We start from the raw sequence: 52292 nt of genomic DNA on the forward strand, positions 1-52292 counted from the left end.
GCACCCGGTACGGCGTTGGGATTGGATTGGGGGGAGGAATCTGTCATGGGTTAAGCAGGAATCAGAACTGAAGGCCCGCTTCCCGGGCGGCGTCGGCAAGGGCTTTAATCCGGCCGTGGTACAGATTGCCGCCACGGTCGAACACCACCTGCTGGATGCCTTTGGCAATGGCTCGCTTGGCCACCAGTTCGCCAACGGCGACGGAGGCGTCGCAGCTACCAGCAGGAGCCTTGAGACCGGTACGCAGCTCTTTGTCGACGGTGGACGCAGAGCAGAGAGTGCTCTGGGCCGCGTCGTCGATGACTTGGGCGTAGATGTGATTGTTGGAACGGAACACTGCCAGCCGCGGACGGTCTGGGGTGCCAGTGATGTGGCGGCGCAGACGCCGGTGGCGTTTCTGCGTCTGTTGTTTGCGGGAAAGTTTGGACATGGTGGGTGAAAGGAAGGAACGTCAGGACAAGGCTTATTTCTTGCCGGACTTGCCCGCCTTGCGCAGGATGTGCTCGCCCTCGTACTTGATGCCCTTGCCCTTGTATGGCTCGGGGGGACGGACGGCGCGGACCTTGGCGGCTTCGTTGCCCACCAGCTCCTTGTCGATGCCGGAGACGATCACCCTGGTGTTGTTTTCCACCTTGAAGGTGATGCCTTCAGGGGCCTCCAGCTCCACGGGGTGGCTGTAGCCAGCACTTACCACGAGGGTTTTGCCTTTGACCTGGGCACGGGAGCCCACGCCGACGATCTCCAAAGCTTTGCTGTAGCCGTTGCTGACCCCTTCGATCATGTTGGCGACCAGGGTTCGGCTCAGGCCGTGGCGCTCTCGGGAGATGCGCTTGGTGCTCGTGGGGGAGACCACGATGGAGTTGTTGTCCTGACTGACGCTGACGCCTTCAGGAAGGGTGCGTTCCAGTTCACCCTTGGGTCCTTTCACCTTGACGGTGAGTCCGTCGAGGGAAACCGTGACCTTCTCAGGGACGGGAACGGGGTTTTTGCCAATTCGTGACATGGTTCAGCTCCGGATCAGTAGACGTAACAGAGCACTTCGCCACCGACGCCCTCACGGCGGGCGTCGCGGTCGCTCATCACACCCTTGGAGGTGGAGATGATCGCCACGCCCAGTCCTCCGAGGACTTTGGGCAGGCCGCGAGTGTTTTTGTAGATGCGGAGACCGGGCTTGCTGACCCGCTGCATCGAGCGAATGGTGGGCAGCCTGTGCTTGCCGCTGTACTTGAGGGCTAGCACCAGTTCGGTGCGAACGCCTTCACCCTGCTCGCTGATCTCGGAGATGAAGCCCTCCTGTTGCAGCACCTTGGCGATGCTGCGAGTCATCCGCGAAGCGGGGATCTTGGTGGTTTCGTGACGTTTCTCACTCGCATTGCGAATGCGGGTGAGCATGTCGGAAATGGGGTCGTGGTTGGCCATAGGTGTCGACGGGGAGGGCTCAGTTGCTCTGGAACGGCATTCCCATCTCGCGGAGGAGGGCCCGGCCCTCTTCGTCCGAACGGGCGGTGGTCACGATGGTGATGTCCATGCCCCGGATTGCATCGATCTTGTCGAAGGAGATCTCAGGGAAAATGATCTGTTCGCGCACCCCAAGGGTGTAGTTGCCGCGCCCATCGAAACTCTTGGGGCTGACCCCGCGGAAGTCGCGGATGCGAGGCAGCGCCAGGTTGATCAGGCGCTCGAGGAAGGCGTACATCCGATCACCACGAAGGGTGACCGCACAGCCGATCGGCATGCCCTGCCGAATCTTGAAGCCGGCGATGGCCTTCTTTGCACGGGTCACCAGAACCTTCTGGCCGGTGATCTGCGCCAGCTCATTGACCGAAGCCTCGAGGGACTTGGCGTTGGCGGCGGCTTCGCCGAGACCCCGGTTCACGGTGACTTTAACCACCTTGGGGACTTCATGGATGTTGTTGAGGGAGAGATCCTTCTTCAGCTTGGGCTGAATGGTCTCCCTGTAGCGCTTCTTGAGTGACATAACGGGTTGGGGTGCTTCTGGACGTGGTCAGAAGTCGGGATCAGTCGAGGACTTCACCGGTTTTCTTCAGCCGGCGTTTTTTGGTGCCGTCCTTCTCGACGACGATTTCAACGCGGCTTGCCACCTTTTTGGCGGTGGAATAAAGCATCACGTTGGAGGCATGCAGGGATGCTTCCTCGGTCACGATGCGGCCGGTCTCGCCCTCCTGGGTGGGCTTTTCGTGGCGGGTGCGCATGTTCACCCCTTCCACGACGACACGGTTCTCGTTGGGCAGGGTGCGCAGAACGGCACCGGTCTTGCCCTTGTCCTTGCCGGCGATCACCTGGACGGTGTCACCCTTGCGGATGCGCATTTTGATGCGCTCGGTGGCCTTGGCCTTGGTGGTTGCAGTCGCCATGGTCAGATCACCTCCGGAGCGAGGGACACGATTTTGGTGAAGCTGCGCTCGCGCAGCTCACGGGCCACCGGTCCGAAGACGCGGGTGCCTTTTGGGTTCTTGTCGTCGTTGATGAGCACTGCGGCGTTGTCGTCAAACCGGATCGAGTTGCCGGTTTCACGGCGCATGGTGGCTTTGGTGCGCACCACGACAGCCTTGACGACGTCGGATTTCTTGACGCCCATGTTGGGGGCGGCATCCTTTACCGCGGCAACGATCACGTCGCCCACGTGGGCATAGCGACGGTTGGTGCCGAGGACGCGAATGCACTGGATGCGCTTGGCGCCACTGTTGTCGGCAACGGTGAGATAGGACTCCTGCTGGATCACTGCTTCACCTCCTGAGCTTCAGCCTTGCTGGCTTCCTCAGCTGCAGCCTTGGGGCTGTGGCTGAGAACCTCGGCAATGGCCCACCGCTTTTGGCGGCTCATGGGACGGGTTTCAGTGATACGAACGCGGTCTCCGACGCGACAGGTGTTGTCTTCGTCGTGAGCCTTGTAGCGGGTGGTACGGCTGACCGTCTTTTGATAGATGGGGTGAGGGAAGCGGCTTTCCACCGCGACCACCACCGTTTTCTCCATCTTGTCGCTGACGACGGTGCCGACCCTTTCCTTGACTGCCATGGTTACGGAGGGGGGATCAGGAGGCGGTGGAGCGCTGGCGCTCCGACTGCACCGTCAGCAGCTGGGCCAGCTTGGTGCGGACCTCTTTGAAACGGTGCGTGTTGGCGAGCTGGCGCGTGGCCTGCTGGAAACGGAGTTGGAACAGTTCGCGGCGCAGGCCGTCGATCTGTTCGGTGATGTCCGAATCGGAGAGGCTGCGCACATCTGCGGCGTTGGGACGGGCCATGGTCAGGACTCCACGGTGACGGCTTCAGAAGCTGCCGGGGCCTTGGCACCAGCTGGCTTCTCCTGCTCATCCAGCTGGATGAACTTGGTCTTCACGGGAAGCTTGTATTGCGCGAGGCGCATGGCTTCCTTGGCGATTTCGGGGGTGATTTCATCACCGCCCATCTCGAACAAGATCCGGCCGGGCTTGATCACCGCCACCCAGAATTCTGGGTTGCCCTTACCGGAACCCATCCGGGTTTCGGCAGCGCGCATGGTGACTGGCTTGTCGGGGAAGATCCGGATCCAGATTTTTCCGCCACGCTTGACGTAGCGGGTCATGGCACGACGGCTGGCCTCGATCTGGCGCGAGGTGATCCAGCCACATTCCTGTGCCTGCAGCGCGAACTGTCCGAAGGCAATGGTGTTGCCCCGGGTGGCGACGCCGCGCATGCGGCCTCGTTGCTGCTTACGGAATTTGACGCGTTTTGGACTCAGCATGGTTCAGGCCTCCTGTTCAACCCTCGTTGGAGCGGTCTTCGAACTGTTGGGGCCGACGGCTGGCCCGGCGCCGGGGGGCGGCACCCACCGGCATGGGCTGAGCCTGTTCGCTCAGCACCTCGCCCTTGAACACCCACACCTTGATGCCAAGCACGCCGTAGGTCGTGCTAGCCACTTTGGTGGCGTAGTCGATGTCGGCACGCAGGGTGTGCAGGGGAACTCGACCCTCACGGGTCCACTCCGTCCGAGCAATCTCAGCACCGTTCAGGCGACCGGAGACCTGGATCTTGAGACCCAGTACACCGGCACGTTGGGCGCGCTGCACAGCCATGCGGATGGTGCGGCGGAAGGCCACACGCTTTTCCAGCTGCTGGGCGATGTACTCGGCCAGGAGGAAGGCATCACCGTCGACGCGTTCGACCTCGACAACATTGATCCGCACCTGACGACTGGAGTCGCCGACGGTCTTCTGAATGCCGGAGCGAAGTTCTTCGATACCGCTGCCTTGACGGCCGACCAGCACGCCGGGGCGTGCGGTCTTGAGTTCAACTTCCAATTGATCGGCCTTGCGGGCGATCAGCACATCGCTGATGCCTGCCGAGCCGTACTTCTTGTGGATGAACTTGCGAATCCGATCGTCCTCTTGAAGGAGGGCCGGATAACTCTTGCTGGAGGCGTACCAGCGTGACCGGTGTTCCTGGGTGATCCCCAGGCGCAGACCGGTTGGGTGGATTTTGTGTCCCATTGGGTCAGAGTCCTCGGGGGTCAGGAATCGGTCTGAGCCGCCACAGCAATGCTGATGTGGCAGGGCTGTTTCTTGATCTGGAAGGCCCGGCCCTGGGCGCGGGGGCGATAGCGCTTCATGGAGGGGCCCATGTCAGCGCTCGCGCTCGCGATCACCAGAGATGAGGGATCGAGACCGAGATTGTGCTCAGCGTTGGCCACTGCAGACCGGAGCACCTTGGTGATGGGTCCGGTGGAGCGGTAAGGCATGAACTCGAGCATGATCAGTGCGTCGCGGTAAGTGCGGCCACGGATCTGGTCAAGCACACGGCGCACCTTCGAAACGGAACCTCGGATGAAGCGTCCGTGAGCTTGGGCAGTGGGTGCCGTTGGGGTAGACGATGTCATGGATTAGCGGCCTCCTTTCTTGTCTCTGATGTGGCCCTTGAAGGTGCGGGTGGGAGCAAACTCCCCCAGCTTGTGACCGACCATTTGCTCGGTGATGAACACCGGCACATGGGTGCGGCCGTTGTGTACCGCGATCGTGTGGCCAATCATCATCGGCAGGATCGTGGAGGCCCGAGACCAGGTCTTGATCACGGACTTGTCGTCGTTGTCGTTCTGCTTTTCAACCTTGCGAAGCAGGCTGTCGGCAATAAACGGTCCTTTTTTGAGTGAACGTCCCATAACGGTTTAAGCAAGCGGCAAGGTGATGGTTTGCATCAGGAATCGCGTCCGCCACGGCTCCGCTTGGAGGTCTTGCGACGCTTCCGGAGCACGTATTGGTTGCTGGGTTTGTTCCGCTTGCGGGTCTTGAGACCGAGGGCGGGTTTGCCCCAGGGAGTCACCGGACCGGAACGGCCGATTGGTGCACGACCCTCACCACCACCGTGGGGGTGATCGCAGGGGTTCATCACACTGCCTCGAACCTGAGGACGACGACCCAACCAGCGGCGACGTCCAGCCTTGCCCAGGCTGGTGTTGCGCATCTCGGAGTTGCCGACCTCGCCGAGGGTGGCGTAGCACTCGCGGCGCACCAGCCGAACTTCGGTGGAGGGAAGTTTGAGAGCGACGTAGTCGCCTTCCTTCGCCATCACCTGGGCGCTGGCACCAGCGGTACGGACCATCTGGCCGCCGCGGCCGGCGTAGAGCTCGACGCAGTGGACGCTGGAACCAAGAGGCACCGCTGAAAGCGGCATGGCGTTGCCGTTCTCAATCGGGGCATCAGGGCCGGAGACCACGGTCTGGCCGACCTGCACTCCTGCGGGAGCCAGGATGTAGCGCTTCTCGCCATCGGCATAGAAGAGCAGTGCCAGGCGTGCGTTGCGGTGCGGGTCGTAGTGGATTGCCGCAACCTTGGCGGAGACACCGTGCTTGTTGCGACGGAAATCCACCACGCGGTAGAGGCGTTTGTGACCGCCACCGCGGTGGCGGCAAGTGATCACACCGCGGTTGTTGCGGCCCTTGCGGCGGTGTTTAGCCACCACCAGGGTCCGCTCCGGTTTGCGGCTGGTGATCTCACTGAAATCAGTGACCACCCGGGTGCGGGTACCGGGGGTGTAGGGGCGGAAATTACGGATTGCCATGACGATTCAGACCCCTCAGGACTCAGGGAAGAGTTGGATCGAGTTGCCCTCCGCAAGGCGCACCACGGCTTTCTTCACTTGGGCACGTTTGCCAGCGAAGCGCCCCATCCGACGCGAGCGTCGAGGGGGATTCATGGTGCTGATGCCGGTGACCTTCACATCGAAGAGCTGCTCAACGGCGGCCTTGATGTCGGGTTTTGCGGCGCGGTGGTCCACCTCGAAGGTGTACTGGTTGATTTCGAGGGCTCGTGTGGCCTTCTCGGTAATCAACGGACGGCGGATCACATCCGCCAGGCGGCCTTGGAAACGTTCAGTCATCGCCGTAGACCTCCTGGATGGTTGCGAGAGCTTCCTCGCCCAGCACCAAAGCATTGGCATGGAGCAGGTCGAAGACGTTCAGCTGATCCGCGGAGATCAACTTGACTTTCTCCAGGTTGCGCACGGAGCGGCGAACAACATCGGAGGGGTTCGTCAGAACGATGAGCACCTTGGAACCGGCAGCGACACCGAGGCGTCCCAAAGCATCCGTGATCTCACGGGTTTTGGGGGCCTCCAGCGAAGAAGCGAAGTCCTTCACGACAGTCACATCGTCAATGCGGGCCATCAGCGCTGTGCGCAGGGCCAGACGACGCTCCTTGCGGTTCATCGCAAGGTTGTACGTGCGGGGCTTGGGTCCGAAGATGATGCCGCCGCCCGGTTTCAGGGGAGTCCGGATGGATCCCTGGCGGGCCCGTCCAGTTCCTTTCTGCTTGTAAGGCTTGCGACCTCCACCACGTACTTCTGAACGGGTGAGGGTGCTGGCGGTTCCTTGGCGTGCATGGGCCTGCTGACGCAGAACAGCCCGATGCATGAGATCAACCGCGGTGGTCTCCTTGGCCACCTTCAGGTCCAGGGTTGCCTTGCCGGCTTCCTTGCCCTGCCAATCACGAACGACACAACTGGCCATCACTTACCTCCTTTGGCGGGCTTGGCGCCCACGCGCACGGCCGGGCGGATGTTGAGCAGCGCACCGGGTTTGCCGGGCACGGATCCCTTCACCACCAGCAAATTGTGCTCGCTGTCCACCTTGAGGATGGTCAGACCGCGGGTGGTGATTTTCTTGCCGCCGTAGCGACCGGCCATCCGCTTGCCGGGGTAGATGCGGCCCGGGGTTGTACCGGCACCGGTTGAACCCGGTTCGCGGTGGTTCTTGGAGCCGTGGGTCATCGGACCCCGGCTGAAACCGTGGCGCTTTTGGTAGCCAGCGAAGCCTCGGCCCACGGTGTCACCGCTGACGTCCACCTTTTGACCGGCTTCGAAATCGCCGACGGTGATGGATCCACCGAGTTCAAGCCCTTCAACGCTGTCGATGCGGTATTCGCGCAGATGACGAAGAAGACCCTCACCGGATTTGGTCAGGTGACCCTGGGCGGGTTTGTTGATCAGCTTTTCGCGGGATTCGCCAAAGCCGATCTGCACTGCGGAATAACCGTCAGTGTCGTTGTTTTTGAGTTGGGTGATGCGGCAGGGGCCGGCTTCGATCAAGGTGACCGGAACAGCTCTGCCCTGCTCGTCGAAGAACTGGGACATACCCAGCTTCTTCCCGAGAATGCCGATGGACATGGGTGGGGAGGAAGCGCCAGCGTGGACAACCACCAAGCGGAGATCCGCATGGGGTCAGGTGCTGATCGATTGGACGCAGACGTGGTTCGAAGCTGAACTCCCGTGGGAGTGGATTCGAATGGGCTAGCGAACGATTCAGCGAGGCTGGGACTTGCATCTGCACGATGTGCTGTTGCAGTTTCCCGACGGGGATTTCCGAAGAAAGCTTCCGTTCTGGCCTAAAGATCCGACGCAATCGTCGAATCTGTTCTGTCGACTGGAGGCCCGGCTAGCGGACGGGCACAGAAACACAGAACAAACAACGAACCTACACCACCGCCCTTGCAGCTCCCCTGATCCCTCTGCCTGCTGCCAGAATCACCCCAATCCCTGTCGATGCCATGCCTCTGCTTCTCACCGGTCAGGCATTTCGCCGCGATCTCGAAGCCAATGGCTGTCTGGCTGTTCAGGCCCCGCTCGAGGGTGGTGCAGAAACGCGCTTGCTGCGCCGTTTGCGAGGCGCTGGTTACCGCACCCGCATGACATCAGCCCGGGGACTCGGTGATCCGGAGGTATTCCTCACCCAGAAGCACGGCATCCGGCCTCCCCATCTCGGTCATCAAAGCGTGGGTCGTGGTGCTGCTGTGGGAGAAGTGCAGGAGGTGGCTCCCCAGCTGGGAGACCTGTTTGAGGGTGATGCCCCTGTAGCTCTCTGGCTTCTTGAGGGTCAGGTGCTGTCGCGTTCGGAACTTCTCTCGCTTTGCGACCTCTGCAAGCGCGAACCCCGTTTACGCATCATCGTGGAGATGGGTGGTGCCCGAAGCCTGAAGTGGGAACCGATGACCACACATTTGAACGCCTGACACCTGACGAAGCCCTCGATCAGGGCCGCTGGGTCAAGCTCATCTGTGGCGCCAGCAATCAGGATTTGCCTGCCATTGCCGATCTGACCGCTGTTTTTGCGGCTGTGGGTGTTCATTGCATTGATGTGGCTGCCGATCCAGCGGTCGCGCTTGCAGCCCGTCGTGGCCTCGACTGGGCTGAAGCCAACACGGGCCATCGTCCCTGGCTCATGGTCAGCCTCAGCGATGGCATGGATGCTCACTTCCGCAAGGCTTGGTTCGACGCCGACCGCTGTCCCACGGACTGTCCGCGTCCTTGCGAAAGGATTTGCCCCGCTGCAGCAATTCCGCCCGGTGCTGGGATCGACCAGCAGCGTTGCTATGGCTGCGGTCGCTGCTTGCCGGCCTGCCCCCATGGGCTAATCGAGGAACGCGACCATCGACTGGCTCCAGAGCAGGTGATCACGTTGCTGAAATCCATTCAGCCCGATGCTGTGGAGATTCACACAGGGTCTGAGCATGAGGAGGGCTCCACGACGCTGATCCAAAGCCTTCAGCAGCACAACGTTCCCTTGCAGCGCTTGGCCGTGAGTTGCGGGTTGGAGGGCCATGGCGTAACTGCTGATCAGTTGGCTCGGTTGCTGTGGCATCGCCATTCCTGTTTGCGGCAAGCCGGTTACAGGCCCCTCTGGCAATTGGATGGGCGGCCAATGAGTGGTGATGTGGGGGCTGGAACAGCGCGGGCTGCTGTTCAGCTCTGGCGTGCCATGCGTCTTCTCGCACCACCTGGTCCGCTGCAGCTTGCCGGTGGAACCAATGCCGCAACGGTGGATCTCTTGCATTCGACGGAGCGGCCGGCCGGCATTGCCTTTGGTGGTGTTGCACGTCGCTTGCTGATGCCCGTGCTCAATGAGGCGCAAACCCGTGGATCTGCCCTGTGGCAATGGCCCGAAGGTTGGGAGCGTGCCCTCTCCCTTGCGCGTCCATTGGTTACTCCATGGCTGCGCCGCTCTTGCTAGAAGGCTGAAACGCGCAGATCCCATGGGCACGCAACGGGTCACCGACGATCTGGATCGCCTTCTCGGACTTCTGCCGGATGCCGTGCAGGAGCAGTTGCAGGAGGAGGAGGCTCGACAGCAGTTGCTTGAGGTGGTGCTCGATCTCGGTCGACTCCCGGAAGCGCGTTATCCAGGTCGTGCCTTGGCACTGGGCTCCACGCCCTTGTCTCGGGAGGATCTTGCGGCGGTGGTCGCCAGGATTGGTCAGTTCGGAGGCGATAACCGGGCAGGAATTGAAAGGACCCTTCACCGGATCAGCGCGATCCGCAACCGCCAGGGTGAGGTGATTGGTCTGACCTGCAGGGTGGGACGTGCCGTGTTTGGCACCGTTGCCATGGTGCGGGATCTTTTGGATGGAGGGCAGTCCTTGCTGTTGATGGGGCGCCCGGGTGTCGGCAAGACAACGGCATTGCGGGAGATCGCCCGGGTGCTCGCTGATGAGCTGGAGCGGCGCGTTGTGGTGATTGACACGAGCAATGAGATCGCGGGTGATGGCGACATCCCGCATCCCGCGATTGGCAGGGCCCGCCGCATGCAGGTGGCCAGGCCTGAACTGCAGCACCAAACCATGATCGAGGCGGTGGAAAACCACATGCCTGAAGTCATCGTGATCGATGAGATCGGCACCGAGCTGGAGGCGCAGGCGGCGCGCACCATTGCTGAGCGTGGCGTGGTGCTGGTCGCCACCGCTCATGGCAATGCCCTGGCGAACCTGATCAAGAACCCCACCCTCAGTGATCTGGTGGGTGGAATTCAGGCGGTCACCCTTGGGGATGAGGAGGCCCGGCGGCGGCGCAGTCAGAAGACGGTGCTCGAGCGCGCGGCTGACCCAACTTTTCCGGTTGCGGTTGAAATGCACAGTCGACACCGCTGGGCCGTGCATACCGACGTTGCTGCCACGGTGGACCAGTTGCTTAGGGGCCTGCAGCCCAGAGTTCAGGAGCGCGAGCTGACTGCTGAGGGTGGTGTTCAGCTTGTCGATCCCCCGCAGCCGTCGGGCTTGCTAAGCCCTCCTTCTCCTCGACCGGCAGCTGGACGGCCTGTCTCTGTTCCTGTGTCTGTGCCTCAGACCAGTGCAGCAGAAGCTTCTCCTCCTGCCCCTCCTGAGAACACCGACGTTTTGCAGGTTCTCTGTTGTGGGATCACCCCCCGGCTTGTGGACGAAACCATTCGTTCTCACGGCTGGACTGCGCGGGTGGTGGACGATTTAAGTGAGGCGGATGTTGTGTTGAGCATTCGGCTGGGACTCAGTCGTCAACCGTCTCTGAGGCGTCAGGCTAGGGATCTTGGGATTCCAATCCTGGTGATCAAGTCGGACACCCTGCCCCAAGTGACCCGTGCTATGGCTCGCCTCTTGAGTCGTCGGGCAAGTGAAACGGCTGCGGATGCCATCGCTCCTGATCGGGCGTTAAAGGACGATGAATTTGCTGCTCTTGAGGAATGCCGGCTTGCGGTGGAACAAGTGGTGATGCCGCAAGGCAGGCCTGTGGAGTTGTTGCCGCGAACGGAACGCGTGCTTCGCATGCAGGCGGATCTTGTCAGTCGTTACCAATTGCGTAGTGATGTTTTCGGTCAAGCCGAACAGTCGCGTTTGCGGGTCTTCCCTCCCTGATCGCCCTTCGCTTGATTCGCTCGGTGGATTGACGAAGGGTTGGCTGCTATGAGTAACTATTAGTGCTCCGGTGAGCCACAGGTTGTGGTCTTTTCCGGTTCAGTGGGCCGTCGCCAAGCGGTAAGGCAGCGGGTTTTGGTCTCGCCATTCCTAGGTTCGAATCCTAGCGGCCCAGTTTTTGTCCATGAACCATCGACCCTTGTTGGTGTTCGATTTCGACGGGGTCATCGTCGATGGAATGGCCGAGTACTGGTGGAGTGCTTGGCATGCGTGTCTCCGTCTTGATGCGTCTCCAACAGGCTTGACTCCCGACCGGGTCCCTGATGCGTTCCGTCGGCTGCGCCCATGGGTGCATCACGGTTGGGAGATGGTGTTGCTGGCTGCTGAGCTGCCTGTTCTCGACCCCCAGGTTTGGATGCAGTCCTACGACGAAGCCCAGGCGCTCGCTTTACAGCGTCACGGATGGGAGCCGGAGCAGCTGCAAGCCGCCCTGGATGCGTCCCGTGATGAATCTGTTCGGCAGAGCCGCTCCGCTTGGTTGGCGTTGCATCGGCCCTTCCCAGGGTTGGTGGCAAGGCTCCGCCAGCTTGAGGCTGAGGGCGTGGACTGGGCTGTCCTGACCACCAAGACCCAGGCCTTTACCGCTGAGCTGCTGAACAGTCTTGGCCTGCATCCCTGGCGTCTGGACGGTCGCGAAGCTGGAGCGAAGCCCCAGGTTCTGCTTCAGCTTCAGCAGCAGCGAACGTTGTGTGGCTTCGTTGAAGACCGTCGGGCGACGCTGGAGGCTGTGCGGTCCACGCCAGGGTTGGAACGACTGCCCTGCTTCCTGGTGAGTTGGGGCTATCTTCGCCCCCAGGATCAGAGCAATCTTCCTTCCGGGATTGCTCTGATCCATCCGGATCGTTTCCGGGCCCCCCTGGCGCAATGGCCCTGATTCGCTACGGTACGCTTGTACTACCTGAGACGATTCGGCGCTTCTGTGGCATTGGATCTCTCGTTCCTTAGTTTCAGGTCTCTTCCATGCCTGCAGATATGAAATCCAGTGCTTCCGACCCCCGCTCCTCCGGCGAGAAAGACAAGGCGCTGAATCTGGTCCTCGGTCAGATCGAGCGCAACTTCGGTAAAGGGTCGATCATGCGGCTCGGCGACGCCTCTCGCATGAGGGTGGAGACGATCTCCACCGGTGCCCTGACCCTTGATCTTGCCCTGGGTGGTGGTTACCCGAAGGGCCGGGTAGTGGAGATTTACGGCCCAGAAAGTTCCGGTAAAACCACTCTCACCCTGCATGCGATTGCTGAAGTGCAGAAGCGTGGTGGTGTGGCGGCCTTCGTGGATGCGGAGCATGCCCTGGATCCCGTCTATGCAGCTTCGTTGGGTGTGGATGTTGAGAACCTTCTGGTCTCTCAGCCCGATACCGGTGAGATGGCTCTGGAGATCGTCGATCAACTGGTGCGATCGGCGGCGGTTGATCTTGTCGTTATCGACTCGGTGGCCGCTCTCACTCCCCGCGCCGAGATCGAGGGAGAAATGGGAGACCTGGCGGTTGGCAGTCAGGCGCGTCTGATGAGTCAGGCCATGCGCAAGATCACCGGCAACATCGGTAAGTCGGGTTGCACCGTCATCTTCCTCAATCAGCTGCGTCTCAAGATTGGTGTGACCTACGGCAATCCAGAGACGACCACTGGAGGCAATGCGCTCAAGTTCTATGCCTCGGTTCGCCTCGACATCCGTCGGATTCAGACGCTCAAGAAGGGGACGGAGGAATTCGGGATCAGGGCCAAAGTGAAAGTGGCGAAAAACAAGGTGGCGCCACCCTTCCGCATTGCTGAGTTCGACATTCTGTTTGGCCGCGGCATCAGCACCCTGGGCTGTTTGCTTGATCTCGCCGAAGAGACAGGCGTGGTTGTGCGCAAGGGCGCTTGGTACAGCTACGAGGGAGACAACATCGGGCAGGGTCGCGACAACACCATCACCTGGATGGAGGAGAACCCGGAATCGACGGCCACGATTGAGACGCTCGTCCGTCAAAAGCTGACGGAAGGTTCGGAAGTGAAGTCGAATTCCATGCGGCCCCTGGCGGCTGCCGCGAAGGCGACTGTCGATAAGTCGACTCCGGATAAGGCGCCGGAAGCGGCTGCTTGATCTCAGCCGGCTTGGGTCAGTGACTGCTTGCCGCAGACCTGGCCCTGCTGAGCCAGTTCAGCCATTCGCTGTAGTTCCTGGATGGCTTCTGCTCCCTCCAATTTCACGAGTTCTCGGCCATTGCGGGATTCCACCCAGCTGATGCCGAAATCGGAGACAAGAAAGCGCACGATATGGCTGTCGCCGATGTCAGCCACAAAAGAGGCGCCATGGCCATCGCGGCCATCGCCGCAGGAGTAACAGGTGGCTGTGACACCGGCACTTTGCAGGCTGCCGGCGAGGGCCTGCAGGCTCATCACCAAGTCTTCGACGACAGACCTGTAGTGCTCGGCTAAACGCGGAAACATGATTGAGTCTCCAGTGAGACCAATCCTAAAAGTTTTCTTTCGTTTCCGCGTGTTTGGCCCGGCTGGCCGATCAGGGGGTATCCGAGAGTGTCCACCAACCTGCGGCGGGTCCGATGAATCGCACCGTGATCCATAGGACCACCATGGCTCCGATGCCGATCCAGGCGCCGCGTGTGGTCACCGCCATGAACTGCTGTGTCTGATTGCGTGTCAGAGGAAGCCAGGACACCACTCGCGGCGATGTATCCGGTGCTTTGGTGTTGGCCTTGGACTGACGAGGGGGTAGGCCCTGTGCAGCTCGGCGGCGTGCTTCTCCCATGCACTTTTGCGCGTTGGACGGAGGTTAGGTGTTGTTCAGTCCGGCAGCAGTCGCTGCAGTGGAATCCAGGGCTCAAGCCGATGCAGCACCTGATCACCCCAACTGCGCCCTCGGAGACGACCATCAAGGATGGCTAGGCGTCCACCGCTGCGTCGCAGTGGTGCAATGGCTGCTGGGATCAAGCTCAATGCTTCCGGCAAAAGCAGGGTGCGGAACCAGTCTTCGCCCTGTTGTTTCATGCGTTCCACCCTTGCTGAGGTGAGTGGATTGTCCAGGCTGGCGAGGGGAAGCATGCCGATAATCAGCTGCGCTGGAGAGGGGAGATGCTCCTGATGCTCAAGCCACCAGTCCCAACTGCAGGTCACCACACCATTGCTTTCGGGTGCAGTCGATTCATGGTCCACACGGCGTCCGAATTCGGCAGCCAGGGAGCTGGTGAGCTGGCGCCGTAGTTGGTCGTCATTGATCAGCAGGATGGTCATTCCCGCCTGACCAAGGATGAGCCGTCTGCTCTCCTCAAGGAGATGTTGCGAATAGATCCGTGTGTTCGGCAGCGGCTGGCGGCGGGGGGCATAGAGAGGGAGGGGTTCATTGAGCTCCCGTTCGCGCAGTGTTGCGCGGACGTCGGGGACCACCCCCGCCTGCTCAAACTCCAGATCCAGCCTTGCGTTATCTCCATTGCTGCTAAACATCAGGCAGGGGTGATCATGCAGAACCCCCCGCAGAAGTTGAAGGGGTTCCAAGGGGGCCAGCTGCCAGCGCCATTGGAGCAACCGGTGATCGAGTTCAGCCCACTCCGTCCAGTCCGCCGGGTTGATCTTGCGGAGCTTGTCCCAGGGCTCAGGGCTCGATGGCATCAGCTGGAGGAGGTCACGCAGCGCTTGCCCTGCTGAGCCCTCGAGTCGCACCGCGCCCCCTGGTCGCGTGGCTCCAGCGAACAGCTGTCGGCTCATCCGGTCATGCAGCTCCATCAACCCGGCTTCAGCCTGTGGGCAGGCCTGGCGAAGCTCGTCCCAGTGTTGGGGGGTGATCTCAAACGTGAGGGCGTTGCGCATTCGACGGCTCAACTGATCCATCTCCGGGATCAGTAGTTGTCGCGTGCCCAAGTGCCCGTCCCGATGGGCCTGAATCAGCTCTGCAACATCCATCAACCAGAGCTGTGCCCCCTCAGGTGGGGTTGTCCCTTGCCAGCAGGGAAGGCGTAGGCCCTGATTGCGTAAACGGGGCAATTCCAGCTGGAGCAGGCGCCGACGCTGGTGGGGCGTCAACACAAGAGCCCCAGCTTCGGGAGCCAGACAAAGCGGCACAAGAAGACCGAGCCACCAACGTTCGCTGCTGCTGGGGGGGAGTTGGACGAGCGTTGTATCGCGACGCCTCAGGCTTCTGGCCACCAACCGGCTCAGGGTCAGGTGGTGGGGCCAATCCGATTCCTCCTGGCGGAGCAGGGTTTTGATCTGATGGTGGGCCTGGGCTTCCAACATCGTCAAACCCTAAGCAGGGCTCCCCCTGTGATTGGTTCATGGCAATCCATCCATCAACATGGCTTTACGACCCTGCAGGAGTGATGGCGGTGCAACCGGGAAGGGTGGGGATCGTTGGCCTTGGATTGATTGGGGGATCCCTCGGTCTCGATCTCCAGGCGCAAGGTTGGACGGTGCAGGGTCTCGTGCATCGTCAGATCACGGCGGATCGTGCCATGGCCCGGAGGCTGGTGGGAACGGTGTCGACGGATCCGCGCTGCCTCGCGGATTGCGATGTGGTGATCCTGGCCTTGCCGATTCCCTTATTGCTGAACCCACCTGATGAGTTGGTGGCCGCCCTGCCTGAATCAGCGGTGGTGACCGATGTCGGTTCGGTTAAACAGCCCGTTTTGGAGGCTTGGCGCCAACGGCATCCCCGCTTTGTGGCGAGTCACCCGATGGCGGGTACGGCCCAGGCGGGCGTCGATGCCGGTGTGCTGAATCTGTTCCGAGGTCGCCCCTGGATCGCAACTCCGGATGCTCAAACGGACCCCATCGCCCTGGACCAGGTGCGTGATCTTGCCCTCAGCTTGGGTGGACATTGGCTGACGTCCACCGCCTCTCAACACGACCAGGCCGTTGCTTTGATTTCGCATATGCCAGTGCTGGTCAGTGCCGCACTGCTGCGTGCGGTGGGCGATGAGCGGGATCCGGAAATCCGGCAGCTGGCGATGGTGCTGGCCTCCAGCGGCTTTGCCGATACCAGTCGCGTGGGTGGAGGGAATCCGCAGTTGGGGGTGGCGATGGCCTCCACTAATCGAGATGCGGTGTTGCGCGGATTGGCGGCCTACCGCTGGAGCCTCGAGCAGCTCGAAGATGCCGTGCTCCAGCAAAACTGGTCTCAATTGGAGTTGGAATTGCTGCGAACGCAAACCCTGCGCCCAGATTTTTTGAGGGCACCTGGAGAGGTCAGCTCCGAAAGCTGAGGGGCTTTCCCCGTTCCGCCATGAGCTGACGGCAGGCATTAAGGGCAGACAGGCTGACCCCTGCTGTGCCCTCGCCTGGGTGAAGGCTGTCGCCGCAGAGCCAAAAACCTGGCATGGGCGTTCGTCCTGCCAGGCCAAAGGGGCCAAACCGGCTGGGATGCTGCCCGAGTCCCCCAACCATTCCATTGGGACGCCCCGTCCAGCCGGCGAAGCCCCGTGGCGTTGCCAGCTCAGCGTGCAACCAGGCATCCTCCCGAAGGTTGAGCCAGCTGTTCAGTTCTGCTTGGATCAGGGTCATCATTTCTTGCTTTCGCTGCTGATAGTCCGTCTCCGGCAAGCGGCACCAGTCACCCGTTGGAGTGAACACGCTGGCGATCAAGGTGGCCTGTCCCCGGGGCGCGCGCCCGTCGCCCTCGCGGCTGACAGAGACAAATAGGGATCCCGGGGATGCGCAGCCGCGCTGGAGATGGCCTGGGCAGGGATCGGGCAGGGCATCACGAGATACCGCTCCGTAGAGAACCAGCGCACCACTCGGTTCATGCAGGTTTTCTAGTCGCCTTCGATATCCCTTGGGCAGCTGATTCAGATCGATCAGTTTCAACAGGCACTGGGGGGGAAGGCTGCAGACCACATCGCGACTGTTGAGTTGTTTGTGCTCGTCTCCGGCCGTGGTGACATGAACTTGCCAACCGGATGAGCAGGGCTGCAGTTTGGTAACCCGATGCTTCAGAAGCACGTTTCCGCCGTCACGCTGAATGGCGGCCACCAGCTGGTCGCTCAGCACCTGCATCGATCCCTCCAAATGCCAGAGACCCAGTGGCGCTTGAGCCATCTGTAGGACTGTGGCGCCGTAGAGAGCGGCGGTGCGATTGGCCGGCTCCTGGGAGTACAGCTTCAGCTGGAGGTCGAGAAAGCGCCGGAGCCGTTGATCTTGACCGCACCCACAAAGCTGCAACAGATCGGCGATGGTGAGACCTGTGAACAGCCCCGATGCAAGCGTCGCGGGACGCAGTGCCCGCAGCATGGTGCCGAGATCCCAGAGGGAACGCGGTGTCACCACGGGATCCTGGTTGGCGAACTGCCAGTTGCTCGAATGCAACTGATGGCAAAGGCTCCAGAAAGGTTTGCTGCCAGGAAACTGATGCTCCCGTTCAGCGGCCCACGCTTCCGGGTCATGCCAGAGGGGAATGGGAGGGGAGCCATCGCCCAGGTCCACCACACACCCCGGGTTCAAAATCTCCGCTTCGGGAAGAGGCACGTTCAGATGCTTCAGCAGTCGTGCATGACTGCCCCCCGGCTCCAGACCGGCGACCTGGGTCGCCCCAACATCGAACACCCATCCACGGCGACGGAATGTTCCGGCACATCCCCCCGTTTGGTGGTGCGCTTCCAACAGGGTGACCTTGACGCCATCGCGTGCCAGCAGTGCCGCTGCGGTTAAGCCTGCGATGCCACCGCCCACCACGATCACGCTGGAATCGCTCACGACGCTCTGAAGAATCGAGCCATGCTGGCAAGAGAGGGGGCCTGATGAGGATGAACAGCGAACTGCGCCTCGAACTCACAGCGGAGGGTGGCCCGTTGGCGGGGGCTGACATCGCTGATGTCTCGCCCGTGGGTGGCGGTTGCATTCATCAGGCCTGGAAACTACTTCTCAGTAATGGCCAGGTGTTGTTTGCCAAAAGCGGCGGCTTAAGCGCGCTGCCCCTCTTTGAGGTGGAGGTGGAGGCCCTTGAGGCCTTGCATGCCCATGCAGACAACACGTTTTTGGTTGTCCCGCAGCCCTTGGCTCTGGCAGCACTGCCCCATGGTGCGGCGCTGCTGTTGCCTTGGTTGGATTGTCGTGGCAGTGACCAAGCAGCCCTCGGCCGGGGGTTGGCACTGCTGCACCAGTCGTCCATGGCATCCAGCCCAGCACGTTTCGGCTGGCACCGTGATGGTTTCATCGGTGCTGGTTCCCAGCCGGGTGGTTGGCGGGGCGATTGGGGATCTGCATTTGTGGAGTTGAGGCTGCGCCCCCAACTCGAGGCCCTTGATGGGTTGAATCAAGCTTCAATCGACTTGGACCCATTGTTGTATCGCCTTGCAGAGCACCTGAATGAGCATCAACCGCGTCCTGCGTTGGTGCATGGCGATCTATGGGGTGGGAATGCCGCCAGCCTCGCCGATGGACGGGGAAGCATTTTTGATCCCGCCAGTTGGTGGGCTGATCGGGAAGTCGATCTGGCCATGACCCAACTGTTCGGGGGCTTCGGGGAAGAGTTCCGATCTGCCTATCGGAAGGTGCTTCCTGAGGTTCCAGGCGCTGACGGTCGGGTGGAGATCTACAACCTGTACCACCTGCTCAACCACGCCAATTTGTTTGGGGGCGGTTATATCCACCAATGTCGAGCCAGTCTTAGCGAACTGGCTCGACTGCTTTGAGGATCAGCCCAGGTACTCCTGTCGGAGTGTTTGAACACGCTGAACGAGGGCGTTGCGCTTGTCGCTGGTGGTCAGGTTCTGCCAGCTCCATTGGCCGACCACGACCAAGCCGAGCAGTTCAAGTAGCCCCGGAACGATCGGTAGGAGATTGATCGTGTCCAGGATGCCCTTGATCAGAATCTGGGCAATGATGACGGCGGCAAAGATGCCAACGATCTTGCCGATGCGTCCCATCTGACTCCAGTCGACCTGGTCAAGGGTGTCGTTCACCTTGCCCAGAACGTCGCTGTAGCGCTCAGCAAAGGAGGTGGTGTCTTCCTGAGCAGGAGTGTCGATGGGTGTCGTCACAGTTGTGTCGGCATCCTTGACTTCAGTGGGGGCGTCACTCATGGAAACGACCATGTCATTCGCTATTTCAGCTGAGGGTATCGGTGAGACGCGATATACGCCATCCGTGCTGCAAATTGATTACCGATGCCACACGGATCTGTGCTGCACGCTCCTGGCACCTCACCCCGAGGAGGGTTGTGCATTGCTGCTTGGCGAACGGGTCTCGCCAGGGATCTTGAGACTTCAAACGGCCTGGCCCTGTTGCAATGTCTGGGGGCGAGGAGGATCAGAGCAGCAGCCCGTCATCGGCCGCCGCCGCAGATTTCTGGTGGACCCCAGAGAACAGCTTGCAGCGCAGCGTTGGGCTCGTGCACGTCATCAACGTTGTCTTGGCGTGGCCCACTCCCATCCGGCTTCCCCCGCAGTGCCATCTCATCACGATCGGCTTTGGGGAGAGACTGAAGGTCTGATGCTGATTCTTTCGGCTTCTGTTGGGTTGCGAGCCTGGTGGCTGCATGGCGACCGCACCGTGGATGAAATTCCCATCCAGCTTTGGGACACTCACAACCATGCAGGACCAATCGATACTGAGTGCTGATGAGCGGGGTCGCTATGCCCGCCATCTGATCCTTCCCGAGGTTGGCTCGGCAGGACAGCTCCGGCTGAAATCTTCGTCTGTGCTGTGTGTTGGCAGCGGGGGGTTGGGATCTCCTCTGCTGCTTTATCTGGCTGCGGCAGGCGTTGGCCGCATCGGAATCGTGGATGGTGATGTGGTGGAGCTCTCCAATCTTCAGCGTCAGGTGATCCACAGCACAAGTGGGGTTGGTCGTTCCAAGGCTCGTTCGGCAGCAACTCGAATCCATGAGCTCAACCCCCACTGCCAGGTCGATGTGCACGAACACATGCTTGATGTGGACAACGCCTTGGATCTCATCGGTGCCTATGACCTGGTGTGTGACGGCACGGATAACTTCCCCAGTCGCTATCTGATTAACGACGCCTGCGTGTTGCTCGGCAAGCCTCTCGTTTATGGCTCCGTGCAGCGCTTTGACGGCCAGGTCAGCGTGTTCAACCGCACGCCGATGAGCCCTAACTACCGCGATTTGCTCCCAGAACCTCCCCCGGCTGAGTCTGTTCCGTCTTGTGCAGAGGCTGGGGTGATGGGCGTGATGCCGGGGCTGATCGGTCTGCTTCAGGCCACGGAAGCGATCAAGCTGATTACGGGGATTGGTTCCTGTCTGGATGGTCGGCTGCTGGTAGTGGATGCCCTGGCGATGCGATTTCGGGAACTCACCCTCCGCGTTGATCCCGATCGACCGAAGATTGAAAGCCTGGTTGACTACCGCGACTTCTGCCGTCCGGCGTCATCGGAGATGGAATCCATCAATGTCATGGAGCTGAAGGCCCTGCTCGACTCCGCTCCAGGCGAGATTGTGCTTGTCGATGTACGCAATCCCGCTGAGGCAGAGGTGGCGTCGATTGATGGCAGCCATTTAGTCCCGTTGGCCTCATTGGAAAGTGGAGAGGCGATCGATCGAATCCGCTCCCTTTCGGAGGGTCGGCGCCTTTTGGTGCACTGCAAACTCGGGGGGCGCTCTGCGCGTGCCGTTGAGCTGTTGGGGCAGCAGGGCATCGCGGCCACGAATGTGACAGGCGGGATTGATGCCTGGTCGCAGCAGGTGGATCCTGGGGTTCCTCGATACTGAACCCCAGGGTTAGTAATCCACCCCTCGCTTGAGATCGACACCCTGTTCGGCGTAGTGCTTGTGGCACACCATCTCTGAATGGATGCTCGCTAGATCGAAATAGGCGGGAGGGTTTTTGCAGCGACCGGTAATGATCACTTCGGTTTCCGCCGGTTTTCGGAGCAGTGTCTGCAGTATCGGTTCGACCGGCAGCAGCTCTAAGTCCACTGTGGGGTTCAATTCATCGAGGATCACGGTCTTGTAGAGGCCACTTGAGATGGCAGCCCTTGCGATCTCCCAGGCCCGCTCGGCTTCCACGTAGTCAATCGGTTCCTGCTGGCCCCGCCAGACGATCGCATCACGGCCGGAGCGGAGGTGGTCCACCAGATGGGGATAACTCTCGCGAAGGGCGGCGATCGCCGCGTCTTCGGTGTAGCCGCTCCCGCCTTTCAGCCATTGCAGGATCAGAACCCGATGGCTCTTGTCTTGGCTGATGCCCCGACCGATGGCCTGCAGGCCCTTCCCGAGCGCACTGGTCGATTTCCCTTTGCCTTCCCCGGTGTAGATCTCGATGCCGCTGCTCACATTGAGAGGCACGACCCGGTTGTCGTTCATGCCCGGACGGCGATGGGCCCGCATCTCGGAGTGGAGGTCGGCTTCACGCACCAATGGGGCAGGTGCGGCCCGACCGGTGACGATGATTTCCATCCCCTCCGGCCGGTTGCTGAGGGTGCGGACCACATCCTCAAGATCCAGCAGGCCGAGGTCCAGCACAGGATTGAGTTCGTCCAGCACCACCACTGAGTAGAGGGCACTAGCGATGGCGCCTTTGGCGATCACCCACCCCCGCTGAGCTTCCTCTCTGTCGAAGCGGGTGGCTTCCTCCGCCGTGAAGTGGTCGGCCCTTCCGGTGCGTAGGTGGTCGATCAGGTGTGGGAAGCCCTGCTGCAAGGCTTCGATGGCCGCATCCTCGTCGTAGGCACGGCCGGGACCCTTGAGGAAGCGCAGCAGCAGTACACGGGTCTGCCGCTGCTCGCAGATGCCGAGTCCGATCGTGCGAAGAACAACCCCAAGGGCGGCTTGGCTTTTGCCCTTGCCCTCGCCGTCATAAATGTGCAGCTGTCCATGGCTGCGCTCGCGACTGTCCGCTGCGGTGACGATGCCGATGCTTTGAGGCATGGGGGCGGCTCTTACCGTTGGAGCCTACAGAGATCAAACGATTTTCCCCGCTGATGTTTCGGTTGCAGGAGCCTTTGGCGGATCGTGAGCAGCAACAGCTGGCTGAATTGCGGCAATGGATGGATGCGCAGTCAGCCCTGTGTGTGGCGTACTCCGGTGGTGTCGACAGCACCCTTGTGGCGGCGATGGCCTACGAAGCCAAGGGCGATGCCGCCCTGGCGGTAACGGGGGTCTCTCCGGCCCTGGCGCCGCATCTGTTGCGGGAGGCGCGTAATCAGGCCTCGTGGATTGGCATTCCGCATCGGGAGTGTGCAACGACCGAGTTAAACGACCCCGACTACAGCAGCAACCCGGTGGATCGCTGCTTTGCCTGCAAGCGTGAACTGCACCACCACCTTCAGCCCATTGCTGCGGAGGCTGGTGATGCGTTGGTGATTGATGGGGTCAATCTCGATGACCTCGGTGATCACCGACCCGGCATTGCCGCGGCACGAGAGGCAGGGGTTCGCTCCCCCCTGGCTGAATTGTCGATCAACAAAGCAGCGATCCGTTCCCTGTCTCGGGCCCTCGGTTTTCCCTGGTGGGACAAACCAGCGCAGCCTTGCTTGGCGTCTCGCTTCCCCTACGGCGAAAGCATCAGCGCTGAACGGCTGAAGCGGGTTGGACAGGCGGAAGCCTGGTTGATCGCCAGGGGGTTCAGCACCGTCCGCGTTCGATCCCATGGGCTCGCGGCACGGATTGAGGTGCCCAGTGACCGGATTCGCGCTGTGCTCGCGCTCGCGGAGAGAGAACCTCTGGTCGAGGCCTTTCGCTCCCTTGGTTTCACCTCCGTCAACCTTGACCTCGAAGGTCTGGTCAGCGGCAAGTTGAACCGCCGCTGAACTCTTGCCGGTCTGTTCAGCTGGGGAGCTGGGTCGGTGTCTCGACGGGTTCTCTCACTCCACTGGCAATAGCTGCAGGCGTTTCGCGCAGAAAGCTTTTCAGCGCATGGCGTTTCGCTTGAAGCTCCGTGCAGAGAATCGCGCAGGCCTGCTCCGGCATGGTGTGGTCACCACAGGTGAACACATCAACGGCTGCGTAGCCGGATTCCGGCCAGGTGTGGATGGAAATGTGGGATTCCGCCAGCAGGGCCAGACCCGTGACCCCCTGGGGCTGGAATTGATGGGTGATCAGGTTCAGCAGCGTTGCGCCAGCGCCTTTGGCTGCTGAGGTGATCGTTGTGCGGATAAAGGCTTCGTCGTCGAGCCGGTTTGGATCGCAGTCGTAGAGCTCGAGAATGCAGTGTTTACCGACCATGTCGGTGGCATGAATCTCAGTTGTCCCCCATCCCGGGTTGGGATGCAGTTCAGAGAGGGTCTGCTCCATCAGGCGATGAGAGAAAAACAGGTCCGCCACCCTATCTGATGTTCAGGTCTGGTCTCAGGTCTCTTGCTCCGAGAATTTGGGCCTGCTGCTGCCAACCGCCGCCAAAGCCTTCGAGGTGGGTGGCGCTCACCAGGCATTGATGCGATTCGCCCACGGCTTCGAGCAGGAGCTGCTGCCGGGTTGGATCCAGTTCGGCGAGCACATCATCCAGCAGCAGCAGCGGTGGCTCTCCGCACAACTGGGTCACCAACTCCAGTTCAGCCAGCTTTAGTCCCAGCACCAGCGACCGCTGCTGGCCGGCGGAACCAAACCGACGAGCCGGACTGCCGCCTAAGAGCAGCGCGATTTCATCCCGGTGTGGGCCCACGCGGCAGTTGCCGAGGCGTTCCTCGTCGTCTCGCTGCTTGCGAAGTTGCTCTTCGATGGCGAGTCGCCATGGTTCTTCAGCGTCTTCTCCGTCGAGTCGGCTGCCGGGCTTGTATTGCAATTCCAGAGCTTCTGTCCCACCACTGAGGTGGGTTTGCCAGCGCTGGGCGATTGGTTCCAGCCGTTGCAGGGCCCGTTGACGCCGACGGTGAATTCTGGTGCTGACCAGCGCCATCTGGACGTCAAAAGCGTCGAGCAGCGCATGGCGTTCGGCGCTGGGGGTCTGTCTCTGGCGCCAGAGCTGGCTGCGTTGTCGCAACAACCGGTTGAGCCGTGCCATCAGATCGGCATAGACCGGTTCGAGCTGCAGCACGACCCGGTCAAGCCACTGCCGGCGTAGGCCGGGTTCGCCTCGCACCAAATCAAGATCCAGGGCGCTGAAGCCGATGCAGCGCAGCGGACCAATCAGGTCTAGCTGCCGATCAAGCAGCTTTCCGTTCCGCTTGGCCTGCCGCCCTCCCTGGCGACGAAGTTCCAGTTCCAGACGATCACCATCCCCCACGTCTGCACGGATCAGGGCCTGGGGTTTGTCCCACTGGATGAGATCCCGATCATTGCTGCAGCGATGGGAGCGGAGGCTGCCCAGCAACTCAACCGCCTCGAGCAGGTTGGACTTACCAATTCCGTTGGGTCCGATCACCAGCAAGCGCTGCTGCGTCAGTTCAAGCTGCAGAACGGTGTGGTTCCGGAAGCCCTGCAGCTGGAGCCTGTGTAGCCGGATGGGTGCAGGGGCGAACAGTGAGTAAGGTACTTGTATCGGGTCGGTTGCCGCTCGATATCACTGCGGCTTACCGCCGATCAGTGGGCATGTAGCTCAGTTGGATAGAGCATCAGATTCCGGTTCTGAGGGTCGGGGGTTCGAGTCCCTCCATGCTCGTGTTTGACCTCAATGTCTCAGCTCAGGCTGAGTCCCATGGCTCGGATGCCATTGGGATCAATCAGAAAACCTTGCTCTTTGAGAGCCTGCAGTGCATCTGCTGGTGCCGAGATCGAAAGGCTGCAGCCTGGTAGATCCCGACGCAGGATTTGCAGGGCACGATGCACCAGCACAGCGAAGAGGATCGCTTGGTTTGGCCCCGGTTTCGCTGCCAAATTCCAAAGATTGGCGTTGAGGGCTAGATCACTCGTGGCCCGCACAAATCCAATCAGTTCCCCATTCGACTCATCCAGGATGCTGATGTGCCACAGACTGCGCTGAAGGGCGAGCTCCCAGCGTTCTGCCGGATGGGTTGATTCCCCACAAGACATCAGCAAGGTGTTGAGCTGTTCAGACGTTGGAGGGGTCGATGTCTCAAGTCGCGTGCCCTGGGGCAACGGTGGAATCGAGGGTTGTTGAAGGAACGACAGCACAGTGGCTCAACCGGTGTTGCGCATGCCGGCTGCAATGCCATTGAGGGTGAGCAATGCACCCCGAAGCAGCTCACTGCGGCTGTAGGTGCGTGTGTCTTCGGGCGCTCCCGGGGTTTCGCTCATGGGCGGTTGCCGGTTCTGATCACGCAGTCGCTTCAGCAGCGCAACCTGGAGAAAGCCCAGGGGAACGATGGTGCGATTGCGCAGATCAACGGACAACTGCAGCCCTTGATCAGCTCCCAGCAGTCGGTTTTGTCCCGTGATTTCCAGCACCAGCTTGCGGGTGAGTTCGTATTCCTTGGCGATCACCTGGAAGATCGCTTCAAAGGCCTCTCGCTGTTCGGGGTGCCCCAGGCTGTTCATGTAGTGATGAGCCAGGTCGAGATCCACCTTGGAGAGGGTCATTTCTACCTTTGAAATGAGCATCCGGAAGAACGGCCAGCGTTGATGCAGGCGGCGCAGCAGATCGAGTTGTTCGGAGTCGCTGCCCACTTCTTCCGACAGAGCTGTGCCGAAGCCAAACCAGCTCGGCAGAAGAAATCGGCTCTGGGTCCAACCGAAGACCCAGGGGATCGCCCGCAGACTGGACAGGTCTTTTGCGCCTGTTTTGCGTCGGGCCGGTCTGCTGGAGATCTGCAGTTTGCTGATTTCCTCGATCGGAGTGACTTGCTGGAAGAACGCCACCAGATCGGGATTGTCGTGAACCAAAGCCCGGTAATGCTCCCTTGACCGGGTGGCGAGGCGACTCATCAGCTGATTCCAGCTTGGCGTCGCATCCAGCTGGTTGGTGACCAGGCTGTTCTGAACCACGGCCGTGGTCACGGTCTCCAGGTTGTACAGCGCCAACTCGGGCAGGCTGTACTTGGAGTTCAGTACCTCACCCTGTTCGGTGATTTTGATCCGGCCCTGCAGCGTGCCGCTGGGTTGGGCCAGGATCGCCTGGTAAGCCGGCCCTCCTCCACGACTGACAGACCCACCGCGGCCGTGGAAGAGGCGAAGCGCCACATCCTGGCGGCTGGCGAGTTCCTGAAGTGCGATCTGAGCCTGGTGAATCTCCCAGTTGCTGGAGAGAAAGCCGGAATCCTTGTTGCTGTCTGAGTAGCCCAGCATGAGCTCCTGCAGCGGCTGTTTCTGTTGGCCTGCAACCGGTAGGAGTTCGCGGTAGAGCGGCGTTTTAAACAACCCCTCCATCACCGCGGGGGCCCGTTGGAGATCCTCCACGGTTTCGAACAGCGGCACCACCAGTAGGGAGGCCCGTTTGTTCGGAGGGTCCACCAGACCCGCCTCTTTCGCCAGCAGCAGAACCTCCAAAAGATCCGATGCCGTGTGGCTCATCGAAATCACATAGGAGTTGCAGATCCGCTGGCCGAATTCTTCCTGGAGGCGCTGCAGCATTCGGAATACCGCCAACGTCTCTGATGTCGGCGCTGACCAGCTGGTGGCTGGCGGAATCAGGGGCCTGCGGGTCTGCAGTTCCTGGAGGAGCCATGCCATCCGCTGCGTTTCATCCATGTCCCCGTAGGCCTGGGGCAGTTCCAGGTTGCGGGTGAGTTCATCGATCGCATCGCTGTGGCGGGTGCTCTCCTGACGGATATCAAGGCTGGCCAGCGAAAACCCAAAGATGTGCACCTGGTGCAGCAGCGTGTCGAGCTGTTCGCAGCTCAATTCGGTGCTGACGAGGCTGTTGCGGACCAACTCCAGGTCACTGCGGAACTGATCCACCGAGGTGTAGTGGAGAACATCGGCTCCGCCGAGTCCGTCCTTGGGATCGGTCAGGGCTTCACAGGGCATCTGCCAGCCCGCCTCCGACAGCTGATTGTTGCGGGCGAGCGTGCGCTCAAGCTTTTCGAGCACGTAGCAGAGCTTCAGCCGGTAGGGCTCCAGTCGGTATCGAGCTGCTCTGCGCTCGTAGATCTCCGGGAACCGGAGCCGATCCATCTCCAGCGACTCCAACAGTGATGGCGCCACCTGACTCCACTGCATGGAGATGCTCAGTTGCTGGCGTAGAGATTGGACGGAGTGGATGTACAGCTCCAGCATCAGCTGACGCTGGTAACAGGCTGTTCGCCAGGTGATGTCGGGTGTCACTGAGGGGTTGCCGTCCCGATCGGAACCCACCCAGGAGCCAAATGTGCAGAAGGATGCCTGGGGGACCTGGACATCGGGGTAATGCCGATGCAAAGCAGTGATCAGCCTCTTACGCAGTTTCGGCATCGCGTCAAACAACACCTGCTGGAAGTAGTGCAGGGTCGAATCCACCTCATCGATCACGGTGGGTTTGAACTGGTGGAGTTCATCGGTCCGCCACCACAGTCGGATTTCCTCTTCCAGTTGGTCGCGACACTCCTCGCGCAGCTGATTCGCGAGAGGGTTGTCTGATTGAAGTTGCTGGAGCAAGTTGGCCACACGTCGCTGCTTGTGACGCACTGTGTGCCGAACGATCTCCGTGGGATGGGCGGTGAACACCAGACGGATATCCAGCTCCCGCAGCAGGTGCTCCACCTGCGCGGGGGGGACGTTCATCCGACGCAGCCGCTCGAAGACTTCTCCAAAGGTGGCTGGATCAGTCTGATTGGCGAGAGGGGGCGCAAAGGGATCAAAGGCGTCCCGTTGAGCCGATTCAGCACTGAGATTCGGTCGCAGGCTATCGAGATAGCTGTCTTCCTCGATCCGTTGCTCAAGGATGTTGATGAGCTGGAAATAGAGCGAAAAGGCGCGGGCCGCGGAGATGGCTTCTGAAAGATCCATGGCTCGGATCAGCTCGACGATCGCCTCGCTCGTGCTGTCGCCGTCCCGGCCCTCTAAGGAGACAGGATCACTGAGTTGTTTGAGTCGCAGCAGCCGTTCGCTCTGCTCCGGTGGACACTCACTGCGCAGCACCGTCTTCCAGAGGTCTTCAATCAGATCCAGACGGTGCTGAAGAAGCTGCCCGGCACCGGATGCACCACCGTTGAAGCGTGCTGTCTCGTTGTCGGAGACATGGGTGGTGGACTCGGGCATGAAGTCTCCACGCTGCGACGGACTCAACATGATCATCCCAAACAGGGTTCCTCGGTGGTGATCTGTTGTTCTTCCTGCTGCATCAGCTGGATCCCCTCCCGAAGCAAGTCATCGATGGATTGGCCCCGGGCATGAGCCGCTTCCCAGCGCATCGCCTGGTTGCCGTGGGTCAGCAGTGCATCCAACGGCTTCAAATAAGCACCGAGCTGGAGGGATTCGGCGAGGGGAGCGAGCTCATCAAGCAGCTCCTCAAGCCAGTCCTTGCAGGTGATCGCACGGCCATCCCGCCAATGCTTGAGTTCAGCGTTCAGGCTTGATTGAGAAACGGCTGCATCATTGCTGTCAGCCAGCTGGGCCAGCTCATCCGCGGATAGGACGCTGTTGCAAAGGGGATCGAGGCGATTCATGTCCTCTCTGAGGGCCAGAAGCCGCAGCTCAAGCAGGCAGGTGATCGCCAGCAGCTCATGGGGATTGGTGATGAGATCACAGATGCGTAATTCCAGTCGGTTGAGGTCGTACGGGCGTCGCGGACCATTGGGACGAACGGACGTCCATAGGTGACGTTCGTTGCGCATGGCCCCCGTGGCCAGTTGCTCCTCCACCCACTGGATGTAGTGGTCGTGATCCCGAAATAAGGGAACCGATTGCGGCGTTAGGGGGAATTGATGCCATCTCTGGGAGTGGTGGCTTGTGCTGCGCCCATCCAGAAAGGGGGAACTGGCGCTCATGGCGAGCAGGAGAGCCGCCTCGCAGCGCACGAGCCGGACCGCTGCAAACAACCAGTTCAGATCTGTGATGCCGAGGTTGATGTGAATGCTGGCCGTCACGACCCTGGTGCCGTAAAGCCGCTCGATGAGAGCGTGATAAGCATTGCCGGGGTCCGAGCGTTCGAACCGGCTGCTGTCTCCCAAACTCATGGTGCTGCCTGGAAGAAGCGTGAGCTCCCGCTCGTGCAACCACCGCCTTAATTCCCGTCGGGGAGCAAGCAGTGCCTCGGGGAGTTCGGCGTAATCCCTGATCGGGTCGGTGACGTATTCGAGATTGCGACAGTCCGGTTCTGTTACGAAGCCAGTTAGTTCCCTGGCAACGTCGGTGGCGACGCCGACGTTGGCTCCGTTGGGCTGACCGGTGAACAGTTCGACCTCGAAGCCTTTCAGTAGAAGGTGTTGTGCTGTCATCCCGGCGGGTTCAGGCAAGCCAGTGCTGTCAGCATTCCCCGTGCTTTGTTCAGGGTTTCCTCGAATTCAGCCGTCGGTTGTGAATCGGCAACGATGCCGGCCCCGGCCTGTACTTTGACCCGGCATCCCCCACCGTCTCGTGGTTGCACCACCATGGTTCGGATCGTAATGGCCGTGTTGAGGGCTCCGGCCAGATCGACGGATCCATAGACCCCGGAATAGGGGCCGCGCGCATCGGGCTCAAGCGTATGGATGAGTTGCATGGCACGGATCTTCGGTGCGCCGCTGACGGTGCCGGCTGGAAAGGCCGCCATCAGCAAATCCCACACATCGTGCGTCGGGGCCAGGCGTCCTTCGACTTGGCTGACGATGTGCATGACGTGTGAGTAGCGCTCGATCACCATGAGGTCTTGCACCGCCACGCTTCCGGGTTGGCAGACCCTGCCGAGGTCATTGCGTCCCAGGTCAACCAGCATCACGTGCTCAGCGCGCTCTTTGGGGTCGGCCAGCAGATCAGCTTCCAGCTCTCGATCTTCTAGTGGCGTGGCTCCCCGTGGCCGGGTGCCCGCGATGGGCCGCAGGCTGGCATGGATGCCATCTGCGGCAGGCTCGGCTTGAACCATCACCTCCGGGCTTGAGCCGATCAGTTGCCAGTCTCCAAAGTCGAAGAAGGCCATGTAGGGAGATGGATTCACCATCCGCAAACTGCGATACAGCTCCAGGGGCGACTGAGGAACGTCGGTCTCAAGGCGCTGACTGATCACCAGCTGAAAGACATCGCCGGCCGCGATGTGTTCTTTGGCAGTGTCGACGGCGGCTTCGAATTCATCGCGGCTGCGGTTGGAGCGCACTGCGGGCAGTTCTTTGCTTCTGCCATCCCAGGTCAGCGGTTGGACGGCCGGAAGAGGTGCATCCATCTGTTGGCGCAGGTCGTCAATCCGTTCGATAGCGGTCCGCCAGGCCTGTTCCTCATCCGCGCCATTGGATAAGTCGCCGAAGGCGACGGCGGTGATCTGCCGTTTCACCTGATCAAAGATCAGGAGCGCGTCCATCAGCATCCAGATCCCGTCCGGGGGATCGGATGCGGCTCGGGGATGCACCGCAACGGTTGGTTCAATCCATTGGATCAGTTCGTAGCCCCAAACGCCATAGAGCTGTCCCAGAGGGGGCAAGCCCGGAAGGTTGACGCAGGCGTAAGGCGCTAAGCAGTCGCGGAGTGATTCAAACGGGTTGCCGGAGAAATCATCTGTATGACCGTCGCGCCAGGTGCGTGTCAGACAGTCATTCCTGGCTGATGCTGTCCAGAGGGGATCGCAGGCGATCACACTCCAGCGACCAAGGGTTTCGCCTCCTTCGACGGACTCCAGCAACACACCTGGAGGCCTACCCTCTCCCACCTTGATCCAGGTGGTGAGCGGTGTTTCAAGATCTGCGGGCCAACTCTGAGCCAGAGGGATCAGGTTGGCACCATTGCAAGCCGCCTGATGAAAGGCGTCGCGATCGGGACTGAACATCTCCAGATCATCGCAGCCAAGCCCGGAGATCACGACCTCCGGGCTTGGGGATTGATCGATCAGGCGTCGAAGGTGTTGCGGCCGCTGAACTTGATGTTGGCAGGATTGACGTTTTCGCCGATGCGACGAGCGTTGTGCCCCACCATGGAACGTCCTTCGTTCACCTTCTCGGGGAAAACACCATCCTTGGGATGCAGGAACTCGGTGTCACCACCTGGGTAGATCCGGTAGATCTTGTAGTCCTCGATCCGGGGCTTGAATTTTGTGCGCAGCTGGGTGCCGAGGGCGAGGCACTGCTCTTTGCGGGCGAAATACATTAGGTTTTCGCCTGAGTTCATCAGGGCAGCTCCACCGGTGGGGAGCTCGAAAGCCTGTTCTGTTTTGCTGGTCCAGGTGATCGCGTATTTCTCTTCAGTCTCTGCTGAGTTCAGAAGGCCGCCAGTGCTGGCGATGTGCTGAGGAAGCTGACCATTCAACGCCGTTGCTGCCATGGCTGAAGGAATCCACAAGAGCCGTTACGACTGGAAAGTAGCACCGTCATCGGGCGCTCTTTTGTTCTCCGAAAGCAAGCTTCACACCCGACAACATATTGATCAGTTTCCTGGGGTGTGAACGGGGAAGAAAACGGTGATGTCGCGATCACGTCTGGACTGATAGCGCCCCCCCAGGCTGGCCATCATTTGGCGGGTTGCATCCTGACTCAACTGCAGACTTCCAGTGCTGGGATCCCAGCTCAGGACGGTCCCTACTTCCTCGTGTTGGGGAGCTGTGCCGGGCTCGGTGGCTGAGGTTCTGTTGGGATGCTCCACATGGAGTTGAAGCTTCACTCGCGGGCCCGCCGCTTGGAGATGAAGTGTCAGCTGACTGCAGGGGGCTAGCCCTCTGGTGCAGCGGTCGATCAGACCTCCCAACATCGGTTCCAGCCGTCGGGAGTCACTGAGAATGGCCGGCAGGTCAGCGGTGAGGTCCAGCTCAAGGGTGATCCCTCTCCGATCCAGTTGCTCCGTCCAGCTGGGTGCAAGGGCGGTGAGGATGGCATGTAAATCCGTGCGGGCCAAATTGGCTTCATTGGGTTCCCGTTGAAGCTCGGCGGCATGGAAGATCAGGCCAAAGCGGTCGATCTGTTCGCTGCATTCAACATCGATCTGACGCAAGCGTTTCACGACGATTTCGGGCAGATCCTTCCGCCGCAGCAGAGATCGGATCAATGTTCTGATCGTTGCCAGAGGGGTTCTCACCTCATGGGTGATGGCTTCCAGCAAGTTCAGATCGCCATGGCTGGGGTCTTCTGGCGGGCGCTCGGCCTGGATGGGTTGCAGCATCAGCCCCGGGGCTGTCCCGGTGAGTCGTTCTGTGAGGCGGGGCCAGAACTGTTCTGACCAGGACCCATTGCCCTGCAGGGTGCCGATGGATTCGAGCGCTTTTCGCAGCTGATCGGCCTCTGCTGGTGACTGATGCTCCAGTCGACGCCCTAGCTGCAGCAGGACATCACTGAGTGTTTCCGGGTCAGAACGCATCAGCAACTGACGTTTCTGGGCGGGGCCGTGCAGGGCCAGGGCGACTTGGACCTCGGGCGTGATCACTAGCAGCAGGGGATCGTCCCCGTCATCGCGGCGCAGTGACAAGCGTTGGCATCCCTGCAGCGTGCCTGGCTCATCGCTGCTTGATCGTCCAGGCAGTGCCGTTGGATGAGGACTCAATTGATCCAGGCGCTCTGGAGCCCAGACCCATCCCTGCAGATGTTTCAGCAACTCCGGCTCGTAGAGAGCTGGCAGGGGCGACGCCAGCCAGATTCCACGCTGAATGCCGCGATCTAGCAGGTCCTGTTGCAAGGTCTCCAGAGCTGCCCACCAAAGCCGTCGGACACCGATCTCGTCGCAACGACCCTGGGGCACATCCTGCGCCAGTCGTTGCCGCAGGTCGGTAAAGGTTGGCCCGGTCAACGGAGTTGTGCCAAGGAGCGACGGCTCTGCCGAACCACGGACAGGCAGAGGCCGAGGGCGATGAAATTCACAACCATCGCTGAGCGTCCATAGCTCAGAAAGGGCAGGGGGATTCCAGTGACAGGGCCCAGGCCAATGGTCATGAAGATGTTGACCACCACTTGAAACATCAGCATCGTGCCGATTCCGATCACCACGAGCGATTCGAAGTCGGAACGGGCATTTCGCGCGACTTGAAGCAACCGCGCCATCAATGCAGCAAAGCCAAGAACCACGAGGAGGCACCCAACAAACCCCATCTCCTCGCCTAGCGCGCTGAAGATGAAATCGGTGTGCTGTTCGGGAATGAACCGCAGTTTGGTTAGTTGCCCTTGAAGCAGGCCTGTCCCCAAGACGCCGCCTGAACCGATGCCCACGGTGCTCTGCAGGAGGTGATACCCCCCACCGAGGGGATCCTTGCTGGGGTCAAGGAACAGCACCAAACGATCGCGTTGGTAGTCCTTCAGGCCATGCATCCACAGCCATGGCGTCACTGCAGCCATGGCGCTGTGGATGGCCAAGGTTGCTGTTGCCGCCAGGCGTTTCCAGGGCAGAGAGCGGTAGGCGACAACGACCATCAGTGGAATCCAGATCCCCATTGCCCAGGGGAGAAGCCCTGAGAGAAGGGCAGTCACCAGCGGTGACAGCAGAAGAATCACCCACTCAATCGGCATTCCCGACCAATAGAGCATCGTGAGCATCAGGGCGCCGAACACAAGGGATGTGCCCAGATCAGGCTGCATGAACACCAGGAGCCAAGGCACGGCGATCACGCCCAGCGGGCGCATGAGATCGATCGGTCGTTCTACGGGATGCCGCGATAAGACCGCTGCTACAAGCAGGATCGCGGCGATCTTGGCAAATTCCGACGGCTGAACATGACCCCCGCCGATGCTGATCCAGCGTTGGGCCCCCAGCGCCGTGGTTCCAATGACCCGTACCGCTAGCAGACTGATCACGGTCAGGCCATAGAGGGGAACCAGCAGCGGTCGTAGCCGCTGTAGTGGCAAGCGTTCTAGTCCCAGCGCAAGCAGCACCCCAAAGGCCGCGGTGATCCAGTGGTGATACCAGTCGGCGTAGTCCGCCTGGCGTTGTGTGCTGGCGATCAGCACCCCGGCGATGGCGATCATCCCGATCGGAACACCCCAGAGCACCCACTCCCGGTGCGATCTGCGGCGGTCACGTCGGCTGAACATCGTCAGGCGGGCTGGCTGACGGCCTTCCGCACTGCATCTGCGAGCCCGTTGAACTCTGCGGCGCTGGCTGATTCGCTGCGATTGATCACGATCGGCCGTCCTGTGTCTCCACCTTCCTGCACAGGCATTTCCATCGGAATTTGGGCCAGAAGAGGAACGTCGTAGTCGGAGGCGAGTTGGGCTCCGCCGCCACTGCCGAAGAGGGCATAACGGCAGTCGGGACGATCCGGAGGAATGAAGGCGCTCATGTTCTCCACCACGCCGAGGACGGGAATGCCCATCTGCCGGAACATGGCAAGCCCCCTTCGCGCATCTTGCAGCGATACCTGCTGAGGTGTGGTCACGATCACAACTCCTGCCATCGGAACTGCCTGGGCCAGGGACAACTGCGCATCACCGGTGCCCGGCGGCAGGTCGACGACCAGAACATCCCTCTCACCCCATTCGGCCTGGTAGAGAAACTGACGAATGATGCCGTTGAGCATGGGGCCACGCCAGATCACGGGCTGGTGATCATCGATCAGCAGACCCATGGACACCATGGCGATCCCGCAGGTTTCGATCGGGACGATCCGCTGCTGATCCCCGCTCCCCTGCACCTCCGGTGTTTGATCGGCCACACCCAGCATGGTTGGTGCGTTGGGTCCGTAGATATCGGCGTCAAGGAGCCCCACCCGCAGGCCGGTCTGGGCGAGTGCGCAGGCCAGATTGACGGCCACGGTGCTCTTGCCGACGCCTCCCTTGCCGCTGCTCACAGCGATCACCTGGCGGACTCCTGGGATTGACTGACGTTCAGCCGGCTGTCCGTGGCCTGCTTGGCCAATTCCCCCCTGGCTTGGTGGTTGGCCGATCTCGATCTGGACGTCGTCGATGCCGTCGATGCTCATCAGAGCTTCCCGTGCCTCGGCCACGATTCGGTCTCTCTGACCTTGGGCGAAGCCAGGAAGGCCGAGGCGAAACACGGCCCGCGGCGGACTGATGCGGATCTGTTCGATCCAGCCGAGCTCCAGTGCCGATTTGCCACTGCCGGCATCTTTGACTTGCTGGAGGGCGTGGTTGGCCTGCTCGACCGGGTTCATCAGTTTCATGAGGGCAAGCCGGATCCTAGGGGCGTCGCCCGTGACAGTCCCTCACGGATGCTTGTCCAGGCCTGGGGTGACTTGGTTAGGTTTCGATGTCTTCAGTCTCTGACACATGGTCCGCTCCCTGATTCGCCGCGTCCTCGGACGCCAGGACGTGGGTGTCAGCAACTCCACCCTCGAGCTTCCCCCCAGCGACTCCAGAGATCGGGCTCGGGCAATGGTGATGGGGCTTCAAGACGAGATCTGCGCTGGTCTGGAAGCTCTCGATGGTGAAGGCCGCTTTGCAGAGGAAAGTTGGATAAGGCCTGAAGGGGGTGGTGGCCGCTCCCGGGTGATGCGTGAGGGCCGCGTCTTTGAACAAGGCGGCGTGAATTTCTCAGAGGTTCAAGGGAAAGAACTGCCCCCATCCATCCTCAAGCAGCGTCCGGAGGCCAAGGGTCATCCCTGGTTCGCCACGGGAACGTCGATGGTGCTGCATCCGCGCAACCCCCATATCCCGACGGTTCACCTCAATTACCGCTACTTCGAAGCTGGCCCGGTGTGGTGGTTTGGAGGGGGCGCCGACCTGACCCCCTATTACCCCTTCCTCGAAGATGCTCGCCATTTTCATCGCACCCATCAGGCGGCCTGTGATTCGGTTCATCCGGATTTGCACAAGGTCTTCAAGCCCTGGTGCGATGAGTACTTCTTTTTGAAGCACCGTGGTGAGACCCGCGGCGTCGGCGGCATTTTTTACGACTATCAAGACGCCAACGGCACGCTTTACAAGGGACAGGACCCGGCGGGCCCAGCCGCTCAGGTGTCTGCACGTTTGGGGGCCAGGCCATTGAGCTGGGAGCAGCTGTTCGCGCTCGGCCAGGCCAACGGCAGAGCCTTCTTGCCCTCTTATGCACCCATCGTTGAGAAGCGTCACCCGATGGCTTATGGCGACCGCGAGAGAGAGTTCCAGCTCTATCGCCGTGGCAGGTACGTGGAATTCAACCTGGTCTGGGACCGCGGCACGATTTTCGGATTGCAGACCAATGGGCGTACGGAGTCGATCCTGATGTCTCTGCCCCCGCTCGTGCGCTGGGAGTACGGCTACACCGCAGAGGCCGGATCAAGGGAGGCCTTGCTGACCGAGCTGTTCACCAAGCCTCAGGATTGGCTTGGGGATCCCACCCTCGAAGACCGCTGCCGCCCTCATGGAGCGATCAACTAACTGACGCCCTCAACGAGCGCGTTCACCACCCGTTCAGCCAGGCAGGTCACGGTTTGCTCCCTTGTTCTCGGATCTCTGAGCTTCGTTTCGAGGGGGGGTTCAAGCATGGCGATTTCAAGAATCCCGATGCCGCGCCTTGGGCCTCCAAGGCCTCCCCGAAAATTCCGTGGGAATCGCCCAAAGGCCTGGGCCAAGCTTTCATCGACGACATTGAGTGCACGCACGTTCGCGAGAACGGGAATCAGGCCTGAGCCGAAGCCATGGGGCCGGTAGGCGTCGAAATGGATCTCTAGTACATATTCCCCGCGTTCGGAAAACACTTTGGCTTTCGACCAGTTGGTGGAAGGGTGGTTGTCGTTCGCGATGGTGATTGAGGGAGGGGTGTAAGACCGGATGTTCAAGCCACGTGCTTTGCCTTGGCTGACAACAGCAGCCTGAACCTCGCGGTTCCAGAACAGCTCATCCCGAATGCCCGGTTGCATCGGCGGACGGTTTTGCTGATCCACGGCATAACCCGGTGTTCCGGGACTGGCGGTGCCCTGGGAGTCGGCGTGTCCTGCCATGACGACGATCGGCAAGTTGGTTTGAACAGGGCTGCTACCGACCCAGCTCCCGGATTCCTTCGTGCGCGGGCCCAGCAGCGGGTCTGGCGTGGCGGGCGCGGGACAGGGTTTTGGCTCTGGCGGTGCCGGCGCTAGTTGCTCTGCTGGTTGCTCTTTCGACCCTGGTGCGCTCAGCCAATTGCGCTGTTCAGCAGCCTTGGTCATGGCGAGCGTCACCAGGGACAGCCCTGTGATGGCAAGGCCTGTGGCAAAGCGACGCCGTTGAATCCAGGCCGGCAGACGCATGGTTCAGATGGGGGAGGAGAGCAGGGATCCATCACTGGCGAGTTCAAGGGTCTCGGCCAGTTCCAGTTCGATCGCGATCAATTCGTCGCGATGGGCCCGCAAGCGAATGGCGCTGCCTTCTCCCTCTGGAGGAGGTAGCAACTGCAGTTCTAAGGCTTCTGTGCGTGAGGCTCGCCGTGTGTAAAGAGCTCCGGCCATAGGTCCGAAGCCAATCAACAGCAGGGGCCACCAGTGCAGTTGTGGTGACAGCTGACGCAGAACCAGGGCGAAGCAAGCGGAGCCGATGGCAGCCAGTAGAGACAGCAGGACGGCCAGGGGTTGGCTGGATGCCACCTTCCCCTTAAAGCGGAGCACCTGCCGCTCTGCATCTCCGCCATCTCGGCTCCAGCCGCGAGCCTCCAGCCAAGCGCTGAGCCCGTCGAGAACGGTCAAGGGCGGTTGGGGAGACATCACATCCACAACAGTGGTTCGGTCTTTGCTTGCTGCCCGCAGGAAGAACACCAGGCCAATCGCCAGCAGAACGGTCAGCAGGAGAGTGGATTGGAATCCTGCAGGCATGGCATCCCGATCGTGATGAACCTTTTTAAGCCTTTCGCAGGCTGAATCGCTTAGTTCAACGCGAATCGGTGTGCGTCCAGCCAGCTGCGCCAGGGGGCCATGAGTCGCTCGGCTTCATTGCGGGCATCCGATTGAAGATGCAGCATGCGCCGTGGTCGTCCACGACTCGGGCAGCGTTGGGTGTAGCTGCTAATTGAGCCCTGTTGCTCGAGAAAATCCAGAGCCTGCTGCAGCACGGTTTCAGAGAGCCGCAGTTGTGGCTCTTCCTGGATCAATTTCTGCAGGAGCGCGGAGGGATAGTTGTCGTCTTTGAGCAGGCACTCAAGGATCCAGCAGACAGCCAGTTCCAGGTCGAGAAATTGTGGCGGTGGCTGGTGGAAGTACTGCTCGATGTCTGCCAGGCAGGTGCGCGATGGCTTTCTGCGGGAGAACACAGGCGAGGGATAACTCCCCCAATCAAATGCGATCTCATTTCGAGATTCAAGAGGAGAGTCTTGAGACTTGCTTTAGAGGCGGTTGGCCACACTGGCCATATCCATCCTTGAAGCCATGGCTGAGCAGTCCTCGTCCCCTGCGGAATTCGCCGTCTTTGATCGCGATCTCGATGCAGCTTGGACGGAGCGCTATTTGCAGTGCCCGCGGCTTGCGGTCGATACCGAAGCGATGGGATTGATCCATGGCCGTGACCGGCTTTGTCTTGTTCAAATTGCGGACGCAGAAGACCGTGTCGCCTGCGTCCGCATTGGCTTGGGTCAGACCGAGGCGCCCAACCTGAAGCGCCTGTTTGAGGCCTCCACTGTGGAGAAGGTGTTTCACTTCGCACGGTTTGATGTGGCAGCTCTCGCCGCCGGTCTGGGGATTGCGGTGGATCCTGTCTTCTGCACCAAGGTCGGGAGTCGGCTCGGGCGGACCTACACCCCCCGCCACGGTCTCAAGGATCTGGTGATGGAATTGGTGGGTGTTGAGCTTGATAAGGGCGCCCAGAGCAGTGATTGGGGCCGTGTGGACGAACTCACGGATGCTCAGCTGGCCTATGCCGCTAACGACGTCCGATATCTCTTGCCGGCCCGGGAGCGTTTGGAACAGATGCTGCGACGGGAAGGGCGCTGGGATCTGGCTCAGCGCTGTTTTCAATGCGTTCCGGTGGTTGCCGAGTTGGACCGGCAGCGTTTTCACCAGATCTTTGAGCACTGAAGTCAGTCTTCAAGCATGAAATTGCCATCTCCTTCGCTGTGCTCCAACAACGTGTTCAGCTGACGGGCGTGCTCACCGTTGTCGTTGTCGAGGGCGGCCAGCATGGATTCAGCCGTCGCCCGTCGCCCCTGCACATCGCGATGACCTTCACGGGCCGCGGCTTGCTCGACCTGGCGACGGGCGCTGGCGAGGCTGATGCTCAATCGACTCGCCAGCTGAGCGCAAAGTTTGACGAGGGTGGGGTCTTGAATCGCAGCCATCGCATCCAACCGGGGGTCTTCAGTATCCGTTGAAGCGATCCAGGATGAGGCGTGCCAGCTGATCGCTCCCTCCTGCAGGTCCCATCCGCTGAGCACCGATTCGTCCCAAGTGGGAGCGGAGTGCCGGGTCATCCAGGAGGTATTCGAGCCGTCTGGTGAGCTCGTATTCGTCAGAGCACGGACGAACCGCTCCCCCCAACAGGCGGCTCTGACGGCGGGCGAAGCCTGGCTTGAACTGTGGTCCTCGTCCCGGCAGGGACAGGGCAGGAATGCCTAGCCCTACCAATTGTTCTGTCGCCGTTCCAGCGGTGGCGATGCCGGCTTCCGCCCAGCCGGCCCATTGATCAAAGCAACCTCGCCCGATCAGTACCAGGCAGGCTCCTTTCACCCAGCACGCTTCGGCACCCAGTTGGTCCGAAGGCGGCAGGCTGCGTCGAAAACCCAGTTGTTCAAGACTGTCGCTCAGGGCCTCTGCATCGGGTTGGGCGCCGACGGCCACGAGCAGTGCCATCGGCACACGGCCGGACAGCGCCATGGCGCTACGCACCAACCGCTGCAGGTTGCGCTGGGCCTCTGGCATGCGACTGCCGCAGAGCAGGAGCACCCGTCGGCAGCGTTCTAGGGCTGACGGCAACGGATGAATCCGTAGGCCATCCATCATCGGATTGCCCGGAGACAGAGCATCCACTCCTTTGCGGCGCAGGCCACGGGCCGTGAGGCGATCACGCATGGCCACAACTCGACAGCGCCGCGAGCGCATCAAGCTCCATTCCCAGGGATCCCATTCACTGCCTTTGAGCAGGTGGTAGCAGTCGCTTCTTGCCCGTCCGGGCCCGCTGCGCCAGGTGTAGTCGCTCTTGGGGGTGCCGATGAAACCAAAAGGGGAGCCACTGCTCCAGGCCATCAGCAGCGGCAGCAGATCGCCGACGGCAACGATGGGTTGGTGGTGATGACCCAGGCGGCGCACCAGGCGCCACTGGGTCCAGCTCAGGGTTGGGAGGCCAGCGCTGAGGTCAGCCAGCAGTCCCCGCAGGCTTTGGTTGCTGAAGCCACCGCTTGGTAGAGCCGCTTTCGGCCCCATGCGCGTTAACCATCCCTGCTGAACCGCAGCATCAAAAACACGGCCCGTTCCCACCAGAGGAAGCACGGATAGGGAAAGTCGGGGAGCACGTCGATGGACGGCCTGGATGATCCGCAGGGTGATCAGGTCTTCGCCGTGGCCGTTGCAGAGAAACAGCAGAGAGCCAGGGGCATGGCTGATACGATCCCCTGATGGGAGCGGCTGTTCCCCAGCGGCGGCATGGCCAAGTGGTAAGGCAGAGGATTGCAAATCCTTTATCCCCAGTTCGAATCTGGGTGCCGCCTTTGAATCCTCGTCACAGTTGAGCCTCCGCGCTCATTGAGGGAATGTTGCGTGAGTGACTCTCGCAGTTGACGGTTTCGGCATCAATCCAACAGCTTCCAGTGGTTGTGCGTGCCACTGGCAGGCCCGTGGGAAGTCCTCTGGCGTCATAGCGGGCCCATGCGGTGCTGAGCAGGCTCGCGCTCCAGCTGCGCTGATCCAAGCGGCAGCCGGAGCGGTCGCAGAGAAGCGGACTGCCCTGGCCTCCATCAAGGCTCACGAAGCTCAATTGAAAACTGCCCCCCGTCGCCTCATCGTCTCCGATGAAGCGAAGCCGCAGACCACTACTTCCGTTCGCACTGATCTGGAGGCGCTTGCAATCCAAGGGACGCCCGTCGACAACGATGCGGCATTTTGAAGGCCTGTGCTCCAAGCGGCCAAAGGTCAGCATTGGATTGGCCGTTGCAGGAACGGCGAGCAGCAGGGAAGCCAGCCACAGGCGGATCATCAGTAATCGCTGTCGGCGACGCACATGCCCAGGCAGCGAATGCCGTTGCTGGCGGTTCTTCGGCAGTGGTTGCAGAGGATGCGTTCCTCGTCTGCAGACGATCCCTCCACAGCCTGATCGGGCGATGTCGCAGGCTCCTGTGCGGGGGATGCGGTCATGACGCAGCTGGACGAGATGAAGGCGATCATGGCTGGCAGCAGCGTCGCCCCGTTGAACGGCATCGGTTTTGGCACCTGGGCCTGGGGTAACAAGGCGGTTTGGGGATACGACCCCGAGCGGGACGATGGCCGACTGCGCGACACGTTTCGACAGGCCCTTAGTTCTGGGCTCAACCTGGTGGATACAGCGGATTCCTATGGCACTGGGAGGCTGACTGGGCGCAGTGAAGAGCTTCTTGGCGAATTCATTGCTGAGTTGCCAGCCCTTCGTCGATCCCAGCTGACGGTCGCGACAAAGTTGGCACCCTTCCCCTGGAGATGGGGCCGTCGAGGATTCGATGCCGCCTTTGAGGCCAGCCGAAAGCGTCTCAAAGGGCAGCTCCAGCGGGTGCAGTTGCACTGGAGCACCGCTCGCTATGCGCCTTGGCAAGAGGCAGGCCTTCTCGATGGCTTGGCTGATCTCGTGCTTTGTGGCCGGGTCTCCGAGCTGGGGCTGTCCAATTTGGGCCCCCAGCGCTTGGCGTTGATCCACAACCGTCTGTTGGAACGCGGTGTTTCCCTGCGCAGTGTTCAGGTTCAGTGTTCACTCCTGGCGCCTGGGGATGATCAGCTGCTCGAGTTGATCGCCGTCAGCAGGGCCAGGGATGTGGAGGTTTTGGCTTACAGCCCTCTGGCCTTCGGCGTCCTTGGTTGTCCTCCCGGGGCTGAGCAGACGCTTCCCGCAACCTGGTTGAGACGTCGTCTGTTCCGGCGACTCCTTCCAGCAAGTTTTGAGCTGCGCAGGGTGATGCATGCCATCGCGATCGAGCATGGGGCAACGATGGTGCAAGTCGCCTTGAACTGGTGCAGAGCAATGGGTACGACGCCGATTCCTGGGCTACGAACTCCGAACCAAGCAAGGGATGTTGCCGGTGCACTGCAGTGGTCCTTGTCGACGCAGGAATGCCAGCGTTTGGATGCTGCCCGATGCAGTTGCAGCGAGCGGATGCCCGCTAATCCATTCCAGAGTCGCTAGGCGAGATGCTCAGGCCTCCGAGGCGGATTCGGGGGCTGGACTCACCACGACTGGGAGGCTGTCTCCGTTGGTGCGAATCGGAATGACCTTGTCTTCGGAGGGTTCCCGGGGAGTGGGAGCGGGGGAGGCCTCCTGCTGTTGAGCGCAGGCGGTTAGAGCTTCTTGCAGGAGTGAATCGAAGGTTGCCCCGGGCAGTCGATGCCGGGCGACCTCCAGAAATGTGCGAGGCAGGGATTCGCTTGCAGCGCTCTTTAAAGCAGGGTTGTTCTGACGGTTCTCCTGCTCGTCCTGAATGGCGCGGATGAATCGTCGGGTGACGTCGCGTTTGGTGCAAGCCTTGATCAGGGTGTCGCGCTCCTGAGGACCGTGACTGAGCTCCTGCTCCATGTCTTGAATCCGCCGTTCAAGGCTTTCCAAAACCTCTTCGGCTTCTTTCCCGATGTGGGCCAACTGCCCATCTGAGAGGTATGGCATGTCGGCCACGAAGACCTTGCCGTGATCTCGCAGTGTGAGAAATGTCGGCCTTGCACCCTGCCTGTAGCCCTGCTGCCTGTCTTGTCCGGAAGCTAATGGGCGTCTTGGTGGAACCGGTCCTGCAGACGAACGACGTCGCGTGATGCGCTGGGGCTTATCAAAAGGCATTGAAAAATAAATGTATTGACGTTGCTATCGGAAAAGATTCCGATGTGCTTGGCAACACCCTATTCGATCCTTTCCGTTCTGGTGCTCAGCTGCATTGAACCCGTCTGAAACTGACGCAATCAGGCGGGCACCCCCTCCAGAGCCGTTGTGTTGCCCGGGGCGTTGGACTTGGACGCCACGTCGCCAATCACCCAGGCCTGATGTTGTTTGACGCGGCAGTAATCGATGACAGTGCCTTCGCTCCCTGCCGGCACAACCAGACAGAAACCGATGCCGAGGTTGAACGTGTGCCAGAGGTCCCGTTCGGGAATGTCTCCTGCGTCCTGAAGCCAGCGGAAGAGTGGAGGCCTGGTCCAGCTGGTGGCGTCGATGCGAGCAGATAAGCCTTCTGGCAGGCACCGCGGCAGGTTTTCCGGTAGTCCCCCGCCTGTGATGTGGGCCATTCCGTGCAGCTCACATCCGCCCTGCAGCAGATGTTGCACGAGGTCGGCATACAGGGTTGTGGCTGCCAGTAGGTCGCTGATCAGAGGCCGCTGGTCATCGCCATAAACGGTGCTCGCATCAGCATTGGCGCGTTGCAGCACCTTGCGCACCAGGCTGAAGCCATTGCTGTGCACGCCGCTGCTGGCCACACCGATCACGCTGTCGCCAGGCTGGATGCGCTGGCCGTCAATGAGTTGGTCTTCTTCGACGACGGCCACGCAAAAGCCGGCGAGGTCGTAGCGCCCCTTGGGATAGAACCCCGGCATCTCCGCGGTTTCTCCACCGAGCAAGGCACAGCCGCTTTGCCTGCATCCATCGGCGATTCCCTCCACGACCTCAGCCATCGCCGACGGCGCCAGCGCGCCAGTGGCCATGTAATCCAGAAAAAAGAGAGGCGCTGCTCCTGAGGTGATCACATCGTTGACGCACATCGCCACCAGGTCGATGCCCACGCCGTGATGGCTGCCATGCTCTTGGGCCAGCTCCAATTTGGTTCCGACGCCATCGGTGCCCGACACCAGCAGGGGCTTTCGCAGGCCGCTGGGGAGGCGCATCAGCCCCCCAAATCCCCCAAGGCCTCCGATGACCTCCGGTCGGTGGGTGGCTTCCACAGAGGCCTTGATGCGCTGCACGAACGCACGTCCGGCTTCAACGTCAACCCCAGCGCTCTTGTAATCCATGGAATGAATCCGTTGCAATGATCCTGCAATGCCGGGGCGCCTGTGCGGCTTGAGCTGCCGGCACAGCTTCTGATTCGATCTGCTTATCGTCCCTTTATTCCCGGCTTATGCGTGGGGGCTTGCTTTTGGGCGTTGATCTGCCAGTCAGTGCAGGGATTGCCGGTGCAGTCGGGCTTGGGTTGTTGTGACGGTCATGGCGATGGGGCCCCATTTTCTTTCGGGAGCGGTTTTTTTAGGTTCTCAAGCAACTGTTCGATTAGGCCAGTCAACGCTCGAGAACTGCGACTTCAGTTCCGTTTCGTTGGTCAAGCCGCTCTGCATGCGAGTCCTTCTGACGGTGGCCACGCTCTCCGGAGCGATTTCAGGTAGTGCTGCACTCATGCCCGTGGTGGCAAGCGATTTTCTGGCTGTTGATGGTGCAGAACTCCTGGATCCCCTCGATCTGGTCGTCGACCCACAGGTGTCTGAGTTGCAGGCAACGCTCTCTCCTGCAGAGGTCAAGAAAGTCGATGCACCCCCTGCAGCTGAGCTCCCTAAGCCCAAGCTGAGGGTCGTCCCTGACGTCGTCAAAGTCATCACCGGAGAAGCCAGTTGGTACGGCCCCGGTTTTTATGGCAACCGAACAGCGAATGGCGAGGTCTATCAGCCCGGCACGATGACGGCGGCCCATCGCACGCTTCCCTTCGGCACCAAGGTTCGTGTGACCAATCTTTGGAACGGGCGAAGCGCTGTTATTCGCATCAATGATCGTGGGCCCTTCGTTTATCACCGTGTGATCGACCTTGGCCACGGCGCCGCCTCCGATCTTGGGCTGACCGCCTCTGGAATTGCCCAAGTCAAGCTTGAGGTGCTGCGCTGAGCCTTGTTGTTCTCTCCACGCAAGCCGAGCTGGAGATCTTCCGGACTGGCCTCCGTGGACCGCTTCAATTCGTGCCCACCATGGGTGGTTTGCATGAAGGCCACGGCCAGCTGATTCGCCGAGCTGCCCAACAAGGCCCTGTTCTTGTGAGTGTGTTCGTCAACCCACTCCAATTCGGTCCTACCGAAGATTTTGACCGCTACCCGCGCGCGCTCGAGGCGGATCGGGTTTTAGCCCAAGGCAGTGGCGCCAACGCCCTCTGGGCTCCGAGTGTCGACACGGTCTACCCCGGTGGACTCAATTCAGTTGTGTCCCGGTCAGCGCCGGCCGCCCTCCAGTCCCATCTCTGCGGCGCATCCCGTCCAGGTCACTTTGATGGTGTGGTCACAGTCGTGGCCCGTCTCCTGCAGCTGGTGAAGCCCTCATGTCTTTGGTTGGGTGAAAAGGATTGGCAGCAGCTCGTGATCCTGCGCCGGCTGGTCGCTGATCTGGATTTGAACCTGGCGGTGCAGGGGGTTCCCACGCTTCGTGAAGCGGATGGCCTGGCATTGAGTTCCCGCAACCAGTACCTCTCTGCTGCGGATCGTGAGCGTGCTGCTGCTCTGCCAGCAGCTTTGCGCCGTGCTGATAAGAACGATCCCAAGGATTCAGTCCGCAGGAGCCTGTCTGATGCAGGGCTTGAGGTGGAGTATGTAGAGAGGGTCGATCCCCTCAGTCTTCAGCCCTGTGGGTCTGAAACCGCCATCTCGCTGCTGGCCGCGGCGGTGCGCTGCGGGACGACCCGTTTGATCGATCATGTCTTCCTGATGACTCGCCAGCCTCTCGTTGCCATTGATGGTCCGGCCGGTGCCGGGAAAAGCACCGTTACCCGGGCTTTTGCTGAGCGGTTGGGGCTGGTCTACCTCGATACCGGCGCGATGTACCGGTCGGTGACCTGGTTGGTGCAACAAAACGGTGTGGACCCCCAGGATGCGACGTCCATTGAGGCTCTCTTGAACGCCTTGGATCTTCAGCTGCGGTCGCTGCCCGGTGGCGGCCAGCAGGTGTTGGTGAACGGGCAGGACGTGAGCGACGCGATTCGCTCCCCTGAAGTCACAGCGTCGGTCTCGGCTGTGGCGGCTCACCGCTGCGTGAGGCAAGCGCTGACGGCACAGCAGAAGGCGATGGGTGCCAAGGGTGGCTTGGTGGCGGAAGGTCGCGACATCGGCACGGCTGTTTTTCCGGATGCTGATCTGAAGGTGTTTCTGACGGCCACGGTGGGCGAGCGCGCCCGGCGTCGAGCTCTTGATCTCGAGCAGCGGGGTTTCCCGGTGCCTGAGCGATCTGAGCTCGAGGCACAGATCGCCGAACGGGACCATCTCGATAGCACCCGCGAGGAAGCCCCCTTGGTGCAGGCAGAGGATGCTGTGGAGCTCGTCACCGATGGCATGAGCATTGCGGCTGTGATCGACGCCCTGGTGATGGAGTTCCGGTCTCGAGTGGCCGAAGAAGCCTGGCCTACGCCGGCGGGCTGAGCTCGTCGAGCAGGTTGGAACAGGCATCCTCGAGCAGGTCGAGCACATGCTCGAAGCCCGCGTCGCCTCCGTAATAGGGATCTGGAACCTCTGTTTCAGAGAAGCTGCGGGCGTAGCTGAGCATCGGTTTGATGGTGGCTGTCGCCCTTGGGCCAGCTTCCCTGGCCAGTCCTTGCACGGCGGTGAGATTGTCGTCGTCCATGGTCAGCACCAGATCGAAACTCGAGAAATCGTCGAGGCTGATCTGTCGTGCGCGGCTGGGCAGCTGAATGCCGCGGCGGTTGGCCGCTCCCTGCATCCGTCGGTCCGCCGGATTGCCCACATGCCATCCGCCTGTTCCGGCGGAATCCACCACGAACTGATCGCTGAGACCACGTTCCTGCAGCAGATGCAGAAACACGCCTTCGGCTGCTGGAGAGCGGCAGATATTGCCAAGGCAGACGAACAATACTTTCATCATTAGTTTTAGAGAACTTTTTTGTTTTCGATGTGATGGATAGAAGTCTTGTTTTTTGATTTTAATATTGCCTTGTCAAGGCGTGCAGAGAGGACTGGGTCTGTTTCTTTTGCTTTGGCTTCATTTAAAAGTTCAATTGAATTGGCATTGCCGATTCCTTCCAGCGCCAAGCATGCGCTGTAGCGCAAACCCCAGTCTTCAGGTGAATGAAGTGTCCATTCGAGTTTGTTGAAAACGGCATGCAGTGATTGCGACGAAATCTGTGCGTTCCAATTGATGTCACCAAGGGCGCACGCTGCGACGCGTCGAATGTTTCCTTGGCAATGATTGCCAATTTCGACCCCAATGGCATCAATAAGTGCGTTTGCGTAATGGGGATTTTTGAGTTCAGCCATGGCTTTGATCAGCCCCATTGTGATGTCTTGATCCGATTCTGAGAAGTACAGATCAAGAAGATCGATTTTGAAATGATCAGCGCCACGGACGAGTTGTTGTATGCCTGCTTTTCTGCTCGTCAAGGATGGTGCCCTTAGGTTGTCGAATGCATCTGAAAGTAGATCGCTTTCTGTTGAGTCGTCTCCTGGATAGGTTTCTGGAATTTGATTGTCTTGCTCAATCAATAGGTTCCCCGAAAAGTTGTCTCTGGCGAGACTATCAAGTGATTTGAAGAGAGAGGAATGAATTGATGCGAGGTCGGTATCTGGAATAGAATCTGCTTGATTGCTTCGGCTGAGTGATTTATTGAGTATGGCTTTTATGGCAAACATCTTGACGTTGTTGGGGATCCTGGCAGTCAGGATTGGATCTGTTGCCTTGATTGTTCCGATACGGGCTAGGTCGAATGCAGCGGATTGCCTGATGAAGCGATTCTGGTGATCAAGAAGTGAGATGACTTTGTTTAAATAGGTCATCTCACCTGTGTAGCTGTAGAAAAAAGCTGCTGCAGAGCCGGCGATCCTCTCTGATTTATCGTTAAGAAAGGGTTGGATCTTTTCTGAAATATCCCACAATCTTTGCTCTGTTAAAGCTTCTATAAGCGCTTCTATTGGTTTGTTGGGAATGTCTCGGTAAAGGTAGCTTATTAGTGAGCTTGAGCATTGATCACTCTTGATTTCAATTAGGGCTCTAAGTGTTGCTTCATGCAATTGCACGTCATCTGTTTCTAGTGTTTTAAGAAGCTCTGGTAAACAGCGTGAGTCTTTGATCATTCCCAGTGATCTTGCTGCTTGCCTTCTTAGGGGGTATCCACCTGTACATGTTTTGTCCCTTTCGTCTAGAAGGCATTCCACCAATCGTGGTACTCCCTCAACCGACCTGTTTTTTCCGAGCCACCAAGCACCGTGATACCGCACACCCGCATCTTGGTGGTCGAGGGCTTTAAGAGCGGCTGTGACTGAGTCAATTGGAATCAAAGTAGTTTTGTTTAACAAAACTTGCTTTGCATTCTATAGGCTTGCCCCACTGTCTCAGGTGCTTAAAAAATGGTCTTTGTATCCGTGCTCATGAATGAATGTCTTGTTCCCACTTTGCTTCCCATGATTTTGTTCGTCTGAATTGAAATTCTCCTGCAATGGCACCCCAAAGTCTTTCATTCGTTTTTGGGTCATGACCACGGTCAAGAGTTTTTAATGAGTCCTCCTGGAGGTGAAAAGTGCTGACCAGGACTGTTTCTTGCCCATTTCGGGTAACCATACACCGACAGCCTGGTTCGATCGATCCATGATATCCGTCGCTCTTGTGTGCAACTTGGTAGTGACATTGGTCAAGGCAGATCAGGTCGCTGTCTTCAATGGTCTGCCGACATTCTTTGTCAAAGGTTGCTTTGGCAAATCTTGATGGCTCGAGGAAGGTATGGTTCCACAACTTAATAATTCCAGGTGATTGTTCCTCTGCTCTGATCATGCGTAGTCGGTAAGGATTCTTTGGGTCAACTGCATAGCTTTGCTCTAACAAAATAGACCCTGGTTGGAGATGCTCTAAAGGTCGGTATCTCAGGAAAATATGTGCAAAGAAAGGAGGGTTGTCCAATGCTTGTTGCTGATTGCTGTATTCGCCGCAAAGCAAGCTGAGAAAGTTCTGCTCTGTTGGGGTCATTTTTAGAATCCTGGCCCAAGCTGTTTGAACAAAAAAAAGCCCTCCATGAGGAGGGCTGTCACATCTGTGGTCTAACCGATCAGGTCAGAGCATTGATGGCGTAGTCGATGTAGCTGTTGGCTTCAGTGGCAGCGTCGCCAGAGAGGCCGTGGTTCGCCTTGATGTGCTTCAGAGCTTCCACGTACCAGGAAGGGGAGAGCTCAAAAGTACGGTTGATTTCGGCCAGACCGGCAATCAGGTAGTCGTCCATGGGGCCAGTACCACCGGCGACCAGGCAGTAGGTGATCATGCGCAGGTAGTAGCCCACGTCACGGGAACACTTGGCCTTGCCTTCGGGAGTTGCTGAGTAATTTGGCCCCGCCATCTGAGTGGTGTAGGGGAACTTGGTGTACACAGCTTGAGCTGCGCCGTTCACCAAGGAATCTGCCTTACTCGTGAGGGCTTTGGCCGCTTCGAGACTGGCTTTGGCGCGATTGAAACGGCCGGAGGCAGCCTGAACTTCGGTGTTGCTCAGGAAACGACCCTGGGAATCAGCTGCTGCAACAGCTTCGGTAAGAGGGGTTTTCATTGGTTGATGGGAGAAGTGAAAGACGTCGGATTAACGCGTCGATCAGGCGACGGATGCTGCGGCCTTATCGAAGTAGGTGCCGATCTCGCTACTCAACGAGGCGCAGTCGCCATTGGAAATACCTGCCTTGTCGTTAATGATGGAGAGGGCAGCCTCCTTCATCAGGTTGACGCCGGCTGCAACCGAAGCACCAGGGGTACCAAGGGCCAGATAGGTCTCACGCAGGCCATTCAGGCAGCGGTCTTCCATCACGGAAGCGTCGCCGGTGAAAGCGGAGTAGGTGACGTAACGCAGGATGATCTCCATGTCACGCAGGCAAGCTGCCATGCGACGGGAGGTGTAAGCGTTACCGCCTGGTGAAATCAAAGAGGGCTGCTGAGCAAACAGCTGGCGTGCAGCCGAAGCAACAATGCTGGAAGCGTTGCTGGAAATGCGGTTAACGGCATCCAGACGCTTGTTGCTGTCGGAAACCATGGCTGCGAGAGCATCGATCTCGCTGGTGCTGATGAATTGTCCCCGGGCATCGGCCTGGGCGACAACCTTGGTGAAGGCGTCGAACATGGTTGTTGTTCCTGTGAACTACGTCTGGAGGGGGGAATCTCAGACATGAAAGGGATGAACTGAGGCTATTGCCTCCATCCCGTCGCCTGCGATTCTGACCAACAGCTCGGGAGCCTCCCGAAAGCTGTTCATAATGCTTAACTCCCTTGCTACAACAAGGAAGTGGTGAGGCTTTTCTCAAAGATCGAAAAGTACCTCGTGGATGTATGCCTCTGTCCACTCACTGCCATGAAAGCGTGTCAACATTCCTCGGGCCGGGTCTTTCTCGGCGCGATAGTCGGTGTAACGACGTTGACCTGCGAAGAGAACCTCAGAGCGCTGGTCAGAGACAGGTTCAGCCGTGGCCGCAAGCTGCAGATAAAGAGCCAAGTACTCATTGAAGGCAGGTCGCACCACGGTTTCGATCAAGTGCTCCCCGTCTTCCCCGAGAGGAAGACGGGTCCAGAGAAAGCCAGGAGAAAAGAATGGCTGGGCTTCTTCGGGAATCGGCCCGCCGTCGGGTAGTTTTTCCCGCCACCGCTCAAAAATAGGCATCAACTGATCCCAAACCGGTCGCGTGTGTTGCTCATCGCTTTTATCGGCGGGCTGAAGGTCGAGTGCAAGAAGATGACCGCCAGGCAGGGTGACGAGATCACCTCCAAAAAAGGGCAAGTCGTACTTGGAGGATGGATTGATGACGAAATTAAGTACCGATGCTGCGTCCCCCCCGTTGACACAAGCTGCACGAACTTGCCGAAATTTTTCAGTGCGGCAAGCCCATGTGGCTGTGGTCACGGTGACTGGCTTCGCCCGTGAGCCAATTTGACCCTGCTTGAATAAAAAATCTTGTTCAATTGGGTAGGGCTGCGGCTCAAATGTCTGGAGTGCCGCAACCGCATCATCAAGAAATGGCTGCCATGCCCAGCCCGGTATTGCGAGCGGATCAGAGCTGTTAGCGCGCTGGAGCGTCATGGTTTAGCAGATTCAGGGAAAAGAAATTCGTGCAGGAAACGATCAGACCAATCACTGCCAAAATGACTACTGAAAAGGCCGTGCGCAGGATCTCTCTCGGCGCTGTAGATATCGTAGTTTTTTTGAAGCTGCTCTACTTTTTCGGGATTGATGAACGATGAGTTTTTAACTGCTTCGTCGTGCAAGTTCCAATAAGCTTTTAGGAAAGCGCTAAAGGCAGGAGGCAGTGATGTTGTGGCCTGTTCCGAGCCGCCACGGCAGAAAAGCAACCAGGAGGAGAAATACTGATTTGGGTCGAAAGACCGCATTGTCTCTTCTCCGTTGAGATCCGGGAATTGAGCATTGAGAGACTTCAGACCATCGAAGTACCGTTCTAAGTAATCCTTGTCTTGAACGAGGGGCTGGAAATCTAGAACTGCCACTAACTTCTGCTTGGCTCCGAACCAGAGAAGATCAACTCCCATCAGAGGATGGTCGTAGGCGTAATCCGGATAGGCAACTGAATTCAGCACCTGGAGGCTGTCGCCAGCATCCAATCTTGTAACGCGCCAACGACGAAATCCAGGAACGTCCCAAAGCCAGCTTTGGATCGTGCTGGAGCGCTTGGATGATTGATTGTGCTCCAGGCCAGGGGGAACCTCAATTGGCACTGCGCCCCGGGCTTTGATCCCTGAATGCAATTCATCAAGAAATGGATCAAACATGATGTTCAGCCTTTGCTTGTAGAGGTCGCCATGGCCAGGTTCTGTGAACGCTCGGAAATGCCGGCGATTTCAGTATCGGTAGGGCATCGAAACTCAGTGCAATATGTGGTCATTGCAACGCCGTCTAAACACTGAACAGAACTTACTCTCATTCTTATCTGATCTGTCACAAACCAACACCGTTCAATACCAACATTGGTGTCGTATCGCGTCGTGATTGTTACCACTCCGTCGTCCGCAAAGGTGTATGTGCTCAGTACGGATTGTTTCTCGACATAGCCTACATCTCTCAGAAGAAAACCCTTGCGGGAATCATCATGGGAGGGGACGTCGATCACGACTGCCGCATAGTCATCGTTGCGGACGCCCTTCTTGATGTTGCTTTCCCACCAAAACCGAGCTCCACCAGAACTGTCTTCGGTCTTAATGTTCAGAGAATCGCAGATTTTGGATACGACTGGGTCATCTGAGTTGAAAGGTTCAATTATTAGATTCGAGTCTGCCGCTTCATCATCTTGGTGGTCGAGGTGATGAACAGCGCGCCTGTTCAACCAAGTTCCGCGGCTGGCTTGAAAAAAATCCGCCAT

The 52292-nt window shown here is 59.8% G+C and carries 64 protein-coding genes and 3 tRNA genes (1 of these 67 running past the window's edge); 18 read left to right on the forward strand and 49 right to left on the reverse strand.

All coding sequences use genetic code 11. The features are described from left to right. Positions 1 to 61 precede the first annotated feature (61 nt). From rplR to rplC, 16 genes are read right to left on the reverse strand one after another with little or no spacing between them, the layout of a single operon-like run. Positions 62 to 430 (reverse strand): 50S ribosomal protein L18, encoded by a 369-nt coding sequence (gene rplR, locus FZZ88_RS11650; RefSeq protein ID WP_115022787.1) that lies wholly within the window; start codon positions 428 to 430, stop codon positions 62 to 64. A gap of 33 nt (positions 431 to 463) precedes the next feature. Continuing rightward, positions 464 to 1003: a 50S ribosomal protein L6 gene (gene rplF, locus FZZ88_RS11655; RefSeq protein WP_166017533.1), complete on the reverse strand. Its 540-nt coding sequence runs from the start codon at positions 1001 to 1003 to the stop codon at positions 464 to 466. A 14-nt stretch (positions 1004 to 1017) separates the two neighbouring features. Then, a complete protein-coding gene (gene rpsH, locus FZZ88_RS11660; RefSeq protein ID WP_006850769.1) occupies positions 1018 to 1419 on the reverse strand; it encodes a 30S ribosomal protein S8 in 402 nt (133 codons plus the stop codon). A gap of 19 nt (positions 1420 to 1438) precedes the next feature. After that, the gene (rplE, locus tag FZZ88_RS11665; RefSeq protein ID WP_115022791.1) at positions 1439 to 1978 is read right to left on the reverse strand and encodes a 50S ribosomal protein L5; all 540 of its coding nucleotides are present in this window, start codon (positions 1976 to 1978) and stop codon (positions 1439 to 1441) included. 40 nt (positions 1979 to 2018) lie between these two features. Next, a complete protein-coding gene (gene rplX / locus FZZ88_RS11670; RefSeq protein WP_115022793.1) occupies positions 2019 to 2375 on the reverse strand; it encodes a 50S ribosomal protein L24 in 357 nt (118 codons plus the stop codon). A gap of 2 nt (positions 2376 to 2377) precedes the next feature. Further along, positions 2378 to 2743 (reverse strand): 50S ribosomal protein L14, encoded by a 366-nt coding sequence (gene rplN / locus FZZ88_RS11675; RefSeq protein ID WP_115022795.1) that lies wholly within the window; start codon positions 2741 to 2743, stop codon positions 2378 to 2380. Continuing rightward, entirely contained in the window at positions 2740 to 3036 is a 297-nt protein-coding gene (rpsQ, locus tag FZZ88_RS11680; protein ID WP_115022797.1) for a 30S ribosomal protein S17, read from the reverse strand. The genes rplN and rpsQ overlap by 4 nt, the downstream gene beginning before the upstream one ends. Positions 3037 to 3052: 16 nt before the next feature. Further along, complete coding sequence (gene rpmC / locus FZZ88_RS11685) at positions 3053 to 3262, reverse strand: 50S ribosomal protein L29 (protein WP_166017534.1); 210 nt, start codon at positions 3260 to 3262, stop codon at positions 3053 to 3055. A gap of 2 nt (positions 3263 to 3264) precedes the next feature. Beyond that, complete coding sequence (gene rplP / locus FZZ88_RS11690) at positions 3265 to 3741, reverse strand: 50S ribosomal protein L16 (protein ID WP_115022799.1); 477 nt, start codon at positions 3739 to 3741, stop codon at positions 3265 to 3267. A 16-nt stretch (positions 3742 to 3757) separates the two neighbouring features. Beyond that, entirely contained in the window at positions 3758 to 4486 is a 729-nt protein-coding gene (gene rpsC, locus FZZ88_RS11695) for a 30S ribosomal protein S3 (protein WP_115022801.1), read from the reverse strand. A 20-nt stretch (positions 4487 to 4506) separates the two neighbouring features. Further along, a complete protein-coding gene (gene rplV / locus FZZ88_RS11700) occupies positions 4507 to 4872 on the reverse strand; it encodes a 50S ribosomal protein L22 (protein ID WP_230332887.1) in 366 nt (121 codons plus the stop codon). A gap of 3 nt (positions 4873 to 4875) precedes the next feature. Continuing rightward, entirely contained in the window at positions 4876 to 5151 is a 276-nt protein-coding gene (rpsS, locus tag FZZ88_RS11705; RefSeq protein WP_006849645.1) for a 30S ribosomal protein S19, read from the reverse strand. A gap of 35 nt (positions 5152 to 5186) precedes the next feature. Continuing rightward, entirely contained in the window at positions 5187 to 6050 is an 864-nt protein-coding gene (gene rplB, locus FZZ88_RS11710; protein ID WP_166017536.1) for a 50S ribosomal protein L2, read from the reverse strand. Positions 6051 to 6065: 15 nt separating this feature from the next. Further along, positions 6066 to 6368: a 50S ribosomal protein L23 gene (locus FZZ88_RS11715; protein ID WP_115022808.1), complete on the reverse strand. Its 303-nt coding sequence runs from the start codon at positions 6366 to 6368 to the stop codon at positions 6066 to 6068. Beyond that, complete coding sequence (gene rplD, locus FZZ88_RS11720) at positions 6361 to 6996, reverse strand: 50S ribosomal protein L4 (protein WP_166017537.1); 636 nt, start codon at positions 6994 to 6996, stop codon at positions 6361 to 6363. Before rplD ends, FZZ88_RS11715 begins: the two co-directional genes overlap by 8 nt. Continuing rightward, a complete protein-coding gene (gene rplC, locus FZZ88_RS11725) occupies positions 6996 to 7652 on the reverse strand; it encodes a 50S ribosomal protein L3 (RefSeq protein WP_115022811.1) in 657 nt (218 codons plus the stop codon). Before rplC ends, rplD begins: the two co-directional genes overlap by 1 nt. A gap of 380 nt (positions 7653 to 8032) precedes the next feature. On the opposite strand from rplC, the gene FZZ88_RS11730 reads away from it, so the two are divergent. The 6 genes from FZZ88_RS11730 (at position 8033) to recA (ending at position 13285) form a co-directional block, all read left to right on the forward strand. After that, positions 8033 to 8494 carry an NAD(P)H-quinone oxidoreductase subunit N gene (locus FZZ88_RS11730; RefSeq protein ID WP_115022813.1) on the forward strand — a complete coding sequence of 154 codons (462 nt, stop codon included), beginning with the start codon at positions 8033 to 8035 and terminating at the stop codon, positions 8492 to 8494. Beyond that, on the forward strand, positions 8461 to 9492 hold the full coding sequence (locus FZZ88_RS11735) for an LdpA C-terminal domain-containing domain (protein ID WP_166017538.1): 1032 nt from the start codon (positions 8461 to 8463) through the stop codon (positions 9490 to 9492). The genes FZZ88_RS11730 and FZZ88_RS11735 overlap by 34 nt, the downstream gene beginning before the upstream one ends. 22 nt (positions 9493 to 9514) lie before the next feature. After that, positions 9515 to 11143, forward strand: coding sequence for an AAA family ATPase (locus FZZ88_RS11740; RefSeq protein ID WP_166017539.1), 1629 nt, complete (start codon positions 9515 to 9517; stop codon positions 11141 to 11143). 103 nt (positions 11144 to 11246) lie between these two features. Then, positions 11247 to 11318 (forward strand) — tRNA-Gln (locus FZZ88_RS11745). A 9-nt stretch (positions 11319 to 11327) separates the two neighbouring features. Then, positions 11328 to 12077: an HAD family hydrolase gene (locus FZZ88_RS11750; RefSeq protein ID WP_166017540.1), complete on the forward strand. Its 750-nt coding sequence runs from the start codon at positions 11328 to 11330 to the stop codon at positions 12075 to 12077. 86 nt (positions 12078 to 12163) lie between these two features. Further along, a complete protein-coding gene (gene recA / locus FZZ88_RS11755; protein WP_166017541.1) occupies positions 12164 to 13285 on the forward strand; it encodes a recombinase RecA in 1122 nt (373 codons plus the stop codon). A 2-nt stretch (positions 13286 to 13287) separates the two neighbouring features. Here the strand turns inward: recA and FZZ88_RS11760 are convergent, their stop codons facing one another. From FZZ88_RS11760 to FZZ88_RS11770, 3 genes are all read right to left on the reverse strand, one after another. Then, the gene (locus FZZ88_RS11760; RefSeq protein ID WP_166017542.1) at positions 13288 to 13632 is read right to left on the reverse strand and encodes a DUF1815 family protein; all 345 of its coding nucleotides are present in this window, start codon (positions 13630 to 13632) and stop codon (positions 13288 to 13290) included. Between the two features lie 70 nt (positions 13633 to 13702). After that, positions 13703 to 13951 (reverse strand): DUF2839 domain-containing protein, encoded by a 249-nt coding sequence (locus tag FZZ88_RS11765; RefSeq protein ID WP_115093371.1) that lies wholly within the window; start codon positions 13949 to 13951, stop codon positions 13703 to 13705. Positions 13952 to 13986: 35 nt separating this feature from the next. Then, a complete protein-coding gene (locus FZZ88_RS11770; protein ID WP_166017667.1) occupies positions 13987 to 15432 on the reverse strand; it encodes a helicase in 1446 nt (481 codons plus the stop codon). An 83-nt stretch (positions 15433 to 15515) separates the two neighbouring features. Here FZZ88_RS11770 and FZZ88_RS11775 point away from each other — a divergent pair, with 83 nt between their 5' ends. Next, positions 15516 to 16397: a prephenate/arogenate dehydrogenase gene (locus tag FZZ88_RS11775; RefSeq protein ID WP_166017668.1), complete on the forward strand. Its 882-nt coding sequence runs from the start codon at positions 15516 to 15518 to the stop codon at positions 16395 to 16397. Here FZZ88_RS11775 and crtD read toward each other — a convergent pair. Next, the gene (gene crtD / locus FZZ88_RS11780; RefSeq protein ID WP_166017543.1) at positions 16381 to 17883 is read right to left on the reverse strand and encodes a C-3',4' desaturase CrtD; all 1503 of its coding nucleotides are present in this window, start codon (positions 17881 to 17883) and stop codon (positions 16381 to 16383) included. The genes FZZ88_RS11775 and crtD overlap by 17 nt on opposite strands. A 50-nt stretch (positions 17884 to 17933) precedes the next feature. Here crtD and FZZ88_RS11785 point away from each other — a divergent pair, with 50 nt between their 5' ends. Next, entirely contained in the window at positions 17934 to 18821 is an 888-nt protein-coding gene (locus tag FZZ88_RS11785) for a fructosamine kinase family protein (protein WP_166017544.1), read from the forward strand. A 3-nt stretch (positions 18822 to 18824) separates the two neighbouring features. Here FZZ88_RS11785 and FZZ88_RS11790 read toward each other — a convergent pair whose 3' ends face one another. Beyond that, positions 18825 to 19211, reverse strand: a complete 387-nt coding sequence (locus tag FZZ88_RS11790; protein ID WP_166017545.1) for a CAAD domain-containing protein — start codon at positions 19209 to 19211, stop codon at positions 18825 to 18827. Positions 19212 to 19221: 10 nt separating this feature from the next. Between FZZ88_RS11790 and FZZ88_RS11795 the strand changes: the two genes are divergently transcribed. Beyond that, a complete protein-coding gene (locus tag FZZ88_RS11795) occupies positions 19222 to 19749 on the forward strand; it encodes a M67 family metallopeptidase (protein ID WP_166017669.1) in 528 nt (175 codons plus the stop codon). Beyond that, the gene (gene moeB / locus FZZ88_RS11800; protein ID WP_166017546.1) at positions 19721 to 20857 is read left to right on the forward strand and encodes a molybdopterin-synthase adenylyltransferase MoeB; all 1137 of its coding nucleotides are present in this window, start codon (positions 19721 to 19723) and stop codon (positions 20855 to 20857) included. The genes FZZ88_RS11795 and moeB overlap by 29 nt, the downstream gene beginning before the upstream one ends. 9 nt (positions 20858 to 20866) lie before the next feature. On the opposite strand, the gene FZZ88_RS11805 is transcribed toward moeB, so the two are convergent. Beyond that, entirely contained in the window at positions 20867 to 22015 is a 1149-nt protein-coding gene (locus FZZ88_RS11805) for a cob(I)yrinic acid a,c-diamide adenosyltransferase (RefSeq protein ID WP_115022838.1), read from the reverse strand. A gap of 53 nt (positions 22016 to 22068) precedes the next feature. Here FZZ88_RS11805 and larE point away from each other — a divergent pair, with 53 nt between their 5' ends. Continuing rightward, positions 22069 to 22896 (forward strand): ATP-dependent sacrificial sulfur transferase LarE, encoded by an 828-nt coding sequence (gene larE / locus FZZ88_RS11810; RefSeq protein WP_166017547.1) that lies wholly within the window; start codon positions 22069 to 22071, stop codon positions 22894 to 22896. 16 nt (positions 22897 to 22912) lie between these two features. Here the strand turns inward: larE and speD are convergent, their stop codons facing one another. Further along, the gene (gene speD / locus FZZ88_RS11815; protein WP_166017670.1) at positions 22913 to 23380 is read right to left on the reverse strand and encodes an adenosylmethionine decarboxylase; all 468 of its coding nucleotides are present in this window, start codon (positions 23378 to 23380) and stop codon (positions 22913 to 22915) included. Between the two features lie 31 nt (positions 23381 to 23411). Beyond that, the gene (recF, locus tag FZZ88_RS11820) at positions 23412 to 24506 is read right to left on the reverse strand and encodes a DNA replication/repair protein RecF (protein WP_230332892.1); all 1095 of its coding nucleotides are present in this window, start codon (positions 24504 to 24506) and stop codon (positions 23412 to 23414) included. 103 nt (positions 24507 to 24609) lie between these two features. On the opposite strand from recF, the gene FZZ88_RS11825 reads away from it, so the two are divergent. Beyond that, a tRNA-Arg gene (locus FZZ88_RS11825) sits at positions 24610 to 24683 on the forward strand. Positions 24684 to 24700: 17 nt separating this feature from the next. On the opposite strand, the gene FZZ88_RS11830 is transcribed toward FZZ88_RS11825, so the two are convergent. From FZZ88_RS11830 to FZZ88_RS11865, 8 genes are all read right to left on the reverse strand, one after another. Continuing rightward, a complete protein-coding gene (locus FZZ88_RS11830) occupies positions 24701 to 25156 on the reverse strand; it encodes an N-acetyltransferase (protein ID WP_166017548.1) in 456 nt (151 codons plus the stop codon). A gap of 6 nt (positions 25157 to 25162) precedes the next feature. After that, the gene (gene ppc / locus FZZ88_RS11835) at positions 25163 to 28192 is read right to left on the reverse strand and encodes a phosphoenolpyruvate carboxylase (protein WP_370629776.1); all 3030 of its coding nucleotides are present in this window, start codon (positions 28190 to 28192) and stop codon (positions 25163 to 25165) included. After that, a complete protein-coding gene (gene gshA / locus FZZ88_RS11840; protein WP_166017550.1) occupies positions 28189 to 29334 on the reverse strand; it encodes a glutamate--cysteine ligase in 1146 nt (381 codons plus the stop codon). Before gshA ends, ppc begins: the two co-directional genes overlap by 4 nt. After that, positions 29331 to 30848 (reverse strand): anthranilate synthase component I family protein, encoded by a 1518-nt coding sequence (locus FZZ88_RS11845; RefSeq protein ID WP_166017672.1) that lies wholly within the window; start codon positions 30846 to 30848, stop codon positions 29331 to 29333. Before FZZ88_RS11845 ends, gshA begins: the two co-directional genes overlap by 4 nt. Before the next feature lie 59 nt (positions 30849 to 30907). After that, complete coding sequence (locus FZZ88_RS11850; protein ID WP_166017551.1) at positions 30908 to 31339, reverse strand: photosystem I reaction center subunit II PsaD; 432 nt, start codon at positions 31337 to 31339, stop codon at positions 30908 to 30910. A 102-nt stretch (positions 31340 to 31441) separates the two neighbouring features. Next, positions 31442 to 32791 (reverse strand): sensor histidine kinase KdpD, encoded by a 1350-nt coding sequence (locus FZZ88_RS11855; RefSeq protein WP_166017552.1) that lies wholly within the window; start codon positions 32789 to 32791, stop codon positions 31442 to 31444. Further along, positions 32788 to 34026 carry a rod shape-determining protein RodA gene (gene rodA / locus FZZ88_RS11860; protein ID WP_230332888.1) on the reverse strand — a complete coding sequence of 413 codons (1239 nt, stop codon included), beginning with the start codon at positions 34024 to 34026 and terminating at the stop codon, positions 32788 to 32790. The genes FZZ88_RS11855 and rodA overlap by 4 nt, the downstream gene beginning before the upstream one ends. Positions 34027 to 34028: 2 nt before the next feature. Beyond that, a complete protein-coding gene (locus FZZ88_RS11865; protein ID WP_166017554.1) occupies positions 34029 to 35105 on the reverse strand; it encodes an Mrp/NBP35 family ATP-binding protein in 1077 nt (358 codons plus the stop codon). 115 nt (positions 35106 to 35220) lie between these two features. On the opposite strand from FZZ88_RS11865, the gene hemF reads away from it, so the two are divergent. Further along, positions 35221 to 36309, forward strand: a complete 1089-nt coding sequence (hemF, locus tag FZZ88_RS11870) for an oxygen-dependent coproporphyrinogen oxidase (protein ID WP_166017555.1) — start codon at positions 35221 to 35223, stop codon at positions 36307 to 36309. On the opposite strand, the gene FZZ88_RS11875 is transcribed toward hemF, so the two are convergent. Genes FZZ88_RS11875 through FZZ88_RS11885 form a run of 3 tightly spaced genes read right to left on the reverse strand, consistent with a single transcriptional unit; the run spans position 36306 to position 38149 of the window. After that, on the reverse strand, positions 36306 to 37157 hold the full coding sequence (locus FZZ88_RS11875; RefSeq protein WP_166017556.1) for an N-acetylmuramoyl-L-alanine amidase: 852 nt from the start codon (positions 37155 to 37157) through the stop codon (positions 36306 to 36308). The genes hemF and FZZ88_RS11875 overlap by 4 nt on opposite strands. Positions 37158 to 37160: 3 nt before the next feature. Beyond that, on the reverse strand, positions 37161 to 37715 hold the full coding sequence (locus FZZ88_RS11880; RefSeq protein WP_166017557.1) for a cofactor assembly of complex C subunit B: 555 nt from the start codon (positions 37713 to 37715) through the stop codon (positions 37161 to 37163). Positions 37716 to 37765: 50 nt separating this feature from the next. Beyond that, positions 37766 to 38149, reverse strand: a complete 384-nt coding sequence (locus FZZ88_RS11885; protein ID WP_115023011.1) for a helix-turn-helix transcriptional regulator — start codon at positions 38147 to 38149, stop codon at positions 37766 to 37768. Positions 38150 to 38264: 115 nt separating this feature from the next. On the opposite strand from FZZ88_RS11885, the gene FZZ88_RS11890 reads away from it, so the two are divergent. After that, positions 38265 to 38909, forward strand: coding sequence for a ribonuclease D (locus FZZ88_RS11890; RefSeq protein ID WP_115022859.1), 645 nt, complete (start codon positions 38265 to 38267; stop codon positions 38907 to 38909). Between the two features lie 2 nt (positions 38910 to 38911). On the opposite strand, the gene FZZ88_RS11895 is transcribed toward FZZ88_RS11890, so the two are convergent. Both FZZ88_RS11895 and FZZ88_RS11900 read right to left on the reverse strand, forming a co-directional pair. Continuing rightward, positions 38912 to 39169, reverse strand: a complete 258-nt coding sequence (locus FZZ88_RS11895) for a hypothetical protein (protein WP_115023012.1) — start codon at positions 39167 to 39169, stop codon at positions 38912 to 38914. Between the two features lie 19 nt (positions 39170 to 39188). Next, positions 39189 to 40409: a lipid-A-disaccharide synthase-related protein gene (locus tag FZZ88_RS11900; RefSeq protein WP_166017673.1), complete on the reverse strand. Its 1221-nt coding sequence runs from the start codon at positions 40407 to 40409 to the stop codon at positions 39189 to 39191. A gap of 54 nt (positions 40410 to 40463) precedes the next feature. Here FZZ88_RS11900 and FZZ88_RS11905 point away from each other — a divergent pair. Then, positions 40464 to 40534, forward strand: a tRNA-Cys gene (locus FZZ88_RS11905). Positions 40535 to 40545: 11 nt separating this feature from the next. On the opposite strand, the gene FZZ88_RS11910 is transcribed toward FZZ88_RS11905, so the two are convergent. Next, positions 40546 to 41019 carry a hypothetical protein gene (locus FZZ88_RS11910; RefSeq protein ID WP_206339206.1) on the reverse strand — a complete coding sequence of 158 codons (474 nt, stop codon included), beginning with the start codon at positions 41017 to 41019 and terminating at the stop codon, positions 40546 to 40548. Further along, a complete protein-coding gene (locus tag FZZ88_RS11915) occupies positions 41019 to 41177 on the reverse strand; it encodes a hypothetical protein (RefSeq protein WP_166017559.1) in 159 nt (52 codons plus the stop codon). The genes FZZ88_RS11910 and FZZ88_RS11915 overlap by 1 nt, the downstream gene beginning before the upstream one ends. Here FZZ88_RS11915 and FZZ88_RS11920 point away from each other — a divergent pair. Beyond that, positions 41176 to 42192, forward strand: coding sequence for an aldo/keto reductase (locus FZZ88_RS11920; RefSeq protein WP_226423711.1), 1017 nt, complete (start codon positions 41176 to 41178; stop codon positions 42190 to 42192). The genes FZZ88_RS11915 and FZZ88_RS11920 overlap by 2 nt on opposite strands. A 9-nt stretch (positions 42193 to 42201) precedes the next feature. On the opposite strand, the gene FZZ88_RS11925 is transcribed toward FZZ88_RS11920, so the two are convergent. Next, positions 42202 to 42834 carry a histidine phosphotransferase gene (locus FZZ88_RS11925; RefSeq protein WP_115022881.1) on the reverse strand — a complete coding sequence of 211 codons (633 nt, stop codon included), beginning with the start codon at positions 42832 to 42834 and terminating at the stop codon, positions 42202 to 42204. A gap of 119 nt (positions 42835 to 42953) precedes the next feature. Then, positions 42954 to 43997 (reverse strand): phosphoribosylformylglycinamidine cyclo-ligase, encoded by a 1044-nt coding sequence (gene purM, locus FZZ88_RS11930; RefSeq protein WP_166017560.1) that lies wholly within the window; start codon positions 43995 to 43997, stop codon positions 42954 to 42956. A gap of 319 nt (positions 43998 to 44316) precedes the next feature. On the opposite strand from purM, the gene FZZ88_RS11935 reads away from it, so the two are divergent. After that, entirely contained in the window at positions 44317 to 44856 is a 540-nt protein-coding gene (locus tag FZZ88_RS11935) for a septal ring lytic transglycosylase RlpA family protein (protein ID WP_166017561.1), read from the forward strand. Beyond that, positions 44853 to 46370, forward strand: a complete 1518-nt coding sequence (locus FZZ88_RS11940; RefSeq protein ID WP_166017675.1) for a bifunctional pantoate--beta-alanine ligase/(d)CMP kinase — start codon at positions 44853 to 44855, stop codon at positions 46368 to 46370. The genes FZZ88_RS11935 and FZZ88_RS11940 overlap by 4 nt, the downstream gene beginning before the upstream one ends. On the opposite strand, the gene FZZ88_RS11945 is transcribed toward FZZ88_RS11940, so the two are convergent. The 8 genes from FZZ88_RS11945 to FZZ88_RS11980 all read right to left on the reverse strand — a co-directional run. Further along, the gene (locus FZZ88_RS11945) at positions 46354 to 46830 is read right to left on the reverse strand and encodes a low molecular weight protein-tyrosine-phosphatase (RefSeq protein WP_166017562.1); all 477 of its coding nucleotides are present in this window, start codon (positions 46828 to 46830) and stop codon (positions 46354 to 46356) included. The two genes, FZZ88_RS11940 and FZZ88_RS11945, sit on opposite strands and share 17 nt — an antisense overlap. Before the next feature lie 5 nt (positions 46831 to 46835). Beyond that, a complete protein-coding gene (locus FZZ88_RS11950; protein WP_226423715.1) occupies positions 46836 to 48179 on the reverse strand; it encodes a HEAT repeat domain-containing protein in 1344 nt (447 codons plus the stop codon). Positions 48180 to 48327: 148 nt separating this feature from the next. After that, positions 48328 to 48921 carry a chromophore lyase CpcT/CpeT gene (locus FZZ88_RS11955; protein WP_166017563.1) on the reverse strand — a complete coding sequence of 198 codons (594 nt, stop codon included), beginning with the start codon at positions 48919 to 48921 and terminating at the stop codon, positions 48328 to 48330. A 79-nt stretch (positions 48922 to 49000) separates the two neighbouring features. Then, positions 49001 to 49489, reverse strand: coding sequence for a phycocyanin subunit alpha (gene cpcA / locus FZZ88_RS11960; RefSeq protein WP_115093396.1), 489 nt, complete (start codon positions 49487 to 49489; stop codon positions 49001 to 49003). 42 nt (positions 49490 to 49531) lie between these two features. Continuing rightward, positions 49532 to 50050 carry a phycocyanin subunit beta gene (locus FZZ88_RS11965; RefSeq protein ID WP_166017564.1) on the reverse strand — a complete coding sequence of 173 codons (519 nt, stop codon included), beginning with the start codon at positions 50048 to 50050 and terminating at the stop codon, positions 49532 to 49534. Positions 50051 to 50227: 177 nt separating this feature from the next. Continuing rightward, positions 50228 to 51001, reverse strand: coding sequence for a phycoerythrobilin:ferredoxin oxidoreductase (locus FZZ88_RS11970; protein ID WP_166017565.1), 774 nt, complete (start codon positions 50999 to 51001; stop codon positions 50228 to 50230). Continuing rightward, positions 50998 to 51705 carry a 15,16-dihydrobiliverdin:ferredoxin oxidoreductase gene (locus FZZ88_RS11975; protein WP_166017566.1) on the reverse strand — a complete coding sequence of 236 codons (708 nt, stop codon included), beginning with the start codon at positions 51703 to 51705 and terminating at the stop codon, positions 50998 to 51000. Before FZZ88_RS11975 ends, FZZ88_RS11970 begins: the two co-directional genes overlap by 4 nt. 5 nt (positions 51706 to 51710) lie before the next feature. Further along, positions 51711 to 52292: the 3' portion of a phycobiliprotein lyase gene (locus tag FZZ88_RS11980; protein ID WP_166017567.1), read on the reverse strand. It continues 30 nt past the right edge of the window; 582 of the gene's 612 nt are visible here — the last part of the coding sequence; its start codon lies off the right edge, out of view — the gene reads right to left on this strand; the stop codon is at positions 51711 to 51713.

The sequence above is a fragment of the Synechococcus sp. PH41509 genome (assembly GCF_020514285.1).
In the GTDB taxonomy this organism is placed as follows: Bacteria; Cyanobacteriota; Cyanobacteriia; order PCC-6307; family Cyanobiaceae; genus Parasynechococcus.

Bases quoted from the DNA above. Each gene is read 5' to 3' on its own strand.
- rpsH (WP_006850769.1), bottom strand. From the start codon at position 1,419: ATGGCCAACCACGACCCCATTTCCGACATGCTCACCCGCATTCGCAAT.
- rpsQ (WP_115022797.1), bottom strand. From the start codon at position 3,036: ATGGCAGTCAAGGAAAGGGTCGGCACCGTCGTCAGCGACAAGATGGAG.
- FZZ88_RS11785 (WP_166017544.1), top strand. From the start codon at position 17,934: ATGAACAGCGAACTGCGCCTCGAACTCACAGCGGAGGGTGGCCCGTTG.
- FZZ88_RS11805 (WP_115022838.1), bottom strand. From the start codon at position 22,015: ATGCCTCAAAGCATCGGCATCGTCACCGCAGCGGACAGTCGCGAGCGC.
- purM (WP_166017560.1), bottom strand. From the start codon at position 43,997: ATGGATTACAAGAGCGCTGGGGTTGACGTTGAAGCCGGACGTGCGTTC.
- FZZ88_RS11925 (WP_115022881.1), bottom strand. From the start codon at position 42,834: ATGCCTTTTGATAAGCCCCAGCGCATCACGCGACGTCGTTCGTCTGCA.
- FZZ88_RS11910 (WP_206339206.1), bottom strand. From the start codon at position 41,019: ATGATCCGCCTGTGGCTGGCTTCCCTGCTGCTCGCCGTTCCTGCAACG.
- FZZ88_RS11890 (WP_115022859.1), top strand. From the start codon at position 38,265: ATGGCTGAGCAGTCCTCGTCCCCTGCGGAATTCGCCGTCTTTGATCGC.
- speD (WP_166017670.1), bottom strand. From the start codon at position 23,380: ATGGAGCAGACCCTCTCTGAACTGCATCCCAACCCGGGATGGGGGACA.
- FZZ88_RS11775 (WP_166017668.1), top strand. From the start codon at position 15,516: ATGGCGGTGCAACCGGGAAGGGTGGGGATCGTTGGCCTTGGATTGATT.
- FZZ88_RS11715 (WP_115022808.1), bottom strand. From the start codon at position 6,368: ATGACTGAACGTTTCCAAGGCCGCCTGGCGGATGTGATCCGCCGTCCG.
- rplF (WP_166017533.1), bottom strand. From the start codon at position 1,003: ATGTCACGAATTGGCAAAAACCCCGTTCCCGTCCCTGAGAAGGTCACG.
- FZZ88_RS11760 (WP_166017542.1), bottom strand. From the start codon at position 13,632: ATGTTTCCGCGTTTAGCCGAGCACTACAGGTCTGTCGTCGAAGACTTG.
- rplC (WP_115022811.1), bottom strand. From the start codon at position 7,652: ATGTCCATCGGCATTCTCGGGAAGAAGCTGGGTATGTCCCAGTTCTTC.
- FZZ88_RS11920 (WP_226423711.1), top strand. From the start codon at position 41,176: ATGACGCAGCTGGACGAGATGAAGGCGATCATGGCTGGCAGCAGCGTC.
- rpsC (WP_115022801.1), bottom strand. From the start codon at position 4,486: ATGGGACACAAAATCCACCCAACCGGTCTGCGCCTGGGGATCACCCAG.
- recA (WP_166017541.1), top strand. From the start codon at position 12,164: ATGCCTGCAGATATGAAATCCAGTGCTTCCGACCCCCGCTCCTCCGGC.
- larE (WP_166017547.1), top strand. From the start codon at position 22,069: ATGTTTCGGTTGCAGGAGCCTTTGGCGGATCGTGAGCAGCAACAGCTG.
- FZZ88_RS11765 (WP_115093371.1), bottom strand. From the start codon at position 13,951: ATGGGAGAAGCACGCCGCCGAGCTGCACAGGGCCTACCCCCTCGTCAG.
- FZZ88_RS11730 (WP_115022813.1), top strand. From the start codon at position 8,033: ATGCCTCTGCTTCTCACCGGTCAGGCATTTCGCCGCGATCTCGAAGCC.
- FZZ88_RS11750 (WP_166017540.1), top strand. From the start codon at position 11,328: ATGAACCATCGACCCTTGTTGGTGTTCGATTTCGACGGGGTCATCGTC.
- FZZ88_RS11965 (WP_166017564.1), bottom strand. From the start codon at position 50,050: ATGTTCGACGCCTTCACCAAGGTTGTCGCCCAGGCCGATGCCCGGGGA.
- FZZ88_RS11790 (WP_166017545.1), bottom strand. From the start codon at position 19,211: ATGAGTGACGCCCCCACTGAAGTCAAGGATGCCGACACAACTGTGACG.
- FZZ88_RS11795 (WP_166017669.1), top strand. From the start codon at position 19,222: ATGTCATTCGCTATTTCAGCTGAGGGTATCGGTGAGACGCGATATACG.
- FZZ88_RS11875 (WP_166017556.1), bottom strand. From the start codon at position 37,157: ATGCGTCTGCCGGCCTGGATTCAACGGCGTCGCTTTGCCACAGGCCTT.
- FZZ88_RS11955 (WP_166017563.1), bottom strand. From the start codon at position 48,921: ATGACCCCAACAGAGCAGAACTTTCTCAGCTTGCTTTGCGGCGAATAC.
- ppc (WP_370629776.1), bottom strand. From the start codon at position 28,192: ATGATCATGTTGAGTCCGTCGCAGCGTGGAGACTTCATGCCCGAGTCC.
- FZZ88_RS11865 (WP_166017554.1), bottom strand. From the start codon at position 35,105: ATGAACCCGGTCGAGCAGGCCAACCACGCCCTCCAGCAAGTCAAAGAT.
- rplP (WP_115022799.1), bottom strand. From the start codon at position 3,741: ATGCTGAGTCCAAAACGCGTCAAATTCCGTAAGCAGCAACGAGGCCGC.
- FZZ88_RS11975 (WP_166017566.1), bottom strand. From the start codon at position 51,705: ATGTTTGATCCATTTCTTGATGAATTGCATTCAGGGATCAAAGCCCGG.
- FZZ88_RS11845 (WP_166017672.1), bottom strand. From the start codon at position 30,848: ATGTTCAGTCCCGATCGCGACGCCTTTCATCAGGCGGCTTGCAATGGT.
- gshA (WP_166017550.1), bottom strand. From the start codon at position 29,334: ATGACAGCACAACACCTTCTACTGAAAGGCTTCGAGGTCGAACTGTTC.
- rodA (WP_230332888.1), bottom strand. From the start codon at position 34,026: ATGTTCAGCCGACGTGACCGCCGCAGATCGCACCGGGAGTGGGTGCTC.
- FZZ88_RS11915 (WP_166017559.1), bottom strand. From the start codon at position 41,177: ATGACCGCATCCCCCGCACAGGAGCCTGCGACATCGCCCGATCAGGCT.
- FZZ88_RS11935 (WP_166017561.1), top strand. From the start codon at position 44,317: ATGCGAGTCCTTCTGACGGTGGCCACGCTCTCCGGAGCGATTTCAGGT.
- FZZ88_RS11945 (WP_166017562.1), bottom strand. From the start codon at position 46,830: ATGATGAAAGTATTGTTCGTCTGCCTTGGCAATATCTGCCGCTCTCCA.
- cpcA (WP_115093396.1), bottom strand. From the start codon at position 49,489: ATGAAAACCCCTCTTACCGAAGCTGTTGCAGCAGCTGATTCCCAGGGT.
- rplB (WP_166017536.1), bottom strand. From the start codon at position 6,050: ATGGCAATCCGTAATTTCCGCCCCTACACCCCCGGTACCCGCACCCGG.
- FZZ88_RS11895 (WP_115023012.1), bottom strand. From the start codon at position 39,169: ATGGCTGCGATTCAAGACCCCACCCTCGTCAAACTTTGCGCTCAGCTG.
- rplE (WP_115022791.1), bottom strand. From the start codon at position 1,978: ATGTCACTCAAGAAGCGCTACAGGGAGACCATTCAGCCCAAGCTGAAG.
- FZZ88_RS11770 (WP_166017667.1), bottom strand. From the start codon at position 15,432: ATGTTGGAAGCCCAGGCCCACCATCAGATCAAAACCCTGCTCCGCCAG.
- rplX (WP_115022793.1), bottom strand. From the start codon at position 2,375: ATGGCGACTGCAACCACCAAGGCCAAGGCCACCGAGCGCATCAAAATG.
- rplR (WP_115022787.1), bottom strand. From the start codon at position 430: ATGTCCAAACTTTCCCGCAAACAACAGACGCAGAAACGCCACCGGCGT.
- hemF (WP_166017555.1), top strand. From the start codon at position 35,221: ATGGTCCGCTCCCTGATTCGCCGCGTCCTCGGACGCCAGGACGTGGGT.
- FZZ88_RS11850 (WP_166017551.1), bottom strand. From the start codon at position 31,339: ATGGCAGCAACGGCGTTGAATGGTCAGCTTCCTCAGCACATCGCCAGC.
- moeB (WP_166017546.1), top strand. From the start codon at position 19,721: ATGCAGGACCAATCGATACTGAGTGCTGATGAGCGGGGTCGCTATGCC.
- FZZ88_RS11740 (WP_166017539.1), top strand. From the start codon at position 9,515: ATGGGCACGCAACGGGTCACCGACGATCTGGATCGCCTTCTCGGACTT.
- rplD (WP_166017537.1), bottom strand. From the start codon at position 6,996: ATGGCCAGTTGTGTCGTTCGTGATTGGCAGGGCAAGGAAGCCGGCAAG.
- FZZ88_RS11880 (WP_166017557.1), bottom strand. From the start codon at position 37,715: ATGCCTGCAGGATTCCAATCCACTCTCCTGCTGACCGTTCTGCTGGCG.
- rpmC (WP_166017534.1), bottom strand. From the start codon at position 3,262: ATGGCCCGTCCCAACGCCGCAGATGTGCGCAGCCTCTCCGATTCGGAC.
- rplV (WP_230332887.1), bottom strand. From the start codon at position 4,872: ATGACATCGTCTACCCCAACGGCACCCACTGCCCAAGCTCACGGACGC.
- FZZ88_RS11970 (WP_166017565.1), bottom strand. From the start codon at position 51,001: ATGACGCTCCAGCGCGCTAACAGCTCTGATCCGCTCGCAATACCGGGC.
- rpsS (WP_006849645.1), bottom strand. From the start codon at position 5,151: ATGGGACGTTCACTCAAAAAAGGACCGTTTATTGCCGACAGCCTGCTT.